Source organism: Sphingopyxis sp. LC81, assembly GCF_000756375.1.
GTDB lineage: Bacteria > Pseudomonadota > Alphaproteobacteria > Sphingomonadales > Sphingomonadaceae > Sphingopyxis.
Genome location: NZ_JNFD01000035.1, coordinates 95,017 through 149,635 on the forward strand (window position 1 = coordinate 95,017; position 54,619 = coordinate 149,635).

Sequence of the window (54,619 nt, forward strand, 5' to 3'; positions counted from 1 at the left end):
ACCTGCCGGCGAATGCCGAGGAAGCGGTGGCGATCGCGCTGAACAACAATCCCGACATCGAATCGGCGAATCAGCTGGTCAGCGCGTCGAAGGCCGATATCGGCGCCGCCAAGGCGTCGCGCGCGCCGAAACTGTCCGCGACGCTCAGCGGCAATTATAATAATTACCTCGGCTCGCTGAACAGCGGCGTCACCGGCGTCGGCGTGACGCAGGAAACCTCCGCCGCGGCCGCGGGCGTATCGGTGACGCTGCCGATCTTCACCGGCGGCCGCCGCTCGGCCCAGGTGCGGCAGGCGCAGTCGCGCGGCAGCCAGGCGATCGAACAATATGTCGAAACCGAACGCGGTGTGATCGCGCAGACGCGCGGCTCCTATGCCGCGTGGCAGGCGAACGAACGCATCATCACCGCGACGCAGCAGGCGGTGAGCGCCAACGCGCTCTCGCTCGAAGGCGTGCGCGCCGAAAACAGCGTCGGCACGCGCTCGATCCTCGACATTTTGAACGCCGAGCAGGAATATCTGAACACGCAGGTCCAGCTCGTGTCGGCACAGCGTAACTCGTACGTCGCCGCCTTCTCGGTCCTCGCCGCGATGGGCAAGGCCGAAGCCCGCGACCTCGGCATCGGCGGCGGCGCGCTCTACGATCCCGAAGTCAATTACCGGCGCGTGAAGGGTGAGATCTGGGACTGGGCCGACGATCCGGCGCCGCAGCAAGTCGCGACCGACACCCGCGCCGTTCCCGCCGCCACCGCCAGTGTTCCCGTCGGTCCGCCATCGCTCTCGCCACAATAAGGCTTGGCAAATCGCGCCCCAAATCGGTAAGAGAATTGTTAACCATCCGGTAATCGCGATGGTTTAGGGGGTTGGGTTATGGGCGATATGTCGCGGGAACCTTCGATGGAAGATATCTTGTCGTCGATTCGGCGCGTGATCGCGCGGGATGAAGCGCCGGGCTCGGCACGCGAGATCCGCGTCCCCGAAGCCGACGATATTCTTGACCTCCAAGATGAAGAAGACCGGGCCGATGCTGCCCCCGCAGCCGCGGAGCTCGTTTCCGAAGCGAGCGCCGATGCCGCACGCCAATCGCTCGAAGCGCTGACCGCCGCGGTCGCCCCCGCGGTCGCCGCGGCAACCGTTGCCGCCCCGACCGTCGCCGGCCGCACGATGGAGGATGTCGTCCTCGACGCGCTGCGCCCGATGCTCAAGGACTGGCTCGACACCAACCTGCCCGGGCTGGTCGAGGCGATGGTCGCCAAGGAAATCAGCCGGATCACCGGCAAGCGGCTTTAACTAAGCCGCCCAATCCTCCAGCAGGTAACGCGCGATCGCCAGCGGCGGCGGCGCCATGAACGGCGCCCCCATGTCGCCCGCAAGCGCGGCGCGCACTTCCGCCCTGTCGACCCACATCGCCGCCTCGATCTCGGTCGTATCGAGCGTCAGCGCGGGATCCTTCGCGACCGCGCGGCACCCGATCATCAATGACGAGGGGAACGGCCAGGGCTGGCTTGCGACATAGGTGACGTCCGAAACACGGATGCCCGCTTCTTCCCAGAGTTCGCGCGCGACCGCTTCCTCGAGCGATTCGCCGGGTTCGACGAACCCCGCGAGCGCCGAGAAGAATCCCGGTGGAAAACCGCCCTGCCGCCCGACGAGCACGCGCCCGTCGCATTCGGCGAGCATGATCACCACCGGGTCGACGCGCGGGAAATGCTCGGCGTTGCAGCTACCACAGGTCCGGCCCCACCCGCCGCGGAACAGGTCGGTCGGCGATCCGCACACCGCACAGAAACGATGCCGCGCATGCCAGTCGACAAGGCTGCGCGCGCCGCCATACAGCGCCGCCTCTTCGCCCGACAGCAACGGCAGCAGCCGCATCACCGTGCGCGACCGCGCATCGATGCGCGCGCCGGCCGGGGCCTCGCGCACAAAATGCGGGATGCCCGCGTCGTCGATGCCAAGCAGCATCAGCGCGCGATGGTCGTCGGGGTCGAGCGGCTCCCACAGCAGCCCGCCGCCTTCGCCCGGCACAAAGTCGATGCCGCCGAGGACAAGGCAGCGCGCCCGCGGATCGGCCGACGCGGCAGCGAAAGCCGCCGCATCGGTCCGCAACTGATCGGCGCGGTCGAGCCACGCCCCGGTGAACCCCAGCGGCAAAGGCATCAGCGCATCACATCCTTGAAGAAGGTTTCGCCGAACTTGCCCTGGAACGACACCGCATCGGGCGGCATGATCTGCGTATAGCCTGCGGCGCGATAGCCGAGCCCGCGATGGACGAAACCGATCGTCCCCGCGGCGCCCGCCCAGCCGAAAATCCCCTCGCCTCCGGGCGAGGTCGGTAGCGAAACACGCCCACCCGCGCCAAAGCCCTGCCCGTCGATGAAGCTGCCCTTGCGGTCGACGCTGTCGGCGATGAGGTTCGACATCGCGAGCAGCGCAGTCTCGCGCTTCATCACGCGCTTCCCGCCCGTCGCGCCTTCGCCGAGCAGCATCGCAAGAAAGCAGTCGTAATCGCGCGCGCTCGACACGAGCCCGCCGCCGCCGAACGGATAGGGCGGCGGGTCGAGATAGATCGAGCTCGCCGCGGGATCGAAGGGAATCAGCGCGCCCCCAAAGGGCGCATAATTGCTCGTGAAGCGCCCCACATCCTTCGCGCTCACCATGAAGCCGGTGCTCGTCATTCCGAGCGGATCGAACAATCGTGCCTTCAGGAAGGCGTCGAACGGCTGGCCCGACACGACCTCGATCAGCCGTCCCAAGAGGTCGAGGCTGATCGAATAGCTCCATTTGGTGCCGGGCTCATAGACTAGCGGCAGCGCCGCAAGCCGGTCGGCCATCACGGCAAGGCTCGGCGCGGGGGTGACCGGCGCGAAACCCGGGATCGGCAGCCGGCTCGCCTGCCCGCCGGTGATGCCATTGTCGTCATAGGCCTTTTTGAGCGGCCCCTTCTGGATGATATTATAGCCGAGCCCTGCGGTGTGGGTGAGCAGCTGGCGCACCGTGATCGGGCCTTTTGCCGGGCGCACGTCGGTGATCGACCCGTCGGGCGTGTTCTGCACCTTCATATTCGCAAAGGCGGGCAGGAAATCGGCGATCGGCTGGTCGAGCTTCATCTTGCCGTCTTCGATCAGCAGCATCGCGGCGATGCCGGTGACGGGTTTGGTCATCGAATAGAGGCGCCACAACGTGTCGGGGCCGACGGGCGTTGATGAATCGTTCGACTGCACCCCCGCGCCGAAAAAGACCGCTGCCTCCTGCCCCTTGCCGATCGCGGCGAGCGTGCCCGCAAGCTCGCGGCGGTCGACAAAGCCTTTGATGAACGCATTGGTCGCGGGATAGAGCGCGGCGCCGTCGATCTTCCACGCCAGCGCGGCGCGCGGCAACAGCGCCCCCGCACCCGCCAGCGCCATCCCACCCATCAGCGCGCGGCGCGACACCATCATGTTCATGCGTCTCTCTCCAGCATCTTGTCGGTCAGTTTGCGATAGAGCGTCGGCAGCCCCGCCGCGTCAAGGTCCGCGATCGGCCACCAGCCGCCTTCCGCTGCGGCACCGGGGGCTTCGGTGGGAGCGTCACGCCGCACCAAAGTCAGCGTGAGGTCAAAATGGGTGAAACCATGATCGACGCTGACGATTCCCGACTCGAACGGCAGTACATCGGCCCAGTCGCCGCCGGGCAGCGCACGCATTCCGCCGAGCATCCCCTTGTCGGGCCGGCGGACGAGCCAGATTGCCCCATCCTTCTCGATCCAATGGGCCAGCCCATGCCGATGCGGCTTGGCCTTCTTCGGCGGCTTCACCGGCAGGCGCTCGATATCGGCTCGCCCACGCGCGCGGCAATCGGCCATCAGCGGGCAGATCGCGCACGCAGGCGAGCGCGGCGTACAGACGGTCGCGCCAAGGTCCATCAGCGCCTGCGCAAAGTCGCCGGGCCGATCGCCCGGCACCAGCGGCGCGAGCGCGACGCGAATCTCGCGCTTCGCCATCGGCAGCGCCGTTTCGATCAGGCGGTGGCGCGCGATCACGCGCTCGATATTGGCGTCGATGACAACCGCCGGGCGCCCGAAGGCGATCGCCGCGACCGACGCCGCAGTATAGTCGCCGATCCCGGGCAGCGCGCGCAAGGCGGCCTCGCTATCGGGAAATGTCCCGCCATGGTCGCGAACGACCGCGCGCGCGCAGGCGAGCAGATTGCGCGCGCGGGCGTAATAACCAAGCCCCGCCCACGCCGCCATGACATCGGCATCGTCGGCCGCCGCCAGATCGGCAACCGTCGGCCAGCGTTCGGTAAAGCGCGCGAAATAGCCCGCGACCGCGGCAACGGTCGTCTGCTGCAGCATGACCTCGGCCAGCCAGATACGGTAGGGATCGGGCGCCCAGCCGCTGTTCGGCGCGATCCGCCACGGCAGCACGCGCGCCGACCGGTCGTACCAGCCGAGCACGCGCGCCGCGAAGTCCCGGGCGACGTCATCTACAATGTCGGAAGTCTGGACGCTCACCCCCCGCCTATGGCATGGCACCCGGCATGACGAAAGACGCAGGTGAGGATGCGCCGGCCAAAAAGGCCAAGGCGAAAGGCAAGGCAAAGACCGCCAAGCCGCCCGTGCGCGTCTATGAACGCCCGCGCGGCGGCGAAGCGCGCATGGTGTCCGACCTCGTGCCCGAAATCGGCCGCGCCGCCTTTCGCAAATTCGGCTTCGTGCAAAGCTCGGTCGTCAGCCGCTGGCGCGAGATCGTCGGCGACAAGCTCGCCGACGTCACCCAGCCCGCGATGATCCGTTTTCCGGCGGGCCAGAAAGCGGGCGGCACGCTGCATTTGACGATCAGCGGCGCGCACGCGCCGATGCTCCAGCATGTCGCGCCCGACATCATCGGCGCGGTCAACCGCTTCTTCGGCTACGCCGCCGTCGCGCAGGTCCGCATGACGCACGGCCAGGTCACCCCCGCGGCGCCCGTTCAGCAGCCGGCAATGCTCAAACCCGTACCCGCCGAACTGGGGGACAGCCTGCGCGACATCGGCGACCCGGAACTGCGCACCGTGCTCGAACGCATGGCGGCGGGACTGGCGACGCCGCCCAAGCTTCCCCGTATCAGTTAGGAACGACGGATGTCCGCTTTTGACGACCCGCTTCTCGATCGCCGTGCGGCGGTGCTGGCACTTTCGGGCGCCGCACTCGGCCTGATCGCCGCGACGCCCGCGAAACCCACACTCTGGTCGCAGACCGTCACCACCACACCGATCGGCGCCTTCCTCGTCGGCAATCCCGCCGCGAAGGTGCGGGTCGTCGAATATTTCAGCTACACCTGCCATGTCTGCGCTGATTTCGCGAAGGCGAGCGCGCTGCCGCTGAAGACCGGCTATGTCGATCGCGGGCTCGTCCTCTTCGAATATCGCAACCTGGTGCGCGACCCCGCCGACATGACCGCGGCGCTGCTCGCGCGCTGCGGCGGGTCCAAGGCGTTCGCGGGCAACCATCAGGCGATCTTCAACAATTTCCCCGCGTTGATCGCCAGCATCCAGAAGGCGACCGAGGCGCAGAAGAAGAGCTGGTTCGAAGGCACCACCGGCGAGCGCGCGCGCAAGATCGCCGCTGGCACGGGACTCACCGCGCTGATGCGCGCGCGGGGCTACACACAGGCGCAGATCGACGCCGCGCTCGACAGCGAGGTCGCGCAGGCCGAACTCACCGGCATGACGAACATCGGCCTCAACGCGGACCGCGTCGAGGGCACGCCGAGCTTCTTCGTCAATGGCCGCAATGCCGGGGTCACCGCATGGCCCGCACTCAAATCGAAACTCGACCTCGCGATCAAGGCCGCCTAAAAGCGCCGCATTCCCGTTCTGTGGAGAAAGTAAGTATATGACCGCATCGCTTCGTATCGCCCTTCTGTCTTCGCTCGGCGCGCTCGCCCTCGCCGGTTGCGGCGACGGCGCGACCGACCCCTCCAAGGAACAGTCCGTGGTCGCCAAGGTCGCGCCGCCGGCCGGCAAGACCTGGTCGCAGGTCGTGCGCGTCGACGGCGACGGCGTCGTGATGGGCAACCCCGATGCACCGATCAAACTCGAGGAATTTGGCGCCTTCACCTGCGGCCATTGCGCGCAGTTCACCAAGGATTCGCACGAAGAGCTGAAGCGTGACTTCGTCGACACCGGCCGCGTATCGTACAAGCTGACGCCGTTCATGCTCCACCCCGTCGACGCGATCGCGGGCGCGATCGTCAAATGCACCGGCCCCGACCGCTTCTTCCCGCTCGCCGACGCGACCTTCCTCGAGCATGAGGCGTTCATAGCGGGCCCGTCGAAACCGCAGCCGGGGATCGAGGAAGCGATGAAGCTGCCCCCCGCACAGCGCTTTACCGCGCTCGCCAAGGGCTGGGGCATCGATCAATTCTATCAGCAGCGCGGGGTTCCCGCCGCGACGATCCAGCAGTGTCTCGCCAAGGTCGAAAATGTCGAGGCGATCGAAAAGGGCACCAACGCCGGCGTCGAGAAATATCAGATCACCGGCACGCCGACCTTTGTCATCAACGGCCAGGTCGCCGAAGGCGTCGCATCGTGGGCTCCGCTGCGCGACCGCCTGCGCACGATGGGCGCACGCTGATTCCTCTTTCGTCATGCCGGGCTTGACCCGGCACCCGCCTTTTTTCTTCAAGAAGGCAGGCCCCGGATCAAGTCCGGGGTGACGGATAAGGGAAGCGAACCCCTTGCGACTCCCCCCGCCGCGCGGCATGACGGCCTGCAGGGGGATATGTGACACCAAGGTTGCACCAGCTCCGATTCGATGACCTGCACGGGGCCGCCCCGTGCAGATAAAGCGGCTGCGCCTCACCGGTTTCAAAAGCTTCGTCGAACCCACTGAACTCCGTATCGAACCCGGACTGACCGGCGTCGTCGGCCCCAATGGCTGCGGCAAATCGAACCTGCTCGAAGCGATCCGCTGGGTGATGGGCGAATCCAGCCCCAAGTCGATGCGCGGCGGCGGGATGGAGGATGTGATCTTCGCCGGCACCTCGACGCGCCCGGCGCGCGATTTTGCCGAGGTGGCGCTTCATTGCGATACCGAAGGGACACTCGTCGCGGGTCTGTCCGATTCGAGCGACGGCGACGATCTGGAGGTCATCCGGCGGATCGAACGCGGCGCGGGCAGCGCCTATCGTGCCAACGGCCGCGACGTGCGCGCGAAGGACGTCGCGCTGATCTTTGCCGACGCCGCGACCGGCGCGCACAGCCCCGCGCTCGTCAGCCAGGGCAAGATCGCCAATGTCATCGCCGCCAAGCCGACCGATCGCCGCGCGATGCTCGAGGAAGCCGCGGGCATCGCGGGGCTGCACGTCCGCCGCAAGGATGCCGAGCAGAAACTGCGCGCGACCGAAACCAACCTCACGCGCCTCTCCGAGATCGTCGCTGACATGGAAGTGCGCGCCAATGCGCTGCGCCGGCAGGCGCGCGCGGCGGAAAAATACAAGAAACTCTCCGACGACATCCGCATTGCCGAAGGACGGCTGATCTACGCACGCTGGCGCGACGCCGCCGCCGCCGCCGACCAGGCGCGGCGCGATGCCGACGCGGCCGAGGCGGCGGTGAAAACCGCGCAGGACGAACTCGAAACCATATCGAAGGCGCAAGCCGAGGTCGCAACGCATGTCGCCGCGGCGCGCAGCGACGCACAGACACAACGCGACGCGCTCGCCGAGGCGACCGCGACGCAGGTGCGCTTGCAGGGCGAGGAGCGCGCGGCGCTCCAGCGGCTTGAGGATCTGGCGACGCAACAGCGGCGTATCGCCGACGACCGCGCGCACGAAGGCGAACTCGCGCGCGAAGCGCATGGCGCGCTGACCGCGCTCGACGCCGAAACCAAAACGCTGGCGCAGGAGATTGCCGGGCACGACGCCGGCAAGGCCGCGCTCGCCGACGCCAGCCTCGCGGCACAGGCGCGCCTCCGTGACGCCGAGGTCGCGCTGGCGCAGGCGCGCGCCAAGGCGGCGAGCGAGGCCGCCGACCGCCGCATCGCGGTGTCGGCCCGCGACAGCGCCGAAGCCACCGTGCGCCGCGTTGCCAATGACAAGGCGCGCGTCGATGCCGAGGTTGCCGCGCTCGGCGACAGCGCCGCGCTCGCGGCGACGCATGCCGACAGCGTGAAAGCTGCCAACGCCGCCGAAGCCGCGATCGCCACCGCCGAAAACGCGCTGCACGAAGCCGAAGCCGATCGCGAAGCGACGGCGGCCGACCTTGCAGGCATCGAGGCGGGGCTCGCCGAAGCGCGCGCCGCGCTCGCCGCGCTCGAAGGCGAGGCATCGACGCTCGAACGCGCGCTCGCGGCAGCGCGCAGCGACGCCGACCGCATTCTCGACCAGCTCCGCGTCGCGCCGGGCTATGAAGCCGCGCTCGCCGCCGCGCTCGGCGACGATCTCGACGCCGGGACCGACAAGGATGCGGCGCGCAGCTGGGGCGGCGCCGATGCCGCGAAAAGCGATCCCGCGCTGCCCCCCGGCACCAAGCCGCTCGCCGAATTCGTCCAGGCGCCCGCCGCGCTTTCGCGCCGTCTCGCGCAGGTCGCCGTGGCCACGACCGATAGCGGCCAGCCGCTCGCGGTCGGCCAACGCCTCGTCACCGTCGATGGCGTGATGCGCCGCTGGGACGGCTTCGTCACCCGCGGCGACGGCGCCACCGCGACCGAGCGGCTGCAACGCCAGAACCGCCTCGACGAACTCGCCGCGCAGCGCCCGCAGGTCGAACTCGGCGTGCAGGATCTGCGCGACCGGCGCGATGCCGCTGCCGCGAAGGCGTCCGACCTGACCGCCGCCGCGGCAGCCGCGCGCAAGGCGCTCGCGCAGGCCGACGAAACGCGGCGTAGCGCGCTGCGCGCCGCCGATCAGGCGCAGGCCGCGATCGACCGCCACCGCGACGCCGCGGCGCTGTTCGACCGCCGCCTCGCCGAGATCGCCGACGCCGCGAAGGACGCCGCCGAGGCGCTCGCGGTGCAGGAAGCCGCGCTCGCCGCGCTGCCCGACGACAGCATCGCGCGCGCAGCGCTCGAAGCCGAGGAGCAGACCGCAGAACGCGCGCGCGCCGACGCCAATGCCGCGCGCGATGCGCTGGCGGCGCACGAACGCACGCTTGCCAGCCTGAGCGAACGGCAAGCGGTCGTCAGCGCCGAGATCAAGAGCTGGAAGGCGCGCGCGGGCGAGGCCGCGCGCCGCGTGACCGAAATGGACAAACGCGCCGACGCGCTGGCGGCCGAAGCAGCGAAACTCGCCGACACCCCCGCCAAGCTCGCGCAGCAGCGCGCCGCCGCCGAGGCACAGCAGGCCGAGCTGCGCGAAAAGGTCGCCGCCGCCGAGGCACAAGAACGCGCCGCCGAAGCCGCGCTGCGCGAGGCCGAAACCGCGCTGAATGCGATCCGCGAGCGCGTCGCCGCCGCGCGCGAAACGCGCGCCGGGGCGATCGCGCGCTCCGAAAATGCCGAGCTGCGCCGCATCGAAATGGGCCGGCTGTCGGGCGAACGTTTCGAATGTCCGCCGCCGCTGCTGCCGCAAAAGGCCGGGTTCGAATCGGGCAGCGTCGGCGATGCCAATGCCGAATCGGCGCAGCACGACCGGCTGGTTGCCGACCGCGAGCGGCTCGGCCCGGTGAACCTCGTCGCCGCCGACGAACTCGCCGAACTCGACACCGAGCGCGAGAAGAACGCCGCCGAGATCGAGGAGCTGACGCAAGCCGTCCATCGCCTGCGCGGCTCGATCGGCAATCTTAATCGCGAGGGCCGGGTGCGGCTGCTCGCGGCGTTCGAGGCGGTGAACCAGCATTTCCAGCGGCTGTTCACGACGCTGTTCAACGGCGGGCAGGCGCATCTTGAGCTCGTCGATTCGGACGATCCGCTCGAGGCCGGGCTCGAAATCATGGCGCAGCCGCCGGGCAAGCGCCTCGGCACGCTCACCTTGCTCTCGGGCGGCGAACAGGCGCTGACCGCCGTGGCGCTGATCTTCGGCCTCTTCCTGACCAACCCCGCGCCGATCTGCGTCCTCGACGAAGTCGACGCGCCCTTGGACGATGCCAATATCGAGCGTTTCTGCGACCTGCTCGACCGCATGGCGCGCGAAACGAACACGCGCTACCTGATCGTCACGCACAATGCGGTGACGATGGCGCGCATGCACCGCCTGTTCGGGGTGACGATGATCGAGCGCGGGGTATCGCGCCTCGTGTCGGTCGACCTCGGCGGCGCCGAGGAACTGCTCGCGGCCGAATAGCTAGGGCGCCATTCCCACCACCAGCATCGCCGCGAACACCAGCAGCCCCGCGAACCGGTTGCTGCGGAATTTCGCCAGCGCATCCTCGCCGTTCGCGGGGTCGAGCGTGACCACCTGCCCCGTCAGATGCACCGCCGCGGGCAGCAGCGCGATCAGCACCAGCGGATCGGGGCGTACCGCCCATAGCGCGCCGCCCCAGCCGGCGAGCGCGAGCGCGTAGCACAGCGCGACCCCGCCCTTCACATGACGCCCCATCGCGCGCGCGCTCGACTTCACGCCGATCAGCATATCGTCCTCGATATCCTGCAGCGCATAGATGGTGTCATAGCCGATCACCCACGCGATACAGCCGGCATAGAGCAAGGGCAGCGCGGGCCCTTCCGCCCCGCCGACCGCAACCCACGCGACGAGCGCGCCCCAGCTGAACACCAGCCCCAGCCACGCCTGCGGCCACCAGGTGATGCGTTTCATGAAGGGATAGCCCGCGACGAGGATCAGGCTGCCGAGCGCGACGATCTGCGCCGGGCGCGGCAGCTGGAGCAGCACTAGCAGCCCGACGAGCGAGAGCAGCAAAGTCCACAGCAACGCATTGCGCACCGACACCGCACCGCTCGCAACGGGGCGCGACGCCGTCCGCGCGACCTTTGCGTCGAGGTCGCGGTCGACGATATCATTATAGACACAGCCCGCCCCGCGCATCGCGATCGCCCCGATCAGCATCCACAGGAACAAGGGCCAGTGGCTCACCGCCCCCCCGCCGAGCGCAAGCGCCCAGGCACAGGGCCAATAGAGCAGCCACCAGCCGATCGGGCGGTCGAACCGCGCGAGCAGCGCATAGGGCCGCGCCGCGGAGGGCAGCAGGGCGACGAAACCGCGAAGCTGGCTATCGGGAGGATGGGTGGCAGTCATCGGCAGCGGCGATGTAGCAGCCGCGGCGCGCGCGATAAATGGCTGATTGAACGAAGCCCGTCGCGATCAGCTACAGGTCGATGCCACGCCGGGCTCGAACACCCCGCCGGTGAGATCGCGCGCCTCGCGGATGTTGAACGCGGCTGTCGACTTGATCGTCCGGGCACCCAGCCATTTGCCATAGAGCAGGGGCTGATAATTATAGGTAACCTCGACGAACATCACGGCGGTCCCCGGCGCGGCCGTGACTTCCTCGCCTTCCGGCCCCATGCCTGCGAAATCGTCGCCTTCCGCGCCCTCCCCTTCCGGACCAAATTCCGAATCGATGTCCAGATCGCCATAGCAGCGCTGCCAGTGTATCCACTGACCGTCATCGGTGTTGCGTTCGAGGCTGGAGAGGATGAGGCGGCCATTTTTCTTGAAGTCCAGCCCCCCCGCCTGCTTCTCGATGCCTGCGAACACGTCGTTGATATCGACTTCGCGGACTTGCGGCAGCGCCAGGTTGCTTCCCGCCGCGATGCGTGAGGCATTGTCGGCAACGCTCAGCCCGATCTGGCTGATGCGCGTGTTGACGAGCGTCAGATTCGCAATTTCGAGGCCGCCGAAGCCGATCAGCGCCAGCAGCGGGATGGCAAAGGCCATTTCGATGATGACCGCGCCCCGGGCGTTGCGCGCGAGCCGGCGGATGGCAATCCGCGTACGGCGGACGATGGGGAGGCGGGCCATCACAGGCACTCGTCCGGCGGAGCATCGGAGCCGGTGGCGAACGGTTGATTGCGCAGAACCGTGGAATAGGAAAGCGTCGTTGATTGCGGCTGGCCCAGCATTTTCCATACCGGCAGGACGCGGTCGAACGTCATCGACACCGTATAGAGGATCACGTCCTCGGCGCCGCCGTTGCCCTCGATGCCGCGGTCGGCGTCCCATCGGCCATTGTTGTTGAAATCGTCATAACATTCGCCGACGTCATAAGTGCCGCTGGCGTTTTCGTCGGTATAATTTTCCTCGACGCCAACCTGATCGAAACGGTCATATGCCTTGCGGGTGAAGGACATCGTCGCACTCTGGAACACGTTCAGAACCTGTGTCTCGATACGATCGTCGAGCGCGGACTGATCGAGCGCATAGGCCTGTAGCGTCGAGTCGCGACCGGCCTCGCTCACCGCGCCCTGCAGCACCTGCTGGGCGTACATTTGCCAGCAAAAGTCGAATATCCCCAACAGGACGAGAAGGAAGACCGGTGCGGTCAGCGCGAATTCGACCAGCGCCGCTCCGCGCTCGTTCCGGCGCAGGCGGCGAAGCAAGGCGGCGCGGCGCGTCACTGCGCCAACCTCAGCTTCGACATCTGCCGCGCGATCGACTGGAAATTCCTGTCCAGTTCCACCGTATTGCTCGAGGCAAGCGCCTGACCCGACGAGGCGCATCGGCCGAGATTCCGATTCGACTCGCTCTCCTCCTCCTCCTCGGTGAGGCCGAAGGACACCACCCAGATGGTGATATTCCGCTCGCGCGCGGCCCGGCAAAGCTGCAGGAACCGGTTGGTGTGCCGCGCATCCGAATCCGCCTTGCTGGTCGAACCGACCCGTCCCATCGACCGTTCCACACCCTGGTGCGTGAACTGGGTGACCGACGTATCGATAAGGCCGTCGGTCATGAAGAGGATGTGCCGGTCGATCGGCTCGCCCTCGTCGGTGGCGTCATTTTCGTCGGCGAACAGCCCGGTCGGCGAAATCAGCCGCGCCCCCCACGCCATACCGACGTCGTGATAGGTGCCGCCGCCCGTAAGCAGGCCATCGATATATTCGTCGAAAGTCGCCTGGTCCGCGCTCGTCATCACCGTCAATTTCATCGCCGGATTGGGACAGGCGGCACCGCTGGCACTCGAATAGTTCGTCGATGTCACCAACGGCGCGACTTGCCGGCGATCGTGAACGAAGGCGGGAAGGAACAATTGCCATTGGGTCTCGACTGCGGTCGTGGGCACCATGTCGATATCCATGTCGAAGGCCTCGGGCGGCGCCGTCTCGTCGGGGCCGAAAGGCGTGGTCGCCCGCTCCATGATGCAGCCGCGCCAACGGGTCGACACATTGCCTCCGTTGCTGCCCGTGGCGAACCTCAATATGGTGCCATCGGAGCCGATCGTGGGCGATCCGACAGGGAAAGTCCGATCCTCATAATGATAGACGTTCTTCGTCACCATCCGGCAGACCCATTTCCGGTTCCTTCCCGACCCCTCCCATCCGCATTCTTCTTCCTGGACCGACGTCGAGAATCGCGAGGGAATCGTGACGTCTTGCGACAGCCACGCGGCATTTTCGTCGGCGAGGATTTTTCCGACATTGACCGTGGTGCTATAGGGTACGACGCCGAAACGGAGCTGGCCGTCGCCGATGTCCGCGCTGGTCAGGGTGGCGAAGAAGGACTTCGCCGCCGCTTTCAGCCCGGTTATCTTGTTCGCCGTATCGCCTTCGTTCGTCCACTCCATCGATCCGGTCACGTCGAGCACGAGCATCACATCGATGTTGGAGATTTCGAGCCTTGCCGTGCACTCGGCAGACAGGTCGAACTGGCTCTTGCCGAAAATATACATGAGCGCGGTGGGGAGGGTCGCACTCGCGGTGCCAGCGACGTCGGCCGTGCCGTCCGCCTCCGATTCGAAGCTGATAGCCGTGGCGCCATAGCGCCCGGTCGGGAAGTTGAAGTTGAACATCTTGTTCGCTTCGGCTTCCTCGTCGGCGCCATAAGCGCCGGCCCCCATCGCGCGGCGCCCGGCGAGGACGCCGGCGTCGCACGCCTGCTGCAGGCGCAGCTGCGTCATATAGGCGCGGCCGATGTCGACCGCCGAACCGACGATCCCGATCACGGGCACGATCGCCGCCGCGGTCAGCATGAAAGCATTGCCGCGCCGGTCGCGCAAAAGCTTTGTGACGCCGAGCCGCAGCCGGCTGAATACGGTCCCTCGCATGGCCTAACCCCTCTTCGCCCCGCGACGCCCCCCACTAGATGGGCCGCTGGTATTCTCGCACCTAGGGGAGGACTGCTTACCAAAATGCTAATCGCGGCGCGGGGGACCGGTCCGGATCGGCGGTTCTGACCCGGACCGGGACAAGGTTCATCGCCTCACGGCAAAGGATGCACAAAATATCGCCTTCTGTTATCGGCCTCCCATGCCCGCGACTCCCGCCTGGCCGCCCGCCAGCACACCCCGCCTGTTCGTCGATCTGCCGCTGGGGCCCGATGCCGCCCCCATGATCGACGGCCCCGCCGCGCATTATCTGCTCAACGTGATGCGGATGAAGGCGGGCGACCCGATCCTGCTGTTCGACAATATCAGCGGCGAATGGCTCGCGGTCGTCGCCGATGCCGCGAAACGCTCGCTGACGCTGCGCATCGAGCGGCAGGTCAGCGACATCGAGCAAGTGCCCGACCTCTGGTTGTGCTTCGCGCCGGTCAAGAAGGCGCGGCTCGACTGGATCATCGAAAAGGCGACCGAGCTTGGCGTCGGCCGCCTGCAGCCGGTCATCACCGAACGCACGATCGTCGAACGCGTCAAGCGCGAGCGGCTCGAGGCGCAGATCGTGGAGGCGTGCGAGCAATGCGGGCGCACCGCGCTTCCGACGCTGGCAGAGCCCGTCAAACTGCCCCAGCTCTTGAAGGACTGGCCGACCGGGCGCGCGCTGCTGTTCGCCGACGAGGCCGGCGGTGCGCCGCTCGCCAGCGTCGACGCCCCGGCGCCGGCGGCGATCCTCACTGGTCCCGAAGGCGGCTTTACGGCGCGCGAGCGCGAGCTTCTGACCGGCCATCCCGCTGTCCGCCGCATCGCGCTCGGCCCCCGCATCCTGCGCGCCGAAACCGCGGCGATCGCCGCCGTCGGCATCTGGATGGCGCAAAATGGCGATTGGTCGGCGGGTGCGTGAATTCCCGCTTTTGTCCCGTTGCCGCACAGAAATGCGGCCGAGTTGCCGATTTTAACCCGATATTAGCTATGCGCGCCCCATAGCGGCGCCATGCAACGGCGGGACCAGAGCCGATACCGCTGGCGTGGGGGCCAGTGTTTGCAGTCTGTGCGAGTATGTCTCATGCTCGTTTGGCTGGCGGTGACGCTTGCCAGCAATCCCGCCGCCGCACAGACGACCACCAGCTACAGCAACACGACGACCGGCACGATCAGCGAAACCGCGACCGCGTGCGCCAGTCCGATGGTGCGAAATTTCTCCGTCGCCGCCAATGCGCAGGTCACCGATGTGAATATCGGGGTCCAGTTCACGCACAGCTATCGCGGCGACGTCCGCGCGACACTGGTTTCGCCATCCGGCACGGTGGTCAATCTGATCACCAACGTCGGCACCTCGGCCGACAATCTGAACGTCCTGTTCGACGACAGCGCGGCGGCGAACATCTCGACCCATACGAGCAACGACAACACGGCCGCTGCGCCGCCCTATCAGCGCAGCTTCCGTCCAGAGGGATCGCTCGCGAGCTTCAACGGACAGGGCTCGGCCGGGACCTGGCAGCTCACGATCTGCGACTCGCTCAATGGCGACAGCGGCAATTTTACCCGCACCGACCTGACGCTCACGACGGTGCCGATCGCGCCGTCCGCCGACCTGTCGCTGACCAAGTCGGTAAGCAACGCATCGCCCGCGTCGGGCGCCAGCATCAACTATATATTGAGCGTGACCAACGCGAGCGGCTCGGCGCTGACCGCGACCGGGGTGACGGTGCAGGACACGCTACCCGCGGGCTTCGCCTTTACCGGCGCGTCGGGTTTCGGCAGCTACAACAGCACGACCGGCGTATGGACGGTCGGCAGCATCCCGCCCGGGACGACGCGGACGCTGACGATCACCGGCACCGTCACCGCCACTGCGGGGGCGAGCGTGACCAATATCGCCGAGGTCAGCGCGTCGTCGGCGTTCGACGCCGATTCGACGCCGGGCAACGGCGCCGCGGGCGAGGATGACTATGATTCGGCGAGCTTCACCGTTTCAGGCACGCGCACCGCAGGAACACCGCCGACGCTCGTCTGCCCCGTCGGCACGACGATGCACGACTGGGACGGCGTCACCTGGGCGGCGGGAACGACGAGCGGCAGCTATGCCTTGACCGCGATCGGCACGATGAATTTCAATATCGGCATCAGCGGCGGCGCGTTCCTGAACAATGCGACCTATGGCGGGCAGTCGCCGACGCGCCAGAATGTCGTCACCGGCGGTTTCTCGCCCGCGCAATTTTCGATCTTCGAGATCGTCGACATGTCCAGCCAGGCGGGCGTCGTCACCACGACGATGACGCTGCCGACCGCGGTTCCCGGCGCGCAGTTTCGCCTGTTCGACATTGACTATGCCGGGGGCCAGTTCGCCGACCGGGTGACCGTGACGGGAAGTTTCAACGGATCGCCGGTCACGCCGACGCTGACCAACGGCGTCAGCAATTATGTCATCGGCAACAGCGCCTATGGCGACGGCACCTCGGCCGACGCCAGCGCGAACGGCAACGTCGTCGTGACCTTTGCTGCGCCGGTCGATACTATCGTCATAAGCTACGGTAACCACGGCCTGGCGCCCACCGATCCGGGGCAACAGGCGATCGCGATCCACGACATCATTTTCTGCCGCCCGACCGCGAACCTGACGATCGCCAAGACCAGCAGCGTCGTCAGCGACCCCACCAACGGAACGACAGATCCAAAGGCGATCCCCGGCGCAACGATGCGCTATTGCATCCTTGTCACCAACAATGGCAGCGGCACCGCGACGGGCATCAACATCGCCGATCCGCTGCCCGCAAGCACGACCTTCGCTCCCGGTTCGCTGCGCAGCGGCACGAGCTGCGCGGGCGCGACGGCGGTCGAGGACGACAATGCGAGCGGCGCCGACGAAAGCGATCCGTTCGGGGCATCGATCGCCGGCAATATTGTCGCCGCGACCACGCCGACACTCGCACCCGGCAACGCCTTGGCCATCGCCTTCGACGTGACGATCAATTGATCGGCATGGCGCCCGGATCGCGCTTCACGACGCACCTTCGCGCCGCGGTGAAATAGCGGGCGCCAACAGCCGATTGCATTCTGTACCGAACCGTATAATGGCGCGATATGAGCACGCGCACCGCCTCGGACAGCAACGATCCCATCGTCGAAAGCCGCGACCAGCTCGCGGTCCCCATGATCAAGGGCGAAAAGCCCAAGGACCGCTGGCGCATCGGCACCGAGCACGAAAAATTCGTTTATCGCACCGCCGACCATCGCGCGCCCAGCTATGACGAACCCGGCGGCATCCACGACCTGTTGATGGCGCTGACGCGCTTCGGCTGGGAACCGGTGATCGAGGGCGGAAAGGTGATCGCGCTCGCGGGCAGCGATGGCACCGTCAGCCTCGAACCCGCAGGCCAACTCGAACTCTCGGGCGCGCCGCTCGAGAACCTGCACCAGACCTGCGCCGAAACCGGCCGCCACCTGAAACAGGTGAAAGAGGTCGGCGCCGAACTCGGCCTCGGCTTCCTCGGGCTCGGCATGTGGCCCGACAAGACGCGCGCGGAGCTGCCGATCATGCCCAAGGGGCGCTACAAGATCATGCTCGACCATATGCCGCGCGTCGGCAGCATGGGGCTCGACATGATGCTGCGCACCTGCACCGTCCAGACCAACCTCGATTATCAAAGCGAGGCCGACATGGTGCAGAAGTTCCGCGTGTCGCTGGCGCTGCAACCGCTCGCGACCGCGCTTTTCGCCAGTTCGCCCTTTACCGAGGGCAAACCCAATGGCTTCATGTCGTACCGCAGCCATATCTGGACCGACACCGATCCCGCGCGCACCGGCATGCTGCCCTTCGTGTTCGAAGATGGCTTCGGATATGAGCGTTATGTCGACTATATGCTCGACGTGCCGATGTATTTCGTCTTCCGCGACGGCAAATATATCGACGCCGCGGGACAGAGCTTCCGCGACTTCCTGAAGGGCGAGCTGCCCGCCTTGCCCGGCGAAAAGCCGCGCCTCTCCGACTGGAACGATCATCTCTCGACCGCCTTCCCCGAAGTGCGGCTCAAGAGCTTCCTCGAAATGCGCGGCGCCGACGGCGGCCCGTGGAACCGCATCTGCGCGCTTCCCGCCTTGTGGGTCGGCCTGCTCTACGACCAGGGCGCGCTCGACGCCGCCTGGGATCTCGTCAAGGGCTGGAGCATCGAGGAGCAGCAGACGCTGCGCGACGCCGTCCCGCGCGACGGCCTTTGCGCGCCCGCCCCCGGCGGCGGCACCGTCGGCGAACTCGCGCACCGCGTCCTCGACATCGCCGCCGCGGGGCTCGCCGCACGCGGCGAGGTCAATTCGATGGGCGACAATGAAGTCGGCTTCCTCGAACCCCTCCGCCGCATCGCCAAGAACGGCAAATCCCCCGCGCACGACCTGCTCGACCGCTACGAGGGCCCGTGGGGCGGAGATCTTTCGAAAATCTACGACGAACTGAGCTTCTAAAACTCACCGCCGCATGGGTTGGACGTCTTTCCCCTCGTCATCCCGGACTTGATCCGGGATCCACGGCAGCGCTGAAGTCATGGATCCCGGATCAAGTCCGGGATGACGATGATCGATGGCGGCGACCGCAGGCGATTGAAGCTCCCCGACACGACAGAAAAAGTGCAGCAATTGCGCAACACTGCTGACATGAAAGTCAGCGGCGCACGCTTCCGCGATTGATTGCGCGCGTGCGGAAAGCCAAAGAGCCTTTGGTTTTTCCACTCTCCCATCATCAACTCTGTTTCAGGAAGCTCGCCATGCGCCACTTTCCTTCCACTATTGCTATAAGCATCGCTCTCGCCACTTCGGCCTGGGCCGCCCCCGCCGTCGCGCAGGATGCCGCCCCCGTTGCCGAAGACAGCGGCCTCGGCGACATCGTCGTCACCGCGCAGCGCCGCGAGGAAAGCCTTCAGGACGTGCCGGTGGCCGTCTCGGTGCTGTCGGGCAATACGCTCGACGCGATCACCTCGACCGGTTCGGACGTCCGCGTGCTCGCGGGCCGCGTTCCCAGCCTGAACATCGAAAGCTCGTTCGGCCGCACCTTCCCGCGCTTCTACATCCGCGGCCTCGGCAACACCGATTTCGACCTCAACGCATCGCAGCCGGTCAGCCTCGTCTATGACGACGTCGTGCTCGAAAATCCGATCCTCAAGGGCTTCCCGATCTTCGACCTCGACCGCGTCGAAGTGCTGCGCGGACCGCAGGGCACGCTGTTCGGCCGCAACACCCCCGCGGGCATCGTCAAGTTCGACACCGTCAAGCCCGGCAAGACCGGCGGCTATGCGCGCGCCAGCTATGGCCGCTATGGCACGACGCAGGTCGAGGTCGCGGCGGGCGCCGCCGACGACAACGGCTTCTCGGTCCGCCTGTCCACCTTGTACCAGCACCGCGACAATTGGGTCGACAATATCGCGACGACCAAGAGCAAGGACCTCGGCGGCTATGACGACATCGCCGCGCGCCTCCAGCTCCAATATGAAAACGGCCCCTTCACCGGCCGCGTCACCGGACAGGTCCGCATCTATGACGGCTCGGCGATCATCTTCCGCGCCAACACGCAGCTTCCGGGCAGCAACAAGCTCGTCGGCCTCGGCGGCGCGGGCACCGAATTCAAGCGCGACGAGGTGTATCAGGACGGGCTCAATTTCCAGAAGCTCAACACCTATAACGCCGGGCTGAACCTCGAATATGATTTCGGGCCGGTGACCGCTTATTCGATCACCTCCTACTGGAACGGCAATTTCCGCAGCCGCGGCGACATCGACGGCGGTTTCGGCGCGGCGTTCCTGCCCGTGTCGGGCCCGGGGTTGATCCCGTTCCAGGCGCAGAGCCAGGACAATGTCCCCAGCCTCGACCAGTTCACGCAGGAAATTCGCATCGCGTCGAACAACAGCGGCGGGCTCGGTTACCAGTTCGGCGCCTTCTATTTCGACGAAAAGCTCGACATTTCGAGCTTCGAGTTCGGCGGCCCGACCGACGCGACCCCCTCGGCGATCGCGATCCAGCGTCAGGACAGCGAAGCTTACGGCCTCTTCGGCTCGGTCAATTACGAGTTCGACAATGGCTTCAAGCTGCAGGCCGGCGCGCGCTACAACCATGACACGCGCGATTTCGTCGCGTCGCGTCCGGTCGAAACGCGCCCGCCCTTCGTCGTCAATCCGAACACGCCGGTCCCGCCGCAGGCGGCAAAGGTCAAGGGCAAGCTGCTGACGTGGGACGCCAGCGCGACCTATGAAGCATCGGACGACGTCACCCTCTACGCCCGCGTCGCGCGCGGCTATCGCGCGCCGTCGGTGCAGGGCCGCCTGACCTTCTCGCGCGTCATCTCGACCGCCGATCAGGAAGAGACGATGTCGTACGAAGCCGGCATCAAGACCAACTTCCTCGACAACCGCGTCCGCTTCAACCTGACCGGCTATTATTTCGACACCAAGGATCTTCAGCTGACCGCGGTGGGCGGCACGTCGAACGTCGCGAGCCTGCTCAACGTCGACGCCAAGGGCCATGGGATCGAGGCCGAACTGCAGGCGGCGCCCGCCAAGGGCCTGACCTTCTCGATCGGCGGCGCGTGGAACATCGCCAAGATCGACGATGCCAACGCCTTCGTCGCGGGCTGCGGCTCGGCGACGCCGTGCACCGTGCTCGATCCGGCGCGCCCGGGCAGCCCCGGCATCTTCTCGATCGACGGCAACCAGCTGCCGCAGTCGCCGAAGTGGACGCTCAACTGGACCGCGGGTTATGAAATCCCCGTCGGCGACGGCGCCATCTATGCCTTCACCGACTGGTATTACCGCTCGAAGGTCCAGTTCTTCCTCTATCGCTCGGTCGAATTTTCGGACGACAAGCTGCTCGAGGGCGGCGTGCGCGTCGGCTACAAGACCGACCGCTTCGACATCGCCGGTTTCGTGCGCAACGTCACCAACGATGAATCGCCGACCGGCGGCATCGATTTCAACAATCTGACCAGCTACGTCAACGAACCCCGCATCTATGGCATCGAAGCGGGCTTCAAATTCTAAATGCCTTCGATCCGCGCGGGGTTTTGCTCCGCGCGGATCGGGCTTCGTTTCCAATGACTTCCATGTTATCACCGCCCTGCAACGATTTGGGAGTCGATGATGCAACGTTTGACCACCAGCCTGATCGCTCTGACCTTGGCCACCAGCGCGACCGCCGCCTCCGCCAGCGATGTGAACTCGGCCGCCGCCTTCGGCGCCAACGCCTTTTCCAAGTTCGTCAACATCTACCCGCGTACGCGCGAGGATGAGCGCAAGTGGCTGATCCAGAGGCTCGAAGCGGTGTGCAGCAGCAAGCTACGCTCCGACCAGCGCCGCTGCGACCGCGCGTGGCGGATCATCGCCGACGGCTATGCCAAATTGCAGGCGCGCCGTGCCGCCGAGGCGACATCCGCCACCGATGCGTTGAAGGACTAAGGCCGAACCTCGACGCCCGAATGCGGTGAGGTGGAGCGCAGTCGCTGCGCCGCAATAGGACGCCCGGCCCCTTTCCCCGGCATGGTTTCTTCGGCACTCGACACGCCGGAAGGAGACCCCAAGGTGCCCCCCTATGCCACCGGGCCGACGCGCTCGTCGGGCTCAAGCCGGATCAGGGGCCGCTTGCGCCCGGTCGCGCGCGCGAACAGGCGCGGCACCAGCGCATTCGCCTGCGCCCAGTTCCAGTACGCCACATAGGCCGGATCGGCGAGGAGATGCTTTTCCTCGGTCTTGGCGCGCCAGTAATAAACGCCGCTGACCAGCCCGAGCAGGACGACGTTGCGCGCGCCTTCGACCCAGCCACCCGCGGTAACAAGGAAGGGCAGCGATCCGATCCACCACGTCAAATTCTTCGAAATATACGCCGGATGGCGTGTGAACGCATAAGGCCCATGCGTGATGATGCCGCGGTGCGTCAGGTTCGAAAAGCGGATCCCGAACGCCATCGTCGCCCAGCTATAGACCGCCGTCAGCAACACCAGTGCGATCGCCCAGACGATCAGCAGCTTTTCGTGGCCCGCGAGCCAATAGCCCCAGTCAGAGCCGTACATCTGATAATCGAGCGGCCCGCCGTTCATCAGAATGAAGGGCGGATAACAGACGAGCGCCGCGACCCACGCCATGCCATAGGGGTTGGCGGTGCGGATATGCGCGTCGAGCGGCTTCAGCGTCAGGATATAGCCGACCGTCGCGATATGGACGTCGATCAGATAGAGGAAATTGATCGTCCAGATTCCGATCTTGTACGGATTGGCCAGGATTTCGCTCATCGGCACGGTGACGAGCGCGGAAAAATTCCCCGGCACGATCGACAACATGAACGCGGTGAAAAAGCCCTTCACCGCCCAAGCGCGCAGATGATGGCCGATTGCCTTGCCGTCGACCGGTTGCCCCGGCGCAATCAGCCAGCGCCCGAGCTGCCAGCAACCGTCGCGCGGTTCGACCATGCGGCGGTCGAGCCACAGCATATAGGGCACCGAAACGAGCAGAAGCCACGGCGCGACCGTCTCGAGCAGGTTCATCGAAAAGGCGTAATTGCCCTCCCAATAATAGCGCATCGTCGCATAGATCAGCGCGATCAGTCCCCATGTCGCCCACAGCCCGGCGAGCTTGGTCAGGCTGATGTCGAGCGTCTCGCGCCACGGACGGCGCTGCGCCCAGTCGATCCCGGTCGACGGATTGCGGTGTACCTTGTCGACGAAAACCGACCACAAAACCATCGGCACGCCGCATGCGAGCACGCTCGCAATCGCCGAATTGGGCCCGTTCATCGCCCCCCGCGTCCCCCAGTCGATACCGAGGAAGCCCGCGATCTCCGGCGCGAAACGGGCGATAAGCAAATAACTCACCAGACCGGCGAGCCCGACGACGCCCACACCCGCGCTGACCGCCGAACGCGGCCGGACGCCCGTTGGCGCGGCCGGAGCGCTTGCCGATTCGCGGGCGTCGGATGGAGCGGATTTCGCCATGATATTCACCCGCTTAGCGTTACCCGAAAATGGTAAGCAAGCCGTCAATCGCATTTTCCGATTCGCGGGCGTTTTCCTGCCAAAATGGCGGCGTTCCGACAGTTTGACACCGTTCACCGCACGAAAATTTCGACTCGGCCCGAGTCGCCCTCCAAAGATTCGCACCCGTGCCAGCGGCCTGATACAGCGCGCATCAATCGGGGCGGAGGGCTCCAATAAAACACAAGATGGGGTCGCCACTTGTCATCGAGAACAACGGGTCTGCGCGATTTGCGCCAGCGTTTTTCTGCGCTGTTTCAGGACCATGAAATCTTCGTCCGCACGCACGGACATGTCCGTTTCGTGCGCGTCAGCGCCATTTGGCAAAAACGTGTCGCGCTGATCGCCGGCATCGTGCTACTCGCATGGGCCGGCGCGACGCTGGCCGTGCTCGTCAACCAGCTTCTGAGCTCGGGCGAGCGCGCCGCGGTCGCGCAGCAGCAGGCCGCCGCCGCCGCGTCCGAAGCGCGCATCGCCAAATATCGCAACAATGTCGCTGAAACCGCCGCCGATCTCGAAGACCGGCAGGAACAGCTCGAGGAATGGTCGAAGGTCCACTTCGGCGTCGAGCCCGCGGCGGTAACACCAGAAGCTCACACCCAAGGCGCGGCTCCGGCCGCCGAACAGGCGCCGCTGAAAACCAGCGCGCTGATCGACCCGAACCTGCCCCCCGAAGCACAGGTCCTCGCCCGCCTCGAAGCCCGCCAGGAAGATTTCGCGACGCGCCTGCTCACCGCGGTCAACGAACGCGCGGCGAAGGCCGAAGGCGCCGTCGCCAAGCTCGGTATGAACCCTGCCGCGCTCGTCCGCAACGCCGCGGCCGGCCGTGGTGGTCCGTTCATCCCCTATCGCGGCGGCAAGGGCCGAGCGAGCTCGCTCGGCAAATCCTTCGCTGCGCTCGAAAGCGCGCTATTCCGCATGGAAGTGCTCGAACGCACGCTCGTTGCCCTCCCCTCGGGCAAGCCCGCCAATGTGCTGATGCTCTCGTCGAGCTACGGTTATCGCAGCGATCCCTTCACCGGCGCCGGTGCGATGCACTCGGGCCTCGATTTCCCCGGCCCGCTCGGCTCGCCGATCCTCGCCGCCGCCCCCGGCCGCGTCGTCTATGTCGGGCAAAAGTCGGGTTACGGCAATGTTGTCGAGGTCGATCACGGTCAGGGTATCCTGACCCGCTACGCCCACTTGTCGGGCTTTACCTCGACGGTCGGCGCGCAGGTTGCCGCGGGGCAGCAGATCGCCAAAATGGGCTCGACCGGCCGTTCGACCGGAAGCCACCTGCATTTCGAAGTCCGTTTGAATGGCGTCGCGGTCAACCCGCGCCGCTTCCTGGAGGCCAAAGCCGATGTTCTCGAAGTCAAAGACGACGCCCGACAGCGAGTCGGTTCCGTCGCTGCCGTCCGTGGTGCCCGCTAAGATGGCGACGGGCGCGCGTCACACGACCTTTTCGATCCTCGGATCGGATGTCGTCGTCACCGGCAATGTCGCCGCCAGCGTCGACCTGCACGTCGACGGCAAGATCGAGGGCGACCTCAAATGCGCCAACCTCGTCCAGGGCGAGGCGAGCGAGATCAAGGGTTCGGTGGTCGCCGAAACCGCGAAGATCGCAGGCTTGCTCGACGGTGCGATCGAGGCCAAGACGCTGATCGTCCACGCGACCGCGCGGATCACCGGCGACGTGACCTATGAAAACATCACGATCGAAAATGGCGGCAAGGTCGAAGGCAAGCTGAGCCATCGCCGCCACGGCGCCGCTGCGGCGAAAGCCCCGCCGCCGCTCGAAGTCGTCTCCAACTAAGCCGATTCCGATAAGGCGGCGTTTGCGCGGCCTTTAATTCGATACCATAGCCTCGCGGGCGGACGCGCGTCCCGGCATGTCATAATGCCGCTGGACGACCACCTTGTTGCGGCCGCCCCGCTTGGCATCATAGAGCGCTTCGTCGGCGAGCCGGTACAATTGCTGGAAATCGCACGCCGGCCGCACCTCGGCGACTCCAACGCTGGCGGTGACCAGCCGCTCGCCGACCGTCTCGCTGTGGTCGCACGCGGCGATCCCGCGCCGGATGCTTTCGGCGAAACGCCCGAGGATGATCCCTTCCATCCCGATCGTCAGCAATCCGAATTCCTCGCCGCCGAGCCGGGCAACGGTGCACATCGGCCCCTCCCAGCGCTCGATCCGGTGCGCGATACCGCACAGCACCACGTCGCCCGCATCATGCCCATAGATATCGTTGATCGACTTGAAACGGTCGATATCGACCAGCAGCAGCGCCGCGGGCAGATTGTCCGCACGCGCGCGTTCGAGCAACGGCGTCACGCTCTCGACGAAGCCGCGGCGGTTGGGCAGACCGGTCAGCGGGTCGCGCCGCGCGAGATGCTGCGCCTTCGCTGCGGCGCTGCGCGCATGGTCGCGTTCGATGCGCAGATGGCCGAGCCGCCGCGTCGCCGCCGCCGCGAGCCACAGCGCCTGCCAGGTCGCGGCGACCAGCACGAGCAGCTTCGATCCGCCGCCCCACAAGCCATCCTCGACATCGATGACATGGATAAGCGCAAGAATCGCCATCGGCAGCCCCCACGCCGCGAGGAAGTCGCGCGCTTCGATCGATCCGCGTCGCCATGCCCAGCCGACATAGGCGGTCACCGCCAGCAAATCGGCAAGGATCACCAGCCCCAGCACATCGGCGAGCGATCCCAGGCTGCTGCCGCGGATCAGCGCCAGCGGGATGCCGGCAAGCCCGACGCTCAGCCCGAGGACGAGCGTGCCGGCGCGAAGCCAGTTCGGCACCCGTCCGCGGTCGACCGCCATCACCGCGCTGGCCGTCGCGAGCGCGATGGCGAGGCAGGACAGAAAGGTGCAGATCTGGGTCGTCACCGTCCCGGCCAATTCGGGCACAAGCGCCAGATGAACCTGCGACCAGAGCGCCCCCCACAGCAACATCGTGCCCGACCAGGCCGCCTGCCACGCCAGATATTGGCGGCGCACCGCAAAGGCGAGCGACAGGCTGTAGATACAGCTGATGAGCAGCAGCGTGAGCGCCGCGCCGATAGCAGCCGCCATGCCCGCCGACTGCATCGCCGCCTCGGCTTTCGGGATGATCCGCGCGTGGATGAACTGATGGCCGGACAGGCGATCGAAGCGCATCGTCACCGCGGTCAACGCCGCGCCGCGCGCGGGTGCTTCGAACAATATCTGCCCGCCCGTGCGCCAATGCGATCCGTAATCGCCCGCCCGCACCTGCTGCCAGCGCGTCGCGCCGTCGGCGTAGGAGAAAGCGACGGCGAGCCGGTCGAAGCGCGACTGGTGAACCATCAGCGTCACATCGCCGCGCTGCGCGCGCGGCCCCTCAAGCGGCGCACGAAGCCAGAGGCTGCCCTGCTGATAATTCGCGGGCGATCCGCTGCACGAAAAGCGAAGTGCGGACAGGCTGCTATCGCGCGCCGCGACACCGGTCTCAGCATGGCAAAGGTCGCGATCGAGGTCGAGTGTCACCGCCGCCGCCGGACCCGCCCACAGCGCGAGCATGAGGACGGCAAAGCCAAGCCCCAGCCGGCCGCACAGGTGCGCCAGAAGATGTCCCGCCGCGATCATCCCACCCCCATCGCATCAATATGTTCGGAAATGTTTACCACCATCGGGAGAATTGCGCGAATCTAAGGCCGGCCGACGCGCATCCGGACCATGATCCGGTCGCCGAGGCCCACGGCTTCGGACCGCTGGACCGCGACCTTGATCGGCAGCAGATAGGCCCCGTCGCGCGGGAACAGGGAGGTAGCGAACGCCGTCTCCCCCACGGTCGCGACCACGGGCACGACGCCCCAGCCATAGCTCGCGGTCATTGCGGCGTAGCGGACCGCGCCGACATGCGCGTCCGGAACCGGCGCGAAAAGAAAGGGCGCCGGCCCGCGCCATTCGACGATTTCCGCCTCGAAGATGATCTCTTCCATCAGCTCCTCGGCGCCTGCCGCCGATAACTGAGCGCCTCGGCGATGTGGATGCGCCCGACAGCGTCGCTGCCCGCCAGATCGGCGATCGTCCGCGCGACGCGCAGGATTCGCGTATAGCCGCGCGCCGACAGCCGCATCGCTTCGGCCGCCTGCGCGAGCAGTTTGCGCCCCGCCTCGTCGGGGGTCGCGACCGCTTCGAGCAGCTCGCCGTCGATCTCGGCATTGGTGCGCGCCTTGTGCGTCGCATAACGCGCCGTCTGCGCCGCGCGCGCCGCCGCGACGCGCGCCGCGACTTCGGCGCTGCCTTCGGCGGGGGGCGGCAGGACGAGGTCGGCGGCGCTCACCGCCTGCACCTCGACATGCAGGTCGATGCGGTCGAGCAGCGGCCCCGACAGCTTCGCCTGATAATCGGCGGCGCAGCGCGGCGCGCGGCTGCACGCGAGCGCCGGGTCGCCGAGGTGGCCGCAGCGGCACGGGTTCATCGCCGCGACCAGCTGGACGCGCGCGGGGAAGGTGACATGCGCATTGGCGCGCGCGACGCTGACCTCGCCGGTTTCGAGCGGCTGGCGCAGCGAATCGAGCACGCCGCGCTGGAATTCGGGGAGTTCATCGAGGAACAATACGCCGAGATGCGCGAGGCTGACCTCGCCCGGGCGGACGCGGAGGCCCCCGCCGACGAGCGCGGGCATCGATGCCGAATGATGCGGGCTGCGAAACGGCCGTGCGCGGACGAGGCGCCCGCCCTCGAGGTTCCCGGCGACCGACGCGATCATCGATACTTCGAGCGCTTCGGCGGGGGTGAGGTCGGGCAGGATGCCGGGCATGCACGCCGCCATCAGCGACTTGCCCGCCCCCGGCGGCCCCGACATCATCAGATTATGTGCGCCAGCGGCGGCGATCTCGAGCGCGCGCTTGGCGGTCTCCTGCCCCTTTACCTGACGCAGGTCGGCGGAGCGCACCGGCATCTCGACCTCACCCGGCACCGGCGGCGCGAGCAGCGCATGGCCTTTGAAATGGTTGAGCAGCGACAGGAGGTCGGGCGCGCCGATCACCTCGACATTGCCCGCCCACGCGGCCTCGGGCCCCTGCGCGGCGGGACAGATCAGCCCCAGCCCGGCGCTGCCCGCGTGGATCGCCGCGAGCAGCACGCCCGGCGACGCCGCGACGCGCCCGTCGAGGCCGAGTTCGCCGACGACCACATAAGAGGCCAGCGTTTCGGCATCGATCACCCCCATCGCGCCGAGCAGCGCGAGCGCGATCGGCAGGTCGTAGTGCGAGCCTTCCTTCGGCAGGTCGGCAGGCGACAGGTTGACGGTGATGACCTTGGGCGGAAGCGACAGGCCGATCGCGGCGATCGCAGCGCGGACGCGCTCGCGGCTTTCGCCGACCGCCTTGTCGGGCAGGCCGACGACGACGAAGCGCGGGACGCCGGGGGTGATCTGGCACTGCACCTCGACCCCGCGCGCGTCGATGCCGAGATAGGCAGTGGTTGAAACGACTGCGACCATAATCCCCCCGGAACAGCACCGATGTGCCCCCTTTGTTCCGACGCCCTGTTTAGGCGAAGTGGCGGGAAGGTCGAGTCTTTTCGCAACTTCTCGATCGTTGCGCACATCGCGGATGTTGGCGCCGATTTGACAACATACCAACTAGTCGGTATGTCGATTCGCATGACGACGAATCAGCCCCCCTCTGTTCCCGCAGCCGCCGCCCGCGACGTCCCCCCGGCGGGCGGCGGCACCCCCGGGGGCCGCGCCCCGCGGGGCAGCGCGCGCGCCAGGCTGATCGCCGCGGCGCATGCCACGGTGCGCAAGCAGGGTTATGCGGCGACGACGGTCGACCAGATTTGCGCGGCGGCGGGGGTGACCAAGGGCGCCTTCTTCCATCACTTCGCGTCGAAAGAAGAACTGGCGGTCGCGGCGGCCGAGGGCTGGACCGAACGCGCGCGGCCGATGTTCGAACTGCCGCCGCATGTGAAGCTCGACGACCCGCTCGACCGCCTGCTCGGCCATATCGATTTCCGCCTGGCGATGCTCGACGGCCCCACCGAAGATTATACCTGCTTCGTCGGCACGATGGTGCAGGAAGCCTATGCGACCAACGACCGCATCCGCGCGGCGTGCGAGGCGAGCATCAACGCCTATTGCCAGGCACTCGCGCCCGACATTCAGGCCGCGATGGATATTTACGGCGCGCCCGAGGACGTCACCGCGATCGGCCTGGCGCAGCATGTCCAGTCGGTATTGCAGGGCGCTTTCGTCCTGGCGAAAACGACGAACGATCCGGCGATTGCGCGCGGCACCGTCACTCATTTGAAGCGTTATGTCCGGATGCTGTTCGGCGCCGGCGGTACGCCATGATGCGACAGGTAATTGCCGCCGCGCACCGCGCACGCTGACTTCAACAATCACCACCCCCCAAAGGAGAGAGTAATGCCCCAGATGATTTTCGTGAACCTGCCGGTCACCGACCTCGACAAGTCGAAAGCCTTTTACGAGGCGGTCGGCGCCGCGAACAACCCCGCCTTCACCGACGACACCGCCGCGTGCATGGTCGTCGAAGAGGGCTCGATCCACGTCATGCTGCTGACGCACGCGAAATGGGCGGACTTCACGACCAAGACGATCCCCGACGCGCGCACCCATGCGCAGGTCCTGCTCTGCCTTTCGGCCGACAGCCGCGACGCGGTCGACGGACAGGTCGACAAGGCGGTCAAGGCGGGCGGCAAGGCCGACCCGACCCCGACGCAGGATTTCGGCTTCATGTACGGCCGTAGCTACGAAGATCCCGACGGCCATATCTGGGAAGTGATGTGGATGGACCCGACCGCGATCCCCGCCGGCGAGCCCGCCGAAGCGTCCGCCTGACATAAAGCATAAGGGAGGAGGAAGAGGATGACCGATATGACGCCCACCAAGGGCCAGTTGATCGCCGGCCGCGTTCTGAGCGGCCTTGTGATCCTCTTCCTGCTCTTCGACGCCGGGCTCAAGCTGGTGTCGCCCGAAACCGCGATCAAATATAGCCCGCCCGATCTCGGATGGCCGCTCGACGTCCCGACGATGACCATGCTCGGCACGCTGCTGCTGATCCCGACCTTGCTATACATCTGGCCGCGCACCGCGATCCTCGGTGCGATCCTGATCACCGGCTATCTCGGCGGCGCGATCGGCACGCATGTGCGCATCGACAGCCCGCTGTTCAGCCACAGCCTGTTCGGCGTCTATCTGGGCCTGATGCTGTGGGGCGGCCTGTGGCTGCGCGACCCGCGCCTCCGCGCGCTGATCCCGCTCCGGGCAGGAGCGGCGGCATGAGCTTTCAAGCCTATATCGACAATGTCGAAACCAAGACCGGCAAATCGGCCGGCGCGCTGAAGGCCATCGCGATCGAAAAAGGCCTCGCCGACGAAAGCGGCCTCGCGCCGGGAATCAAGGCCGGTGCGATCATCGACTGGCTGAAGGCCGATTACGATCTCGGCCACGGCCACGCGATGTCGATCGTCGCCTGGATCAAAGGCAAACGGTCCTAGCCTCCGTCTTTAGAATAAGAGGAATAATCCAATGACAAACCACTCCTCCCGCAGGAGCCTTGTGTCCGTCTTCGCGCTGCTCGCCGCCGCGAGTGCCGCCGCGGCCCTGCCCCAGCCGGCGCACGCCGCGCCGCCCGCCGCCGCCGCCGAAACCGCTAAGGCCGCGGCACCGGTAACGGTCAGGAATGGCGACGCCGATGTGAACGGCACGCGCATCCATTACCAGCTGCACGGCGATCTCACGCCCGGCAAGACCCCGCTGCTCGTGCTCCACGGCGCGTTCATGTTCTCCGACGCGATGAAGCCGCTGATCGATCCCCTGGCCGCGACGCGCCCGGTGATCGCGATCGATGCGCGCGGCCATGGCCGCTCGGGCGGGGTCGACGGCAAGCTGAGCTATGACCAGATGGCCGACGACGCCGCCGCGGTGCTCGCAAAGCTGGGGGTGAAACAGGCCGACGTGCTCGGCTATTCGATGGGCGCATCGACCGCGATCGCGCTGGCGGTCCGCCACCCCGCACGCGTCGGCAAGCAGGTCGTCCTGTCGGGAACCTCGCGGCTCGACGGCTGGTATCCCGAAGTGCTGGCCGGCATTGCGCAGCTGACCCCGGCGACCTTCGCGGGCAGCCCGATCGAAACAGGTTACAAGAGCCTGTCGCCGACGCCCGATAAATTCCCGAAACTGGTCGAGAATATCAAGACGATCGACGCCACGCCCTTCGCCTATTCGGACGAACAGCTTCGCGCGATCCCCGGCAAGACGATGGTGATCATCGGCGACGCCGACGGCGTCAGGCTCGATCACGCGATCCAGTTGTTCAAGCTGCGCGGCGGCGGCGACATCGCCGCGGCGACGCAGGGCTTTATGACCGAAGCGCCGAAGGCGCGGCTCGCGATCCTGCCCGCAACTTCGCACATCGGCATCATGGGCGAGGTGCCCGCAATCGTCGCGATGGTGACGCCCTTCCTCGACGACAAGGCGCCGCCACCGCCCGCGTTCTGACCCCGTTTTCCTCGCCATCGAATGACCGAGAGGAGTTTCATCATGCCCGTCGATCCGAATGCGACGATCGAAATCACCGGCTATCAATGGGTGCCGCCCTTCGCCGAGGGGCGCATCAAGGACCTGCGCATCCGCTGGGCACTGGAAGAGATCGGCCGCCCCTATCGCGAGCGGCTGATCGGCGGAATCTTCGAGGAGAAGCCCCCGGAATATCTGGCGGACCAACCCTTCGGGCAGGTTCCCGTGTTCAAGGAAGGGGACGTGGCATTGTTCGAATCGGGCTCCATCCTGCTCCACATCGGCGAGCAGGACGAACGCCTGTTGCCGCGCGGCGCGGCGGCGCGTGGGCGCGCCATCAGCTGGATGATCGCCGCGCTGAACAGCGTCGAACCGATGTTGCAGACACTGGTGATTTTGAGCGTCGCGGGAGCCGACCAGGACTGGCAGGAAGCCGCAAAGGACGCGGCGCGACCGTTCGCCGAAAAGCGGCTGGCGCAACTGTCGCGCGCGCTCGGCGATCGCTTATGGCTGGGCGACGGCTTCACCATCGGCGACCTGGTGATGATCGACGTTCTGCGCGCCGTGCCGACGCCCATGCTCGCGGCACATCCCAACCTCGTCGCCTATATCGAGCGCGGCACACGGCGGCCCGCATTCGAACGGGCGCTCAAGGCGCAGCTCGCCTCTTACGCAAAGCATGCGCCGCAAGCCGCGTGATTTCCGCCACCTGTTCAAAAGGAGAGTCATCATGTCCGTCAACCCGAACGCCAAGCTCGAGATCACCGCCTTCGACTGGGTTCCCGATTTCGCGCGCGGCTATGTCCGCGACCTGCGCCCGCGCTGGGCGTGCGAGGAAATCGGGCTCGATTATGCCGAGCATCTGATCAGCGCGATCAACCGTCCCGCCGACCATTTCCTGTTCCAGCCCTGGGGGCAGGTGCCGGTGCTCAACGACGGCGGCATCCGCCTGTTCGAAAGCGGCGCGATCCTGCTCCACCTCGCCGAAAAGGACGAGCGGCTGATGCCTCGCGATCCGCAAGCGCGCGCCAACACGCTCGCCTGGCTGTTCGCCGCCTATAACAGCGTCGAGCCGATGCTGTTCGAACTCGGCAATGTCGATATTTTCTCGACCGACGAGGAATGGGCGAAGCTGCGCCGGCCGAGCCTGATCGAATTCATCCAGGGCCGGCTCGGCCGCCTGAACGACGCGATCGGCGACAAGCAATATGTCGCGGGCGAGTTTACCGTCGCCGACATCGCGATGGCGACCGTGCTGCGCGAAGGCGTCGAGGCCGGACTGATCGCCGAACAACCGCGGCTGCAGGCCTATCTCGACCGCTGCCTCGCGCGGCCAGCATTCCAGCGTGCGATGGACGCACAGCTCGAAGCCTTCAGCGAAGAAGCGGGCCCACCCGCCGCCTGAAGTTCCACTCCCACCCCCCTTAAGGAGAGACAAGATGACCTATGTTGAAGGATTTGTCGTCGCGGTGCCGACCGCGAACAAGGAAGCGTATCGCAAGCACGCCGCCGACGCGGCGCCGCTGTTCAAGGAATTCGGCGTCGCGCGCATGGTCGAATGCTGGGGCGACGATGTCCCCGACGGCAAGGTCAACGATTTCAAGGGCGCCGTGCAGGCGAAGCCCGACGAGACCGTCGTGTTCAGCTGGTTCGAATATCCCGACAAGGCGACGCGCGATGCCGCGAACGCAAAGATGATGAGCGACCCGCGCATGGAGCAAATGGGCGGCGAGATGCCGTTCGACGGCAAGCGGATGATCATCGGCGGTTTCGATTCGATCGTCGACGATCGCGGTGAAGGCCCGACCGGCTACGCCGACGGTTACATCGTGCCCGTCCCCGAGGACAACAAGGAAGCCTATCGCGCGCTGGCGCAGAAGATGTCGGGCGTCTTCATCGACTATGGCGCAACCCGCGTCGTCGAGGCGTGGGCCGACGATGTCCCCGACGGCAAGGTCACCGACTATGCGCGCGCCGCGCACAAGAAGGACGGCGAGACCGTCGTCTACAGCTGGGTCGAGTGGCCGAGCAAGGAAGCGCGCACCCAGGGCTGGGAAAAGATGATGGCCGACGAGCGGATGAAGGCCAGTTCCGAGAACACGCCGTTCGATGGGCAGCGGATGGTCTATGGCGGCTTCGTGCCGATCGTCGAAGCCTGACACCACCTTCCTCCCTGTGGCGAAGCCATGGGGAGGGGGACCGCCGCGAAGCGGTGGTGGAGGGGCCGCGACGCTGCGCCATTGGCCCCTCCGTCAGCGCTTCGCGCTGCCACCTCCCCATCGCTGCGCGACAGGGAGGATCGAGAGAAAGGTCCTGAACGATGATAAAACTCTATGGAACGCCCCCCACCCGCGCGCTGCGTGCGATGTGGCTCCTGAACGAACTCGACCTCGCGCACGAAATCGTCTCGATCGACCTCGGCGCCGGCGAGCAGCTGACGCCCGAATTCCTGGCACTCAATCCGGCCGCGAAACTGCCGGTGCTGGTCGACGGCGATCTGGTGGTAAGCGAATCGGCGGCGATCCAGCTCTATCTGGCCGACAAATATGGCGACCGCTTTCCCGGCGGCGGCCTGATCCCCGACACGCCCGAAGGCCGCGGCCAAATGTATCGCTGGCTGTTTTTCCTGATGACCGAAATCGAAGCGCCGCTGTGGCGGATCGCGTTGCACAGCTTCCTCTATGCACCCGACGAGCAATCGGCCGAGGAAATTGCGCTGGCGAGGCGCGATTGCAAACGGATGATCGCGATATTCGAACAGCATATGCAAGGGCGCGACTTTGTCGTCGGCGAGCAGGTGACGGTGGCCGATTTCAATGCCGCCTACACGCTCGATTGGGCGAAGCTGGAAGACATGCTGGACGATGCCCCCGCGCTCAGCGCCTATCTGACGTCGATGTACGCGCGGCCCAGGGCGCCGGTGACCATCGCCAAGGCGATGGCGGAGCTGGAGGCATGACGCGCACCGCCTCGTGCCAGTGCGGCGTGGTGCGGCTGGAGCTCAGCGGCGAGCCGATCATGGCGGCGACCTGCTATTGCCATAGCTGCCAGCAAGCGGGCCGGGGCTTCGAAGCCTTGCCCGGCGCGCCGGGGGTGGTCGGCGCCGACGGCGGGACGCCCTATGTGCTGATGCGCAAGGACCGGCTGCAGTGGCTGTCGGGATCGGACCAGCTGGAGGAGCATCGGCTGAAACCCGATTCGCCGACGCGGCGGTTCGTCGCGCGCTGCTGCAACGCGCCGATCGCGCTCGAATTCACCAAGGGGCATTGGCTCAGCGTCTATTCGGGCCGCATTCCAGAGGCCGAGCGCCCGGCCGCCGAGATGCGGACGATCGTCGGCGACCGGCCCGACGGGGTCGAGCTGCCCGATGACATCCCCAATTACCGAACGCCGTCGGGCAAATTCATGTGGCGGTTGCTGACCGCATGGGCCGCGATGGGCTTTCGCGCCCCGCCGATCGAAGCGACGAAGGGATATGCCGGGTGAGCAAGACCGTCGAACGCACCGAGATGCGCAGCATAACCAGCCCCGATTTCACGATGCAGGTCGACAAGGCGAAATATGACGCGATGCGGGACGCGCTGCTCGCGGCGGTGCCGACGGATAAACCCGGGCTGACGGTCGCCGAGGTCAAGGAACGCGTGCTGCCCTTGCTCCCCGAGAATCTGTTCCCCGGCGGCGCCAAGGCGGGCTGGTGGCTGAAGGGCGTTCAGCTCGATCTTGAGGCACGTGGGCTGATCGCACGCGAAAATGTGAAGCCGCTGCGGCTGCACCGGCTATAAGCGAAGCCAGAAGGGAGCAGGCCGTGGAACATCTGTCCTTCCCGAACGAGAGTGAAGCCTATCGCGCCGCGCGCGCCGAGCTGCTCGCCGACGAAATCGCGCTGCGCCGCCAGATCGAAGAGGTCGCCGCCAAGCGCCGCGCGCTGCCGCCCGGCGGGGCGGTGCCCGAGAATTATAGCTTCGAACGCATCGGCGCTTTCCAGCGTCCCGAGCAGGTGAAGCTGTCCGAACTGTTCGAGGGCAAGCCGAGCATCATCCTGCAAAGCTTCATGTTCGGCGCCGAGCGCGACACGCCGTGCAACGGCTGCACCCATATGCTCGACGCGATCGACGGCAGCGCGCGTCATGTCGGGCAACGCGCGCCCTTCTATGTCGTCGCCAAGTCGCCGATCGCGCGGCTCGAAGCGTGGGCGAAGGAGCGGCGCTGGCCGCACCTCATCTTTCTGTCCGACGTCGATGGACGCTATTCGGCCGATTATTTCGGCGACACCTCGAAGCTGACCGATGCCAAGCGCGCCGAGCATGGCATGAAGCCCGGCGAGAATTGGGACGAGACGATCTTCAACGTCTTCCGCAAGGACGGCGACACGATCCGCCACGTCTGGGCGAGCGAGATGGCCTATGCGCCCGAGGATCCCGGCCAGCACCACCGCGCGGGCGACCTCGTCGATCCACTGTGGGGCCTGCTCGACATGACGCCCGAGGGGCGCGGCGACTGGTTCCCCAGCCTGACCTATTGAGACCGAGGAAAGAGGAGAGAGACGATGCCATCCAATTTCATCTGGTACGAGCTGATGACCCCCGATCCCGCGGGCGCGGCGTCCTTTTATGGCGCCGTCGTCGGCTGGACGATTGCCGCCGAACGCGACCCGTCGGCCGGTGACGTCGATTATCGCATGATCGTTCGCGGCGACGGCGGCAATGCCGGCGGCGTGCTCGCGCTTGGCGCCGACATGCTCGCGGGCGGCGCGCGGCCGGGCTGGCTCGGCTATCTCGAGGTCGCCGACGTCGACGCCGCGATCGACGCGATCAAGGCCGATGGCGGCGCCGTGCACATGCCCGCGACCGACCTGCCCGTCGGACGCATCGCGATGGTCAGCGATCCGCAAGGCGCGCATTTCTATATCATGGACCCGATCCCGCCCGAAGGCGCCGGAGAGGGCGAGAGCGATGTCTTTTCGGTCACCGAAGCGCAGCATGTGCGCTGGAACGAACTCGCGACCTCCGACTCCGATGCCGCGATCGCCTTCTACAAAAAGCATTTCGGCTGGGGGCAGGAGGGCGAGATGGATATGGGTCCGCTCGGCGCCTACCGCTTCCTCCTGCGCGGCGAGGTGATGATCGGCGCGGTGATGCCTTTGATGGAGGGCTATCCGGTGCCCGTGTGGAATTTCTACATCGGCGTCGACGACATCGACCGCGCGCACGCCGCGGTGACCGCGAACGGCGGCACGATCACCAGCGAACCGATGGAAATCCCCGGCGGCGAATATGCGATGAACGCGATCGACCCACAGGGCGCGCCCATCGGCTTCGTCGGCCCCCGCAAGTAAGCAAAGGAGAGAGAGGATGGAAAACCAGGGCCCGACGACGGGACTGACCCCGCATATCGCCATCGCCGACAAGCGCGCGAGCGAGGCGATCGATTTCTATATCAAGGCGTTCGGCGCGACCGAGAATATGCGCATGCCCGCCGACGACGGCGTGCGGCTGATGCACGCGCATCTGACGATCAACGGCGCGTCGCTGATGATGCACGACGAATTTCCCGAATATGTCAGCGAACCGTCGGGCAAGCCCGATGGCGTGACCTTGCACCTGCATGTCGACGATGCCGACGCCTGGTTCGACCGCGCGGTCGCCGCGGGCGCGACGGTGGTGATGCCGCTCGACAATATGTTCTGGGGGGACCGTTACGGCCAGATCAAGGATCCGTTCGGCCATCAATGGTCGATCGGCGCGCCGATCAAAGGAGAGTGAAAATGACGAACCAACCGACAAGCCAGCCCGTGACCCTCTGCCTCTGGTACGACAAGGATGCCGAGGAAGCCGCGAACTTCTATGCCGCGACCTTCCCCGACAGCAAGGTCGGAGCGGTCCACAAGGCGCCGGGCGACAATCCGAGCGGCAAGGAAGGCGACGCGCTGACGGTCGACTTCACCCTGCTCGGCATTCCATGCGTCGGGCTCAACGGCGGCCCCGCCTTCAAGCATAGCGAGGCCTTCTCCTTTCAGGTCCATACCGACACGCAGGAGGAAACCGACCGGCTGTGGAACGCGATCGTCGGCAATGGCGGACAGGAAAGCATGTGCGGCTGGTGCAAGGACAAATGGGGGCTGAGCTGGCAGATCACCCCGCGCGCGCTGACCGACGCGGCGATGGGCGGCGACCCCGCGGCCGCCAAACGCGCGTTCGAGGCGATGATGACGATGAAGAAGATCGATATCGCGAAGATCGAGGCCGCGGTGCGGGGCGAAGCCGTTGGCGCGGCGTAGTCCCGCGCTCTTCGCCTGGCTGCTCTGCGGCACGCTCGACATCGTCTATGCGGCGGTGTCGAGCGTCGTGCAGGGGGGCACCGTCTCCGGAATGCTGCATGCCGTCGCGAGCGGCCCGTTCGGCGCCGAAGCCGCCAAATGGGGCATCGGCGGCGATATCGCGGGGCTTGGCGTCCATTATGCGATCATGGGCGCCATGGTCGCGGCGTGGTTCTTCGTCGCGCGGCGCTGGAGCGCGCTGTCCGCATGGCCCTGGTGGCTGACGGGCACGCTTTATGGGCTGCTGCTCTATGTCATCATGAACGGGATCGTGCTGCCGCTGCGCTTCGGATCGCCCTTTCCGCCGGCCGACCTTGTCAAAGGCGCGGTCGCGCTCTTTCCGCATATTTTCTTCGTCGGCTGGCCGCTCGCCTGGCTGACGCGCAAGGATAAAAATTGATGCTGATCTACTATGGCCACCCCTTCTCTTCCTACACCTGGAAGGTGCTGATCGCGCTGTACGAGAAGGGGATCGAGTTCGACTACCGCTCGGTCGATCCGGCGTTCCCGGACCATATGCCCGAGCTGAAAGCGCACTGGCCGGTCGGGCAGTTCCCGCTGCTCGTCCACGACGGCGTTCCCTATTTCGAATCGTCGATCATCATCGAATATCTTGACCGGCTGGTGCCCGAACCGCGCCTGATCCCGGCGGATTTCGATGCAGCGCTGAAGGTCCGGCTGTTCGACCGCGTCTTCGACAATCATGTGATGGGCCGGATGCAGGCGGTGGTCGCCGACGCGATCCGCGGGCCCGAAAACCACGTACCGATGATCGTCGAGCAGTCGAAGGCCGCGCTCGACACCATTTATGGCTGGCTCGACAAGGAACTGGCGGGCGGCGGATGGGCGACGCCCCATGGCTTCACCATGGCCGATTGTGCCGCGGCACCTTCGCTCTTCTACGCCGACTGGGTTCATCAAATCCCGGACACATACGAGAATCTGCGCGCCTATCGCGCGCGGCTGCTCGCGCATCCGACGATTTCGCGCTGCGTCGAGGAAGCGCGGCCCTATCGGCCCTATTTCCCGCTCGGCGCGCCCGACCGCGATTAAGCCAATGGCGGTCGAGCTCAATCACACGATCATCTGGTGCCGCGACAAGCTCGCGTCCTCGGCCTTCCTCGCCGACATGTTCGCGCTCGCCCCGCCCGAACCCTTCCTCCATTTCATGGTCGTCCGGCTCGCAAACCATGTCTCGGTCGATTTCATGCAGAAGGACGGGCCGGTCGCGCCGCAACATTATGCCTTTCTGGTCAGCGAAGCCGAATTCGATGGCGTGATGGGCCGGCTCGCGGCGCGCGGGCTCGACTATTGGGCCGACCCGGCGCGAACTCGGCCGGGCGAGATCAATCGCCATTTCGGCGGGCGCGGCGTCTATTTCGCCGACCCCGACGGCCATTTGCTCGAAGCGATCACGACGCCCTATGGCACCGAAAGCGCGCTGTAGCGGTCCTGTCCCGGATCGCGGTTAACGGCGCGCTGACGCTGCCTCTTTGCCATTTGATAGGCGCGCACGCGCGAAGGCGGACCCATGGTTTCGCCGTCGGCCTTCCTTCGCACGCTGATCGTCGCCGCTCTCGCGGCGGTGCTGGCGTTCGCGCCGGCGCATGCGCAGCAGGTCGTGACGATCACCACCACGACGGTGACCTGGACTTATGACGGTGCCGGCGAGGACGACGGCGCGGCCGATAGCGACGCCGATGGTGACGGGGGCGTCATCGACGAAGGCGCCGCGCTGCTGGGTGACGAGGCGCTCGCCGAGGATGGCGATTTCGCGGCGACGCGCCGCTATGCCCCTGCCGCCACGCTCGCGACGCTCGGCCATGCCAAGGCGCGCTTCGGTCCCTTTTCGGTAATCGACGGCACGACCGTCCGCATGGCGGGCGACGTCACCTCGGCAACCCCGCGCCAGTTCGCGGCAATGCTCGCGGCCTATCCCGGTCTCAAGCGGCTTGAGATGCTCGACTGCCCCGGCAGCCTCGACGAGGAAGCGAATTTGATCCTCGCGCGCGCCATCCGCCGTCAGGGTATGGAAACCGTGGTTCCGGCGGGCGGCTCGATCCGCTCGGGCGCGGTCGAACTGTGGCTCGCCGGCGTCACCCGCTGCGCCGCGCCCGACGCCGAATTCGGTGTCCACAGCTGGGCCGACGAATATGGCCGCGAGGCGAACGACTATCCCGCGAACGATCCGGTCCACGCCGAATATCTGAGCTATTACCGCGAAATGGGGCTGGATCCCGCCAGGGCACGCGCCTTTTACGCGCTGACCAACAGCACCCCGTTCGACGACGTCCGCTATCTGACGCGCGACGATATGGCGCGCTTTGTCACGCTCAACTGACCCCCGCTCCCTTCCCCCTTGATGGGGGAAGGATACGCAGCCTTATCGCGAAGCGATTAGGCGAGTTGGATGGGGGTGATGGTGCGTCATCGCATCGCAGCTTCGGGCCGCCACGCACCCCCACCGCTGCGCCCCGGATCAAGTCCGGGGCTCGCTGCCTCCCCCATCGAGGGGGAGGTGTGATAGGCGGTTGCAACACCGCGGCTTCCTCCCCACATCGCCCCCATGGCGAAACGCAGCCTCTACCAGCGATTGCGATCGAACCCGCGGGTGCGGACGGCGCTGTTCGTCCTCGGCGTGCTGCTGATGATCGCCGCGCCCTTGCTCGGTCCGCTGCCGGGACCGGGCTTTGTCATCCTGTTTCCCGCGGGATTGATGCTGGCGTTGCAGAACAGCGAATGGGCGAAGCGCGTCTATGTCCGCTTCAAACGGCGCCACCCGCGCTACGCCGGCTGGACCGACCGGTTGATGCGGCGTACCAGCGCGGCGCGGCGGCGCGAGCGCGAGGCGCTGGAGGCAGCCGATGGCGAAACCCCCGAAAACCGCCGCGATGATAATTGATCGTCAAAAACGATCGGAAGCAATTGATCGCCAAAAGCGATCGGGGCCGATTGACTTTGCGCCGACTCTCGCTTATCCGCGCCTCCATCAGTGGCCGCCCACGTTTGGCGGCCCTTTTCTGTTAAAGCCTTTGACGAGAATTAGGGACAACCGCGATGAAGCGTACCTTTCAACCGAGCAACCTCGTGCGCGCCCGTCGCCACGGTTTCCGCGCCCGCAAGGCAACGGTTGGCGGCCGCAAGGTTCTCGCCAACCGCCGCGCCCAGGGCCGCAAGAAGCTGTCGGCCTGATCGCTGACGCTTCTGCGCCAGTTCTGCTGGTGCGAACGCTTTCAAAACGCAGCGAATTTCTGGCCGCGAACCGCGGCCTTCGCTTCCCCATGCCCGGCTTTGTCTTGCTCGTCCGCCAGCGCGGCGACGGCGACGACGTGCTGGGCATTGGCTATACCGTCAGCAAGAAAGTCGGCAACGCCGTCACCCGCAACCGGATGAAGCGCCGCCTGCGCGCCCTGTGCCGCGCCGCGCTCCCCGAATCGGGAATCGCCGGCGCCGACCATGTCCTGATCGGGCGGCCGGGCGGCAACGACATCGTCTTTGCCGAACTCGGCGAGCATCTCGATTCGGCGCTGAAGCGTGCGGCGAAGAAACTCGCGGCCAAAGTCCCGTGATCGCGAAATTGCTGATCCTGATCGCGCGCGGGTGGCAAATCGGCCCCTCGCGCATCCTGCCGCCCACCTGCCGCTACGCGCCGTCGTGCAGCGCCTATGCGATCACCGCGCTCCAGCGCCATGGTGCGATCAAGGGTGGCTGGCTGGCGACAAAGCGGCTATTGCGCTGCCATCCTTGGGGCGGTCATGGCTACGACCCCGTACCTTAGTACGGCACTTCCCGACATCATTTGAGACGAAGAGAGACCGAAGAGCGTGGACGACAAGCGTAACATGATCGCGGCAATTTTGTTGTCGGTGGCCATCCTGATCGGCTGGAATTTCGTCTCCGAGAAATTCTTCCCCACCCCCGACACGCCCGACGTGACCAAGACGGTCGCCGGCGCCAACGGTACGCCCGCCGCCACCCCGGCGACGCAGGGCCAGCCGAGCGCGCTGCCGACGCCGGGCGCCCCCGCCGCGCCCGCCGAGCAGGCGATCCGCCCGGTCGACACGGTGCTCGCCGAGGGCCAACGCATTCCGATCGAGACCCCCGCGATCAAGGGCTCGATCAACCTCGTCGGCGCGCGCGTCGACGACATCACGCTCACCAAATATCGGCAGACGATCAAGAAGAATTCGCCCGCGGTGCGCCTGTTCGCGCCGGGCGGAACGCCGGCCGCCTATTTCGCGAGCCTCGGCTGGGCGGCGCAGGGCATCGCGGTGCCGAACGCGAACACGGTCTGGACCGCTACGGGCACGAAGCTGACCCCGGCGACCCCGGTGACGCTGAGCTGGGCGAACACGACCGGCCAGACCTTCCGCATCGAATATAGCATCGACGCCAATTATCTGATCACCGCGAAGCAGACGATCGCCAACACGGGCACCGCGCCGGTCACCGCGAGCAGCTTTGCGCTGATCGACCGCCTCGGCAAGCCGACCGATCCGCACGAGCAGGACAGCTGGACGATCCATATCGGCCCGACGGGTTATCTCGACGGCAAGTCGGTGTTCGACACCGATTATGACGATGTCGAGGAAGCCCCGAACCGCACCGTCCGCTACAATTCGGCGGGCTGGCTCGGTTTCACCGACAAATATTGGCTCGCCGCGATCGTTCCGGCGAACGGCGAGCGCGTGACCGCGGCGATCAGCTCGCCGAGCGCGAACAATTACCAGACGCTTTTCGCGCGCGATTTCGCGACTGTCGCGCCGGGCAAGCAGGTGTCGACCACCAGCCGAATCTTTGCCGGCGCGAAGGAAGTCGAGATTTTGTCGGCCTATCAGGACGATCAGGGCATCACGCGCTTGTCGAACGCGATCGACTGGGGCTGGTTCGAATTTTTCGAGGTGCCGATCTTCAAGCTGCTCCACTGGCTGTTCCAGCAGCTCGGCAATTTCGGCCTCGCGATCATGGCGCTGACCTTGATCATCCGCGCGCTGATGTTCCCGATCGCGCAGCGCCAGTTCGGATCGATGGCGCAGATGCGCATCGTGCAGCCGAAGATGAAGGCGCTGCAGGACCGCTACAAGGACGACAAGCCGAAGATGCAGCAGGAGCTGATGAAGCTCTATAAGGACGAGAAGATCAACCCGCTCGCCGGCTGCCTGCCGATCCTGATCCAGATTCCGATCTTCTATGCGCTCTACAAGGTGCTGATGCTGGCGATCGAAATGCGGCACCAGCCGTTCATCCTGTGGATCAAGGATCTGTCGGCGCCCGATCCGCTGCACATCCTCAACCTGTTCGGCCTGCTGCCCTTCACCCCGCCGTCGATCCTGTCGATCGGCATCCTCGCGGTGATCCTGGGCATCACCATGTGGCTGCAGTTCCGCCTCAACCCGCAGGCGACCGACCCCGTGCAGCAACAGGTGTTCAAGATCATGCCGTGGCTGTTCATGTTCATCATGGCGCCGTTCGCGGCGGGCCTGCTGCTCTACTGGATCACCAACAACATCCTGTCGATCGGCCAGCAGCAGTGGATGTACCGCAAGTTCCCGCAGTTGAAGGCGGCACCGGCGAAGTGAGCGATACCGAACTCGAACCCGGCGCCGACCCCGAACGGGCGGAGCGCGCGCGCAAGCTGTTTTCGGGACCGATCACGTTCCTGAAATCGGCGCCCGCGCTCCAGCACCTGCCGCCGCCGAGCGTGCCCGAGATCGCGTTCGCGGGCCGCTCGAACGTCGGCAAGTCGTCGCTGCTCAACGCGCTGACGAACCGCAACGGGCTCGCGCGCACCTCGGTGACCCCAGGGCGGACGCAGGAGCTCAACTATTTCGACGTCGGCGAGGATCCGCTGATCTTCCGGCTCGTCGACATGCCCGGCTATGGCTTTGCCAAGGCGCCGAAGGATGTCGTCAAGAAATGGCGCTTCCTGATCAACGATTACCTCCGCGGCCGGCAGGTGCTGAAGCGCACGCTCGTGCTGATCGACAGCCGCCACGGGATCAAGGACGTCGACCGCGACGTGCTCGAAATGCTCGACACCGCGGCGGTCAGCTATCGCATCGTCCTGACCAAGGCCGACAAGATCAAGGCGACCGAACTCGAAGCGGTGCAGGCCGCGACCGAGGCAGAGGCCCGCAAGCACCCCGCCGCGCACCCGCAAGTGATCGCGACGAGCAGCGAAAAGGGCATGGGCATCGCCGAGCTGCGCACCGCGGTTCTGGAGGCGGTCGAGAGTTAGTTTTCTTGTACTTTCTTCTCCCCTCCCGCTTGCGGGAGGGGTCGGGGGAGGGCATGTCATAGGGAACTTCGGGCTGAAACAGGCCCTCCCCTAGCCCCTCCCGCAAGCGGGAGGGGGGCTTGGAGACACGATGAAACTGTTTATCGGCAACAAGGCCTACTCCAGCTGGAGCCTGCGCGGCTGGCTCGCGGTCAAGCATAGCGGCCTGCCGTTCGAGGAAGTCACCGTCCCGCTTTATGACGAGGATTGGTCGAACCGGCGCGAGGGCGATGAGTTCGCGCCGTCGGGCGGCAAGGTGCCGATCCTGTGGGACGGCGAGGATATCGTCGTGTGGGACAGCCTCGCGATCATCGATTATCTCAACGAAAAGACCGGCGGGACCAAGGGTTTCTGGCCCGACGACATGGCGGCGCGCGCGATGGCGCGCTCGATGGCGGCCGAAATGCATTCGAGCTTTGCCGCGCTCCGCCGCAACCACAGCATGAACATCCGGCGCATCTATCCGCCCGCCGAACTCCTCCCCGAAGTGCAGGCCGATGTCGTGCGCATCTTCCAGATCTGGGCCGAGGCGCGCGCGCGGTTTGGCGGCGACGGCGATTTCCTCTTCGGCAGCTGGTCGGCCGCCGACATCATGTTCGCGCCCGTCGTCACGCGCTTTATCACCTACTCGATCCCGCTGCCGCGCTTTGCCGCGGCCTATGCGCAGGCGGTGATCAGCCACCCGTGCATGCAGGAATGGATCGGCGGCGCGCAGGCCGAGGACTGGATCATCGAGAAGTTCGAGGGGCCGGTCGAGGGCTAGGGAATCCGCGTCGTCGGATAGGGCGTGCCGTCCTTGTGGAAATAACCGTCGGGCGTGAACAGCATGTCGATGTCCGAATAGCCGCCGCCGGTGTCGTATTTCTTGCCGCCGCCCAGCGCGACGAAGACGCAGTCGGCGTCCGATTCGTTGACGAGATGATGGCCGTTGGTGCTGCCCTTCGGCCACACCGCGATGTCGCCCGCGCGCATCGGCCAGCGCCCGTCATCCTCGATCAGCACCGCTTCGCCCGAAATCATCACCAGCATCTCGTCCTCGCCGTCGTGCCAGTGGCGCTGCGACGACCAGGCGCCGGGTTTGAGCACGACATGGCTCGCCGCGAAATCGCTGAGCCCCGTCGGCGGTGCAAGACGGCGATACCAGCGGCCCAGCACGGGTTCGTTGTACGGTGCGGGATAGCCCGTGGTGTTGGTTTGCGGGATCGTATCGAGATCGAGCTTGGGCATGGCAGTCCTCGTGAATTTGTTCTGCCTTTGTTTCGCACAAAGGCGGCGCGATGCAAAGCCTCGACTTGCGGCCGCGCGAGGGAGTAAGGGAGCGGCATGAGCATCACCGTCGACCCCGTAGAGCTTGCCAAGGCGTTGATCGCCGCGCCGAGCGTCACCCCCGCCATGGGCGCCGTGTTCGACACGCTTGAGGCGGCGCTCACGCCGCTGGGCTTTACCGTCGAGCGGTTCATTGATGGGATCGAACCCGATGGCCCCGTTGAAAATCTGCTCGCGGTGCGGACGGGCAAGGGGCCGAAGCATTTCGGCTTTGCCGGGCACCTCGACGTCGTACCGCCGGGCGTCGGCTGGACCGGCGACGCGTTCGCCCCTGAGGTGCGCGGCGAGTTGCTCTATGGGCGCGGCGCGGTCGATATGAAGGGTTCGATCGCGGCGTTCGTCGCGGCGGCGGCTGCCACGCCGCAAGAGGCCGGCACAATCAGCCTGATCATCACCGGCGACGAGGAAGGCCCCGCGATCTTCGGCACCCGCGCGCTGATGGAGCATATGGATGCGCGTAGCGTGAAGCCCGACATGATCGTCGTTGGCGAACCGACGTCGGTGACCAAACTCGGCGACATGGTGAAGATCGGGCGTCGCGGCTCGGTCAATATCTGGATCGACGTGCCGGGAACGCAGGGCCATGTCGCCTATCCGCACCTTGCCGACAATCCGATCCCGAAGCTGGTCAAGATTTTGGCCGCGATCGATGCGGTGGCGCTCGATGAAGGCAACGACTGGTTCCAGCCGTCGAACATCGAATTCACCGATGTCGAGGTCGGCAATGGCGCGACCAACGTCATCCCCGCGTCGGCGCGCGCGCGGCTGTCGATCCGGTTCAACGACCAGCATAAGGGCGCCGACCTCGTCGCGATGATCGAGCGCCTTGCGCACGCCGTCGAGCCGAATGCCAAGGTGCTGGGCAAGATTTCGGGTGAAGCCTTCCTCACTCCGCCGGGCGACCTGTCCGAACTGGTCGCCGAGGCGATCCATGCCGAGACCGATGTGCGCCCCGAAATGTCGACGACCGGGGGCACGTCGGACGCGCGCTTCCTCCACGCGATCTGTCCCGTGGTCGAGTTCGGGCTGACCAATGCGACGATGCACAAGCTCGACGAAGCCGTGGCGGTCGAAGATCTCCACACGCTGACCGCCATCTATCGCGGCATATTGATGCGCGCTTTCCTCTAGTCCTCGCGCCTAATCTTCTCTGGCCCGACGCAAGATGACATAGACCGCGCCCGCGCCGCCGTGGCTGATATGCGCGGGGCGGAGCGCGACGATCTGATCGGCGTAGGGCGAGTAAGCGAGCCAGTCGGGCAGCGACGCGCGGATCGCGCCGCGCGGGCGCGGGTCGCCGTGCATCTGCGGCAGGCGGTCGGCACCCGGACGCAGCCGTCCCGCGACCACCAGCAGCACGCGCGCGCCGCGCATCAGCCCGCGCCCGATCGCCTCGTCGAGCAAGGCTTGCGCCGAGGCGAGCGTATGACCGTGCAGGTCGATGCTGAGGTCGGGACGCACGAGTCCCTTGCGCAAGCGGCGGTCCCAATGGCCGTCGAGCGTCGCCGCCTGGTGCGTACGGCGCGGTGGCGGCAGCTTTACGGGACCACGCGGGGCGGCAGCTGGAGCAGCGGTAGTGCGCGGGGTCGGCGGGGGCGGCTTCACGGTCGGCGGCGCCACGGGCGCGAGCGGCGCCTTCGCCTTGGCGAGCGGCTTTACCGTCGCCGCGACCTTCTTCCACAGCGCGCTTTCGTCGGGGGCGAGGCGCCGCGGCACATCAAGGCGCCGGGATCAGCCGTGCGATGCTGGCGCGTGGAAGCAGCAGCAGCGCCGAGCCGCGCCCCGCCATGCCGCCGGCGATCGCGCGCGCATCGTCGCCCGCACCCCAGAAGCTGTCGAAGCGGTTCGCGCCCTTGATCGCGCCGCCGGTGTCCTGGGCGATCCAGAGGCCATTGGGTTCGGCGCGGTCGAGCGAAAGGACAACGGGGGCGCCGAGCGGCACATATTTGGGATCGGCAGCGACGCTCGCGCGGCCGGTGACCGGAACGCCGAGCGCGCCGAGCGGGCCGGGGCCGGTCAGCTCGCGGAAAAAGACCCAGCTCGGGTTCTCGTTCATCACCGCCGCGCCGCGCACCGGATCGGCGCGGAGATAATCGAGGATGCCCTGCATCGACGCCTGCCCGCGCTGAAGCTCGCCGCGGTCGAGCAAGAGCTTGCCGATGCCGACATAGCCGCGGCCGTTCTGCGTGTCGTAGCCGATGCGCATGATGCCGCCGCCCGGCAGGCGGAGGCGGCCCGAACCCTGTACCTGCAGGAAGAAGAATTCGGCGGCGTCGGCGGCGTAAGCGATTTCGAGCCCGCGCCCGTCGAGCGCGCCGCTTTCGATCGCCGCGCGGTCGTAATAGCGCGTGAAATTGCTGCCATCGACGCGCCCGCGAATCTTGCGGCCCTTGAGGTCGTCGGCGAACGCGCCGAGGTCGACTTCGATCAGGTCGGCGGGGCGGCGATAGATGGGAACGTCATAACCCGGCTGCTTCGTGCGCGAGCCGGCGATTTCGGGTTCGTAATAGCCGGTGACGAACGCGGTGCCCGCGCCGACCTGCACCGTGCCGAAATAGCGGGTGAAGAAGGCCGAAGCGTCGCTGTCCTTCCAGCTTTTCGCCGCGTTGCAGCTTTCGGTCCAGTCGGCGCCCTGCGTCAGGCCGCTGGTGTCGGTGCGGCGCTGGACCGAGGGGCAGCTGATGCGGAAGGCGACGAGCGCGGTCGCCGCCTGTTCGGCGGTCACACCGAGCGTCGCGAAATCGGGGCCCGCGACAACGCCGCTGGCGGCGGCGGTCGTCGCATCGGCCGGGACGGGCGTTGCGGGAAGCGCCGCGCGCGGGGTCGCGGGAATCGGCTGCGCGGCGGCACCGGCGCCTTCGGAGGGGCGCGGTATATAGGGGCGCGGCGTGCCGGCCTGGCGCGATGGTGCGGGGGTGGTGATCGCGGGACGGCCGCTATCCGCCTCGGGAATCACCGACGCGCAGCCCGAAAGCAGCGGCAGGGCGGCGAGCAGCGCGAATCCGAAAGTCCGCGCGCGCGGCGCCCCCACCGCCCGGATCATGCGATCAGGCCGATTCGGCTTCGTCGAGCACCCAATTGGGGTCGTTGCTGCCGATCTGGCGGCGGAAGGTCCACAAATCGTCGGTCTGCGACGCGTCGCTCATCGACCCGGCGATCAGCTTGCCGTCGGCGTCGCGGGTGACCGCGCTGATATCGGCATGGTAGCGAACGGTGACGCGTGCCTCGCCGCGGTTCAGTTCGACCGCGGTGATCTTGGCCGAATCGATTCCCATCAGGCGGTTGTCGAGCGTTTCGCCGCGGCTCTCGCGCGCGGCGATCGCGTCGGCAAAGGCTTCGTAGCTGTCGTCGTCGCACAGGTCGCGCAGCGTGTCGCGGTCGCCCTTCCAATAGGCTTCGAGGATCATGCGATACGCGGCTTCGGCGCCTTCCATGAAGCGGCCCGCGTCGAAATTGCGGTCGGAAGCCAGCAGCTGGCGGAGGCCCGCCTCGGCAGCGGGTTCGTAAACGAGCCCCGAGGTGTCGGCCGGCGCGGGCGCGGGCGCCTGCGATCCGTCATTCTCGTCGAGCCGGACCGGCGCCGCGGCGGTGCGCTCGCGCGGCAGCACCGGCTCCTGCTCGTGCCCCGTGCGCTTGCCGAGCACCGAGTAGAGCCGCATGCCGAGGAAGGCGGCAATCATGGCGAGCAGGACGATCGAAAAAGCGGTCACGGGCAAAAGTCCAATGCGGGCAATAGAAACATAGCGGTTGATACATAGGCGATACGCGCCTCAGTTTCAAATGACCATGACCGCTGCCGCGCGGCGGGTCAACGATTCCTCCTTAACCATCGCACGGCACAGGGCGCCCATTGTGCTCGCCGCCGGGCGCTGCTAAGCGCCGCGGCAACCGTCCGCCGCGGTTCCGACACGGTCCGCGGATGCCGATATTGTTTCCATCTTTTCAGTGAAAGCTTCTTCATCATGGCTGACGAGACCAGCGCCGACATCAACAATCCCGCCCTGCAGCCCAATGGCGAGGACACGAGCCCGGCGATCGGCCTGATTTCGCAATATGTGAAGGATCTGTCGTTCGAAAATCCGAACGCCCCCGCGGTTTACCAGTGGCAGGACGCGCCGCAGGTCGATGTGCAGTTCAACATCGCCGCCGACAGCGTCGGCGACAATCTGTACGAAGTGACGCTGAAGATCGACGTGACGTCGAAGACCGATGCGGGCACCAGCTTTGTGATCGACCTGAAGTATGCCGGCCTGTTCGGCGTCCGCAACGTCCCCGACGACCAGCTGCAGCCCTTCTTCCTCGCCGAAGCGCCGCGCATCCTGTTCCCCTTCGCACGCCGCGTCGTTGCCGATGCCGTGCGCGACGGCGGCTTCGCGCCGCTGCTGCTCGAACCGATCGATTTCCACGGTCTGTTCATGCAGCAGGTCCAGCAGGTCGAAGCCGAGCAGGCGGGCAACGTCGCGCCGGTCGGCCAGGCTTAATTCCCTTCGACGGGGCGGGCTGACGGGATGACCAGCCTCGTCAAAAGCGTCGGGACGATCGGCGGGCTGACGATGGTCAGCCGCATCTTCGGTTTCGCCCGCGACATGCTGCTCAGCCGTATTCTCGGAGCGGGCGGCGTCGCCGACGCATGGCAGCTGGCCTTTCAGCTGCCCAACATCTTTCGCCGCCTGTTCGCCGAGGGCGCCTTTGCCGCCGCCTTCGTCCCGCTCTTCAACGAGCGGATGGCGGCGGACGGCAAGCAGAACGAAGCCCGCGCCTTCGCCGACGCGGTGCTGGCGGTCCTGATCCCGATCCTGATCGTCTTTTCGGCGTTGCTGCTGATCGTCATGCCATGGATCATGGGGATGTTCGCGAGCGACGCGTTGCGCGCCGACGGCCCAAAATTCGATCTTGCGGTCGCGATGGCGCGCATCGCCTTTCCCTATCTCGCGCTGATGAGCGTCGCGACACTGTTCGCGGCGATCCTCAACAGCCTGTCGCGCTTTGCCGCCGCCGCCGCGGCGCCGATCCTGCTCAACATCTGCCTGATCGCCGCGCTGCTGCTCGGGCTGTTCACCGGCGACGGGGGCGAGGAGGCCAAGGCGGCGACGGGGCTTTATCTGGCCATTTCGGTTTCGCTCTCGGGGCTGTTCCAGCTCGCCTGGCTTTATTACTGGATACGGCGGTCGGGTTTCCGGCCGACGCTGCGCCGGCCGCGGCTGACCGCGCAGGTGCGCGAGATGGGCAGGCTGATCCTGCCCGCGGTGTTCGGCGCCGGGGTCTATCAGATCAGCCGCTTCGTCGACCTGTTCTTCATCGCGATGCTGCCCGACAAGAGCATCACCTATCTCGCGATGGCCGACCGGCTGAATCAGTTGCCGCTCGGCATCATCGGCATCGCGCTCGGCACCGCGATCCTGCCCGCGCTATCGCGCTTTGTCGCGCAGGGCGACAGGGACGGCGCGTTTCGGCTGCAAAGCAATGCGGTCGAGCTCGCGATGTTGCTCACCGTGCCGGCGGCGGTCGCGCTGTTCGTGGCGGGACGGGCGATCACCAGCGCCTTTTACGTCGGCGGCCAATATAGCGTCGCCGACGGGCTTGCGACGGGCGCCGTCGTCGGCGGGCTCGTCGTCGGCCTGCCCGCCTATGTGCTGGTCAAGGTATTGGTGCCCAATTTCTTCGCGCGCAAGGATACGCGCACCCCGGTGTGGACCGCGGCGGTATCGTTGCTCATCAACATCGTGCTCAACCTGCTGCTGATCCCGCAGCTCGGGCTTGTCGGGCTGGCGCTGGCGGGGTCGATCGCGGCGTGGTGCAACGTCGTGATGCTCTATGCCATCCTGCACCGCAAGGATCTGTTCCGCCTGACCGGGCGGGTCGCCGGGCGGATCGCGCGCATCATCCTCGCCGCCGCGGCGATGGCGGCGGCGCTCCATTATGCGATCCCGCTCGCCGGCGATGCCTTCATCGGCGGGGTGTTCGAACGCATCGTCGCCCTCATCGCGCTGGTCGCGGCGGGCGCGATCATATTCTTTGGTTGCGCCGTCCTGCTGGGCGTGGTCAACCGCGGCACCATCGGCCAGCTCGGCCGGCGCACACTCTAAAAGGACAGAAGAATGCGGACGCTATCGGGCATCCAGCCCACCGGAAATTTGCACCTCGGCAATTATCTGGGCGCGATCCGCAACTGGGTGCGGATGCAGGACGAGATGCCGGGCGAGAAGCTCTATTTCCTCGCCGACCTCCACGCGATCACCGTCTATAACGACCCCGCCGAGCTGACCGCCAACACGCGCGAGATGGCGGCGGCACTGCTCGCGGCGGGGATCGACCCCGCGAAATCGATCCTGTTCAACCAGGCGCGCGTCCCCGCGCACGCCGAGCTCGCGTGGCTCTTGTTCTGCACCGCGCGCATCGGCTGGCTGAACCGCATGACGCAGTTCAAGGAAAAGTCGGGCAAGAACCGCGAGGGCGCGAGCGTCGGCCTGTTCGCCTATCCGGTGCTGCAGGCGGCCGACGTGCTGCTCTATCAGACGACGCACGTCCCCGTCGGCGACGACCAGAAACAGCATCTCGAACTCGCGCGCGATATCGCGACCAAGTTCAACCTCGACACGGGGACCGAGACCTTCACCCTGCCCGAACCGACGATCCCCGCCGCCGCGGCGCGGATCATGAGCCTGCGCGACGGGTCGGCGAAAATGTCGAAATCGGACCCGAGCGATGCGAGCCGCATCAACCTGGTCGACGATGCCGATACGATCATGGCGAAGATCCGCAAGGCGAAGACCGACGCCGAGCCGCTGCCGTCCGAGGCCGCGGGCCTTGAGGGTCGCCCCGAGGCGAAGAATCTCGTTTCGATCTATGCCGCGATGGCCGACGAAAGCGTCGATCAGGTACTCGCACGCTTTGCCGGGCAAGGCTTCGGGGCGTTCAAGCCCGCGCTCGGCGAGGTGCTGGTCGAAACGCTGCGCCCGATCGCGACGCGCCTGAACGAGTTCAAGGCTGATCCCGCCGCGATCGATGCCGCGCTCGAGGCCGGCGCCGCGCGCGCTTCGGCGCTCGCCAAGCCGACGCTCGACGCGGCCTACGCCGCGCTGGGGCTCTGCCGCTGACAGCGCGCTGTTTCGCGGGCGAAATTTCTTGTTTTTGCGGCGCGCGTCCCCATATCGGGACGTGGAACCGCCGTGCGACCAAACGAGTTCAACCAAGGTTAAGTCGCACCGGCGTAGTCTATGGTACGAGAGCGCGCCTATATGCGCTTCCCGAATACGGAGCCAAGACGATGAGCAAGATGAATCTTAGGCGGCTGGGCCTGGCCGCGATGACCGGCGCGGCGCTCGCGCTCGCCGGCTGCGCGACCCCGTTCAAGGCCGATGTCGCGCGCTTCCAGACACAGCTTCCCGCGCCGCAGGGCCAGAGCTTCGTCGTCGAGGCGAGCAACCCCGCGCTGCAGGGCGGCATCGAATTCGGCCAGTATGCGGGTCTCGTCGCCGGCGAACTGACGCGCTACGGCTATCGCCCCGCGGCGAATGGCGAACGCGCCGACCTGATCGTCCGCATGGATTATGGCGTCGACAAGGGGCGTGAGCGCGTCGTGTCGAGCCCCGGCTTCGGCGACCCCTGGTATGGCGGGTACGGCGGCTATTATGGCCGCGGCTTCTATCGCCCGGTGATCGTCAGCGGCCGTGGCGGGCGCCGCTATGTCTATGGCTATCGCGACCCGTTCCTGTGGGGCGGTTTCGGCCCGGGATGGGGCGGCTATAACGACGTCAGCAGCTACACCGTCTACACCAGCGGGCTGAACCTCCAGATCAACCGCGCCGCCGACGGCTCGCGCCTGTTCGAAGGCCATGCCGAAGCGCAGTCGCGCGACAATAATCTGCAGGCGATCGTCCCGAACCTCGTCGAAGCGATGTTCACCGGCTTCCCCGGCAATTCGGGCGAGCGGGTGCGGATCACGGTGGCGCCGCCCGAAAAGGGCTGAGCGACCTCAAAGCCAAACAAAAAGGCCCGCCCTCCATCCGGAAGGCGGGCCTTTTTAATTTCGGGAAAGAGCAACGTCTGGTTTTCGACCGATTGCTGCCTTATCGATCATCGTCACCCCGGACTTGATCCGGGGCCTGCCTTCTTGAAGGAAAAGGCGAGTCCCGGGTCAAGCCCGGGATGACGGAAGTGGATGATCGAAAGGCGGCCTCCCACCCCTAAGCCGTCGTTCCCATCACGCCGCCTTTTTCGCCTTCGGTGCCGGCGTCTTCGGCTTGTAGCGGCAGAGATCGTCGACCGGGCAGCGCCAGCATTCGGGCGTGCGCGCCTTGCAGATATAGCGGCCGTGGAGGATCAGCCAGTGATGCGCGCCGACACGAAAGGGCGCGGGCGTGTTCTTTTCGAGCTGCTTTTCAACCGCAAGCACCGTCTTGCCGGTTGCGAGGCCGGTGCGATTGCCGACGCGGAAGATGTGCGTGTCGACCGCGAAGGTCTCGGCGCCGAAGGCGCAATTCATCACGACATTGGCGGTCTTGCGCCCGACCCCGGGCAGTTCGACGAGCGTGTCGCGGTCGGCGGGCACCTCGCCGCCGAAATCGCGGACGAGGATTTCGCTGAGTGCGATGACATTCTTCGCCTTGCCGTTGAACAGCCCGATCGTCTTGATGTGCTGCTTCAGCCCGTCTTCACCGAGGTCGATCATTTGCTGCGGGGTCTTTACCTCCTGAAACAGCTTGCGCGTCGCCTTGTTCACCCCGACGTCGGTCGCCTGCGCCGACAGCACGACCGCGACGAGCAGCTGATAGGTGTTGCCGAACTCCAGCTCGGTCTCGGGGCTCGGGTTGAGTTCCGCGAGCCGCCGGTAGAATTCGAAAATATCGGCCTTCTTCATCGGATCAGTTAAGCCCGAGCACCTGCGGCATCGTATAGCGATCGGGCTTCTGCTGGAGCAGCCACAGCGCCGCACGCACCGCGCCGCGCGCGAAGATCATCCGGTTTTCGGCGCGGTGCGACAGGGTAATCATCTCCTCGGGGCCTGCGAAGATCACGTCATGGTCGCCCGCGACCGTCCCGCCG

Annotated in this window: 61 protein-coding genes (2 of these 61 running past the window's edge); 44 read left to right on the forward strand and 17 right to left on the reverse strand. The window is 66.4% G+C overall.

Annotated features, from left to right (window positions below):
• Positions 1 to 791, forward strand: the 3' portion of a protein-coding gene (locus FG91_RS16375; protein WP_037516975.1) for a TolC family outer membrane protein. The gene continues 706 nt to the left of window position 1, outside the view; only the last 791 of its 1,497 coding nucleotides appear in the window; the start codon falls outside the window, past its left edge; it ends in the stop codon at positions 789 to 791.
• 105 nt (positions 792 to 896) lie between these two features.
• Positions 897 to 1,289, forward strand: a complete 393-nt coding sequence (locus tag FG91_RS16380; RefSeq protein WP_052187811.1) for a DUF2497 domain-containing protein — start codon at positions 897 to 899, stop codon at positions 1,287 to 1,289.
• Here FG91_RS16380 and nudC read toward each other — a convergent pair whose 3' ends face one another.
• From nudC to FG91_RS16395, 3 genes are read right to left on the reverse strand one after another with little or no spacing between them, the layout of a single operon-like run.
• A complete protein-coding gene (nudC, locus tag FG91_RS16385) occupies positions 1,290 to 2,159 on the reverse strand; it encodes an NAD(+) diphosphatase (protein WP_037516979.1) in 870 nt (289 codons plus the stop codon). It abuts the gene before it with no gap.
• The gene (locus FG91_RS16390; RefSeq protein ID WP_037516981.1) at positions 2,159 to 3,445 is read right to left on the reverse strand and encodes a serine hydrolase domain-containing protein; all 1,287 of its coding nucleotides are present in this window, start codon (positions 3,443 to 3,445) and stop codon (positions 2,159 to 2,161) included. The genes nudC and FG91_RS16390 overlap by 1 nt, the downstream gene beginning before the upstream one ends.
• Complete coding sequence (locus FG91_RS16395; RefSeq protein ID WP_081940644.1) at positions 3,442 to 4,494, reverse strand: A/G-specific adenine glycosylase; 1,053 nt, start codon at positions 4,492 to 4,494, stop codon at positions 3,442 to 3,444. Before FG91_RS16395 ends, FG91_RS16390 begins: the two co-directional genes overlap by 4 nt.
• Before the next feature lie 26 nt (positions 4,495 to 4,520).
• Between FG91_RS16395 and FG91_RS16400 the strand changes: the two genes are divergently transcribed.
• From FG91_RS16400 to smc, 4 genes are all read left to right on the forward strand, one after another.
• A complete protein-coding gene (locus FG91_RS16400) occupies positions 4,521 to 5,093 on the forward strand; it encodes a DUF721 domain-containing protein (protein ID WP_037517338.1) in 573 nt (190 codons plus the stop codon).
• 9 nt (positions 5,094 to 5,102) lie between these two features.
• Positions 5,103 to 5,819 carry a thioredoxin domain-containing protein gene (locus FG91_RS16405; RefSeq protein ID WP_037516984.1) on the forward strand — a complete coding sequence of 239 codons (717 nt, stop codon included), beginning with the start codon at positions 5,103 to 5,105 and terminating at the stop codon, positions 5,817 to 5,819.
• A 37-nt stretch (positions 5,820 to 5,856) separates the two neighbouring features.
• On the forward strand, positions 5,857 to 6,597 hold the full coding sequence (locus FG91_RS16410; protein ID WP_037516986.1) for a DsbA family protein: 741 nt from the start codon (positions 5,857 to 5,859) through the stop codon (positions 6,595 to 6,597).
• A 202-nt stretch (positions 6,598 to 6,799) separates the two neighbouring features.
• Positions 6,800 to 10,243: a chromosome segregation protein SMC gene (gene smc, locus FG91_RS16415; RefSeq protein ID WP_037516988.1), complete on the forward strand. Its 3,444-nt coding sequence runs from the start codon at positions 6,800 to 6,802 to the stop codon at positions 10,241 to 10,243.
• Here the strand turns inward: smc and ubiA are convergent, their stop codons facing one another.
• The 4 genes from ubiA to FG91_RS16435 all read right to left on the reverse strand — a co-directional run bounded on the left by ubiA (position 10,244) and on the right by FG91_RS16435 (position 14,117).
• On the reverse strand, positions 10,244 to 11,152 hold the full coding sequence (gene ubiA, locus FG91_RS16420) for a 4-hydroxybenzoate octaprenyltransferase (RefSeq protein WP_037516991.1): 909 nt from the start codon (positions 11,150 to 11,152) through the stop codon (positions 10,244 to 10,246).
• Positions 11,153 to 11,218: 66 nt separating this feature from the next.
• Positions 11,219 to 11,878, reverse strand: a complete 660-nt coding sequence (locus FG91_RS16425) for a TadE/TadG family type IV pilus assembly protein (protein WP_052187770.1) — start codon at positions 11,876 to 11,878, stop codon at positions 11,219 to 11,221.
• Complete coding sequence (locus FG91_RS16430) at positions 11,878 to 12,474, reverse strand: TadE/TadG family type IV pilus assembly protein (RefSeq protein WP_037516993.1); 597 nt, start codon at positions 12,472 to 12,474, stop codon at positions 11,878 to 11,880. The genes FG91_RS16425 and FG91_RS16430 overlap by 1 nt, the downstream gene beginning before the upstream one ends.
• Positions 12,471 to 14,117, reverse strand: coding sequence for a TadE/TadG family type IV pilus assembly protein (locus FG91_RS16435; RefSeq protein WP_037516995.1), 1,647 nt, complete (start codon positions 14,115 to 14,117; stop codon positions 12,471 to 12,473). Before FG91_RS16435 ends, FG91_RS16430 begins: the two co-directional genes overlap by 4 nt.
• A 202-nt stretch (positions 14,118 to 14,319) precedes the next feature.
• Here FG91_RS16435 and FG91_RS16440 point away from each other — a divergent pair, with 202 nt between their 5' ends.
• The 5 genes from FG91_RS16440 to FG91_RS16460 all read left to right on the forward strand — a co-directional run bounded on the left by FG91_RS16440 (position 14,320) and on the right by FG91_RS16460 (position 21,598).
• On the forward strand, positions 14,320 to 15,069 hold the full coding sequence (locus tag FG91_RS16440; protein WP_037516997.1) for a 16S rRNA (uracil(1498)-N(3))-methyltransferase: 750 nt from the start codon (positions 14,320 to 14,322) through the stop codon (positions 15,067 to 15,069).
• A 162-nt stretch (positions 15,070 to 15,231) separates the two neighbouring features.
• Complete coding sequence (locus FG91_RS16445) at positions 15,232 to 17,142, forward strand: proprotein convertase P-domain-containing protein (protein WP_037516999.1); 1,911 nt, start codon at positions 15,232 to 15,234, stop codon at positions 17,140 to 17,142.
• Positions 17,143 to 17,249: 107 nt separating this feature from the next.
• Complete coding sequence (locus FG91_RS16450) at positions 17,250 to 18,623, forward strand: glutamate--cysteine ligase (RefSeq protein WP_037517001.1); 1,374 nt, start codon at positions 17,250 to 17,252, stop codon at positions 18,621 to 18,623.
• 299 nt (positions 18,624 to 18,922) lie between these two features.
• On the forward strand, positions 18,923 to 21,184 hold the full coding sequence (locus FG91_RS16455) for a TonB-dependent receptor (RefSeq protein WP_037517003.1): 2,262 nt from the start codon (positions 18,923 to 18,925) through the stop codon (positions 21,182 to 21,184).
• 99 nt (positions 21,185 to 21,283) lie between these two features.
• Positions 21,284 to 21,598, forward strand: coding sequence for a hypothetical protein (locus tag FG91_RS16460; RefSeq protein WP_152568147.1), 315 nt, complete (start codon positions 21,284 to 21,286; stop codon positions 21,596 to 21,598).
• Positions 21,599 to 21,729: 131 nt separating this feature from the next.
• Here FG91_RS16460 and FG91_RS16465 read toward each other — a convergent pair whose 3' ends face one another.
• Positions 21,730 to 23,127 (reverse strand): methyltransferase family protein, encoded by a 1,398-nt coding sequence (locus tag FG91_RS16465; protein WP_037517007.1) that lies wholly within the window; start codon positions 23,125 to 23,127, stop codon positions 21,730 to 21,732.
• 240 nt (positions 23,128 to 23,367) lie between these two features.
• On the opposite strand from FG91_RS16465, the gene FG91_RS16470 reads away from it, so the two are divergent.
• Entirely contained in the window at positions 23,368 to 24,579 is a 1,212-nt protein-coding gene (locus FG91_RS16470) for a M23 family metallopeptidase (RefSeq protein WP_037517010.1), read from the forward strand.
• A gap of 1 nt (position 24,580) precedes the next feature.
• On the forward strand, positions 24,581 to 24,961 hold the full coding sequence (locus tag FG91_RS16475; protein ID WP_137889377.1) for a bactofilin family protein: 381 nt from the start codon (positions 24,581 to 24,583) through the stop codon (positions 24,959 to 24,961).
• A gap of 33 nt (positions 24,962 to 24,994) precedes the next feature.
• Here FG91_RS16475 and FG91_RS16480 read toward each other — a convergent pair whose 3' ends face one another.
• From FG91_RS16480 to FG91_RS16490, 3 genes are all read right to left on the reverse strand, one after another.
• Positions 24,995 to 26,752 (reverse strand): sensor domain-containing diguanylate cyclase, encoded by a 1,758-nt coding sequence (locus FG91_RS16480; protein ID WP_037517014.1) that lies wholly within the window; start codon positions 26,750 to 26,752, stop codon positions 24,995 to 24,997.
• A 62-nt stretch (positions 26,753 to 26,814) separates the two neighbouring features.
• Positions 26,815 to 27,108: a DUF1905 domain-containing protein gene (locus tag FG91_RS16485; RefSeq protein WP_081940647.1), complete on the reverse strand. Its 294-nt coding sequence runs from the start codon at positions 27,106 to 27,108 to the stop codon at positions 26,815 to 26,817.
• Positions 27,108 to 28,616, reverse strand: a complete 1,509-nt coding sequence (locus FG91_RS16490) for a YifB family Mg chelatase-like AAA ATPase (RefSeq protein WP_037517016.1) — start codon at positions 28,614 to 28,616, stop codon at positions 27,108 to 27,110. The genes FG91_RS16485 and FG91_RS16490 overlap by 1 nt, the downstream gene beginning before the upstream one ends.
• A 162-nt stretch (positions 28,617 to 28,778) precedes the next feature.
• On the opposite strand from FG91_RS16490, the gene FG91_RS16495 reads away from it, so the two are divergent.
• The 26 genes from FG91_RS16495 to FG91_RS16620 all read left to right on the forward strand — a co-directional run bounded on the left by FG91_RS16495 (position 28,779) and on the right by FG91_RS16620 (position 45,011).
• Positions 28,779 to 29,468 (forward strand): TetR/AcrR family transcriptional regulator, encoded by a 690-nt coding sequence (locus FG91_RS16495; protein WP_081940657.1) that lies wholly within the window; start codon positions 28,779 to 28,781, stop codon positions 29,466 to 29,468.
• 72 nt (positions 29,469 to 29,540) lie between these two features.
• Positions 29,541 to 29,975 (forward strand): VOC family protein, encoded by a 435-nt coding sequence (locus tag FG91_RS16500; protein ID WP_037517019.1) that lies wholly within the window; start codon positions 29,541 to 29,543, stop codon positions 29,973 to 29,975.
• Between the two features lie 27 nt (positions 29,976 to 30,002).
• Positions 30,003 to 30,419, forward strand: coding sequence for a DoxX family protein (locus FG91_RS16505; RefSeq protein WP_037517021.1), 417 nt, complete (start codon positions 30,003 to 30,005; stop codon positions 30,417 to 30,419).
• Positions 30,416 to 30,634, forward strand: a complete 219-nt coding sequence (locus FG91_RS16510; protein ID WP_037517023.1) for a DUF4287 domain-containing protein — start codon at positions 30,416 to 30,418, stop codon at positions 30,632 to 30,634. Before FG91_RS16505 ends, FG91_RS16510 begins: the two co-directional genes overlap by 4 nt.
• Before the next feature lie 61 nt (positions 30,635 to 30,695).
• Positions 30,696 to 31,637 (forward strand): alpha/beta fold hydrolase, encoded by a 942-nt coding sequence (locus FG91_RS16515; RefSeq protein ID WP_052187772.1) that lies wholly within the window; start codon positions 30,696 to 30,698, stop codon positions 31,635 to 31,637.
• A 42-nt stretch (positions 31,638 to 31,679) separates the two neighbouring features.
• Positions 31,680 to 32,354 carry a glutathione S-transferase family protein gene (locus tag FG91_RS16520; RefSeq protein WP_037517025.1) on the forward strand — a complete coding sequence of 225 codons (675 nt, stop codon included), beginning with the start codon at positions 31,680 to 31,682 and terminating at the stop codon, positions 32,352 to 32,354.
• A 31-nt stretch (positions 32,355 to 32,385) separates the two neighbouring features.
• A complete protein-coding gene (locus tag FG91_RS16525) occupies positions 32,386 to 33,060 on the forward strand; it encodes a glutathione S-transferase family protein (protein WP_037517027.1) in 675 nt (224 codons plus the stop codon).
• A 34-nt stretch (positions 33,061 to 33,094) separates the two neighbouring features.
• On the forward strand, positions 33,095 to 33,814 hold the full coding sequence (locus FG91_RS22605) for a DUF1428 domain-containing protein (RefSeq protein WP_037517029.1): 720 nt from the start codon (positions 33,095 to 33,097) through the stop codon (positions 33,812 to 33,814).
• 161 nt (positions 33,815 to 33,975) lie between these two features.
• Entirely contained in the window at positions 33,976 to 34,614 is a 639-nt protein-coding gene (locus FG91_RS16535; protein WP_037517031.1) for a glutathione S-transferase family protein, read from the forward strand.
• Entirely contained in the window at positions 34,611 to 35,141 is a 531-nt protein-coding gene (locus FG91_RS16540) for a GFA family protein (RefSeq protein ID WP_037517033.1), read from the forward strand. Before FG91_RS16535 ends, FG91_RS16540 begins: the two co-directional genes overlap by 4 nt.
• The gene (locus FG91_RS16545) at positions 35,138 to 35,437 is read left to right on the forward strand and encodes a DUF6958 family protein (RefSeq protein ID WP_200878479.1); all 300 of its coding nucleotides are present in this window, start codon (positions 35,138 to 35,140) and stop codon (positions 35,435 to 35,437) included. The genes FG91_RS16540 and FG91_RS16545 overlap by 4 nt, the downstream gene beginning before the upstream one ends.
• 23 nt (positions 35,438 to 35,460) lie before the next feature.
• Positions 35,461 to 36,177: a DUF899 family protein gene (locus FG91_RS16550; RefSeq protein WP_037517036.1), complete on the forward strand. Its 717-nt coding sequence runs from the start codon at positions 35,461 to 35,463 to the stop codon at positions 36,175 to 36,177.
• Between the two features lie 24 nt (positions 36,178 to 36,201).
• Positions 36,202 to 36,990: a VOC family protein gene (locus tag FG91_RS16555; RefSeq protein WP_037517038.1), complete on the forward strand. Its 789-nt coding sequence runs from the start codon at positions 36,202 to 36,204 to the stop codon at positions 36,988 to 36,990.
• A 16-nt stretch (positions 36,991 to 37,006) separates the two neighbouring features.
• Positions 37,007 to 37,417: a VOC family protein gene (locus tag FG91_RS16560; protein WP_037517040.1), complete on the forward strand. Its 411-nt coding sequence runs from the start codon at positions 37,007 to 37,009 to the stop codon at positions 37,415 to 37,417.
• A 2-nt stretch (positions 37,418 to 37,419) separates the two neighbouring features.
• Positions 37,420 to 37,932: a VOC family protein gene (locus tag FG91_RS16565; protein WP_037517042.1), complete on the forward strand. Its 513-nt coding sequence runs from the start codon at positions 37,420 to 37,422 to the stop codon at positions 37,930 to 37,932.
• Positions 37,919 to 38,371 (forward strand): hypothetical protein, encoded by a 453-nt coding sequence (locus FG91_RS16570; RefSeq protein ID WP_037517045.1) that lies wholly within the window; start codon positions 37,919 to 37,921, stop codon positions 38,369 to 38,371. The genes FG91_RS16565 and FG91_RS16570 overlap by 14 nt, the downstream gene beginning before the upstream one ends.
• A complete protein-coding gene (locus FG91_RS16575) occupies positions 38,371 to 39,024 on the forward strand; it encodes a glutathione S-transferase family protein (RefSeq protein WP_037517047.1) in 654 nt (217 codons plus the stop codon). The genes FG91_RS16570 and FG91_RS16575 overlap by 1 nt, the downstream gene beginning before the upstream one ends.
• Before the next feature lie 4 nt (positions 39,025 to 39,028).
• Entirely contained in the window at positions 39,029 to 39,418 is a 390-nt protein-coding gene (locus FG91_RS16580; RefSeq protein ID WP_037517050.1) for a VOC family protein, read from the forward strand.
• Between the two features lie 84 nt (positions 39,419 to 39,502).
• On the forward strand, positions 39,503 to 40,312 hold the full coding sequence (locus FG91_RS16585) for an alpha/beta hydrolase (protein ID WP_037517051.1): 810 nt from the start codon (positions 39,503 to 39,505) through the stop codon (positions 40,310 to 40,312).
• A gap of 225 nt (positions 40,313 to 40,537) precedes the next feature.
• On the forward strand, positions 40,538 to 40,873 hold the full coding sequence (locus tag FG91_RS16590; protein ID WP_052187774.1) for a PGPGW domain-containing protein: 336 nt from the start codon (positions 40,538 to 40,540) through the stop codon (positions 40,871 to 40,873).
• Positions 40,874 to 41,028: 155 nt separating this feature from the next.
• Positions 41,029 to 41,163, forward strand: coding sequence for a 50S ribosomal protein L34 (gene rpmH / locus FG91_RS16595; RefSeq protein WP_037517054.1), 135 nt, complete (start codon positions 41,029 to 41,031; stop codon positions 41,161 to 41,163).
• A gap of 29 nt (positions 41,164 to 41,192) precedes the next feature.
• On the forward strand, positions 41,193 to 41,540 hold the full coding sequence (gene rnpA, locus FG91_RS16600) for a ribonuclease P protein component (protein ID WP_037517058.1): 348 nt from the start codon (positions 41,193 to 41,195) through the stop codon (positions 41,538 to 41,540).
• Positions 41,537 to 41,749, forward strand: coding sequence for a membrane protein insertion efficiency factor YidD (yidD, locus tag FG91_RS16605; protein WP_037517062.1), 213 nt, complete (start codon positions 41,537 to 41,539; stop codon positions 41,747 to 41,749). The genes rnpA and yidD overlap by 4 nt, the downstream gene beginning before the upstream one ends.
• A 46-nt stretch (positions 41,750 to 41,795) precedes the next feature.
• The gene (yidC, locus tag FG91_RS16610; RefSeq protein ID WP_037517065.1) at positions 41,796 to 43,550 is read left to right on the forward strand and encodes a membrane protein insertase YidC; all 1,755 of its coding nucleotides are present in this window, start codon (positions 41,796 to 41,798) and stop codon (positions 43,548 to 43,550) included.
• Complete coding sequence (gene yihA, locus FG91_RS16615; protein WP_037517068.1) at positions 43,547 to 44,209, forward strand: ribosome biogenesis GTP-binding protein YihA/YsxC; 663 nt, start codon at positions 43,547 to 43,549, stop codon at positions 44,207 to 44,209. Before yidC ends, yihA begins: the two co-directional genes overlap by 4 nt.
• A 130-nt stretch (positions 44,210 to 44,339) precedes the next feature.
• On the forward strand, positions 44,340 to 45,011 hold the full coding sequence (locus tag FG91_RS16620; RefSeq protein WP_037517072.1) for a glutathione S-transferase family protein: 672 nt from the start codon (positions 44,340 to 44,342) through the stop codon (positions 45,009 to 45,011).
• Here FG91_RS16620 and FG91_RS16625 read toward each other — a convergent pair.
• Entirely contained in the window at positions 45,008 to 45,475 is a 468-nt protein-coding gene (locus FG91_RS16625; protein ID WP_037517074.1) for a cupin domain-containing protein, read from the reverse strand. The two genes, FG91_RS16620 and FG91_RS16625, sit on opposite strands and share 4 nt — an antisense overlap.
• 96 nt (positions 45,476 to 45,571) lie before the next feature.
• On the opposite strand from FG91_RS16625, the gene dapE reads away from it, so the two are divergent.
• Positions 45,572 to 46,705, forward strand: a complete 1,134-nt coding sequence (dapE, locus tag FG91_RS16630) for a succinyl-diaminopimelate desuccinylase (RefSeq protein WP_037517076.1) — start codon at positions 45,572 to 45,574, stop codon at positions 46,703 to 46,705.
• Positions 46,706 to 46,714: 9 nt separating this feature from the next.
• Here dapE and FG91_RS16635 read toward each other — a convergent pair whose 3' ends face one another.
• From FG91_RS16635 to FG91_RS16645, 3 genes are read right to left on the reverse strand one after another with little or no spacing between them, the layout of a single operon-like run.
• Positions 46,715 to 47,290, reverse strand: a complete 576-nt coding sequence (locus FG91_RS16635) for a Smr/MutS family protein (protein ID WP_037517078.1) — start codon at positions 47,288 to 47,290, stop codon at positions 46,715 to 46,717.
• Between the two features lies 1 nt (position 47,291).
• On the reverse strand, positions 47,292 to 48,617 hold the full coding sequence (locus FG91_RS16640; RefSeq protein ID WP_052187776.1) for an MltA domain-containing protein: 1,326 nt from the start codon (positions 48,615 to 48,617) through the stop codon (positions 47,292 to 47,294).
• 4 nt (positions 48,618 to 48,621) lie between these two features.
• Positions 48,622 to 49,284 (reverse strand): Tim44/TimA family putative adaptor protein, encoded by a 663-nt coding sequence (locus FG91_RS16645; protein WP_152568148.1) that lies wholly within the window; start codon positions 49,282 to 49,284, stop codon positions 48,622 to 48,624.
• A 252-nt stretch (positions 49,285 to 49,536) separates the two neighbouring features.
• Here FG91_RS16645 and secB point away from each other — a divergent pair, with 252 nt between their 5' ends.
• The 4 genes from secB to FG91_RS16665 all read left to right on the forward strand — a co-directional run bounded on the left by secB (position 49,537) and on the right by FG91_RS16665 (position 53,543).
• Positions 49,537 to 50,055 carry a protein-export chaperone SecB gene (gene secB / locus FG91_RS16650; protein ID WP_037517080.1) on the forward strand — a complete coding sequence of 173 codons (519 nt, stop codon included), beginning with the start codon at positions 49,537 to 49,539 and terminating at the stop codon, positions 50,053 to 50,055.
• 27 nt (positions 50,056 to 50,082) lie between these two features.
• Positions 50,083 to 51,660: a murein biosynthesis integral membrane protein MurJ gene (gene murJ / locus FG91_RS16655; RefSeq protein WP_037517083.1), complete on the forward strand. Its 1,578-nt coding sequence runs from the start codon at positions 50,083 to 50,085 to the stop codon at positions 51,658 to 51,660.
• 12 nt (positions 51,661 to 51,672) lie between these two features.
• The gene (gene trpS, locus FG91_RS16660) at positions 51,673 to 52,671 is read left to right on the forward strand and encodes a tryptophan--tRNA ligase (RefSeq protein ID WP_037517086.1); all 999 of its coding nucleotides are present in this window, start codon (positions 51,673 to 51,675) and stop codon (positions 52,669 to 52,671) included.
• Between the two features lie 170 nt (positions 52,672 to 52,841).
• Positions 52,842 to 53,543, forward strand: a complete 702-nt coding sequence (locus FG91_RS16665) for a DUF4136 domain-containing protein (RefSeq protein ID WP_037517089.1) — start codon at positions 52,842 to 52,844, stop codon at positions 53,541 to 53,543.
• 234 nt (positions 53,544 to 53,777) lie between these two features.
• On the opposite strand, the gene nth is transcribed toward FG91_RS16665, so the two are convergent.
• Both nth and dapB read right to left on the reverse strand, forming a co-directional pair.
• Complete coding sequence (nth, locus tag FG91_RS16670) at positions 53,778 to 54,434, reverse strand: endonuclease III (protein ID WP_037517091.1); 657 nt, start codon at positions 54,432 to 54,434, stop codon at positions 53,778 to 53,780.
• Positions 54,435 to 54,438: 4 nt separating this feature from the next.
• Positions 54,439 to 54,619: the end of a 4-hydroxy-tetrahydrodipicolinate reductase gene (gene dapB / locus FG91_RS16675; RefSeq protein WP_037517093.1), read on the reverse strand. Its footprint extends 548 nt past the window's final position; 181 of the gene's 729 nt are visible here — the last part of the coding sequence; its start codon lies beyond the right edge, outside the window — the gene reads right to left on this strand; its stop codon occupies positions 54,439 to 54,441.

What these genes read in the sequence shown, in the direction of transcription:
- FG91_RS16380 (WP_052187811.1), top strand. Translation starts at nt 897, where the DNA reads ATGGAAGATATCTTGTCGTCGATTCGGCGCGTGATCGCGCGGGATGAA.
- nudC (WP_037516979.1), bottom strand. Translation starts at nt 2,159, where the DNA reads ATGCCTTTGCCGCTGGGGTTCACCGGGGCGTGGCTCGACCGCGCCGAT.
- FG91_RS16390 (WP_037516981.1), bottom strand. Translation starts at nt 3,445, where the DNA reads ATGAACATGATGGTGTCGCGCCGCGCGCTGATGGGTGGGATGGCGCTG.
- FG91_RS16400 (WP_037517338.1), top strand. Translation starts at nt 4,521, where the DNA reads ATGACGAAAGACGCAGGTGAGGATGCGCCGGCCAAAAAGGCCAAGGCG.
- FG91_RS16405 (WP_037516984.1), top strand. Translation starts at nt 5,103, where the DNA reads ATGTCCGCTTTTGACGACCCGCTTCTCGATCGCCGTGCGGCGGTGCTG.
- FG91_RS16410 (WP_037516986.1), top strand. Translation starts at nt 5,857, where the DNA reads ATGACCGCATCGCTTCGTATCGCCCTTCTGTCTTCGCTCGGCGCGCTC.
- ubiA (WP_037516991.1), bottom strand. Translation starts at nt 11,152, where the DNA reads ATGACTGCCACCCATCCTCCCGATAGCCAGCTTCGCGGTTTCGTCGCC.
- FG91_RS16425 (WP_052187770.1), bottom strand. Translation starts at nt 11,878, where the DNA reads ATGGCCCGCCTCCCCATCGTCCGCCGTACGCGGATTGCCATCCGCCGG.
- FG91_RS16435 (WP_037516995.1), bottom strand. Translation starts at nt 14,117, where the DNA reads ATGCGAGGGACCGTATTCAGCCGGCTGCGGCTCGGCGTCACAAAGCTT.
- FG91_RS16440 (WP_037516997.1), top strand. Translation starts at nt 14,320, where the DNA reads ATGCCCGCGACTCCCGCCTGGCCGCCCGCCAGCACACCCCGCCTGTTC.
- FG91_RS16445 (WP_037516999.1), top strand. Translation starts at nt 15,232, where the DNA reads ATGCTCGTTTGGCTGGCGGTGACGCTTGCCAGCAATCCCGCCGCCGCA.
- FG91_RS16450 (WP_037517001.1), top strand. Translation starts at nt 17,250, where the DNA reads ATGAGCACGCGCACCGCCTCGGACAGCAACGATCCCATCGTCGAAAGC.
- FG91_RS16455 (WP_037517003.1), top strand. Translation starts at nt 18,923, where the DNA reads ATGCGCCACTTTCCTTCCACTATTGCTATAAGCATCGCTCTCGCCACT.
- FG91_RS16460 (WP_152568147.1), top strand. Translation starts at nt 21,284, where the DNA reads ATGCAACGTTTGACCACCAGCCTGATCGCTCTGACCTTGGCCACCAGC.
- FG91_RS16465 (WP_037517007.1), bottom strand. Translation starts at nt 23,127, where the DNA reads ATGGCGAAATCCGCTCCATCCGACGCCCGCGAATCGGCAAGCGCTCCG.
- FG91_RS16475 (WP_137889377.1), top strand. Translation starts at nt 24,581, where the DNA reads ATGGCGACGGGCGCGCGTCACACGACCTTTTCGATCCTCGGATCGGAT.
- FG91_RS16480 (WP_037517014.1), bottom strand. Translation starts at nt 26,752, where the DNA reads ATGATCGCGGCGGGACATCTTCTGGCGCACCTGTGCGGCCGGCTGGGG.
- FG91_RS16485 (WP_081940647.1), bottom strand. Translation starts at nt 27,108, where the DNA reads ATGGAAGAGATCATCTTCGAGGCGGAAATCGTCGAATGGCGCGGGCCG.
- FG91_RS16490 (WP_037517016.1), bottom strand. Translation starts at nt 28,616, where the DNA reads ATGGTCGCAGTCGTTTCAACCACTGCCTATCTCGGCATCGACGCGCGC.
- FG91_RS16495 (WP_081940657.1), top strand. Translation starts at nt 28,779, where the DNA reads ATGACGACGAATCAGCCCCCCTCTGTTCCCGCAGCCGCCGCCCGCGAC.
- FG91_RS16500 (WP_037517019.1), top strand. Translation starts at nt 29,541, where the DNA reads ATGCCCCAGATGATTTTCGTGAACCTGCCGGTCACCGACCTCGACAAG.
- FG91_RS16505 (WP_037517021.1), top strand. Translation starts at nt 30,003, where the DNA reads ATGACCGATATGACGCCCACCAAGGGCCAGTTGATCGCCGGCCGCGTT.
- FG91_RS16510 (WP_037517023.1), top strand. Translation starts at nt 30,416, where the DNA reads ATGAGCTTTCAAGCCTATATCGACAATGTCGAAACCAAGACCGGCAAA.
- FG91_RS16520 (WP_037517025.1), top strand. Translation starts at nt 31,680, where the DNA reads ATGCCCGTCGATCCGAATGCGACGATCGAAATCACCGGCTATCAATGG.
- FG91_RS16525 (WP_037517027.1), top strand. Translation starts at nt 32,386, where the DNA reads ATGTCCGTCAACCCGAACGCCAAGCTCGAGATCACCGCCTTCGACTGG.
- FG91_RS22605 (WP_037517029.1), top strand. Translation starts at nt 33,095, where the DNA reads ATGACCTATGTTGAAGGATTTGTCGTCGCGGTGCCGACCGCGAACAAG.
- FG91_RS16535 (WP_037517031.1), top strand. Translation starts at nt 33,976, where the DNA reads ATGATAAAACTCTATGGAACGCCCCCCACCCGCGCGCTGCGTGCGATG.
- FG91_RS16540 (WP_037517033.1), top strand. Translation starts at nt 34,611, where the DNA reads ATGACGCGCACCGCCTCGTGCCAGTGCGGCGTGGTGCGGCTGGAGCTC.
- FG91_RS16555 (WP_037517038.1), top strand. Translation starts at nt 36,202, where the DNA reads ATGCCATCCAATTTCATCTGGTACGAGCTGATGACCCCCGATCCCGCG.
- FG91_RS16560 (WP_037517040.1), top strand. Translation starts at nt 37,007, where the DNA reads ATGGAAAACCAGGGCCCGACGACGGGACTGACCCCGCATATCGCCATC.
- FG91_RS16565 (WP_037517042.1), top strand. Translation starts at nt 37,420, where the DNA reads ATGACGAACCAACCGACAAGCCAGCCCGTGACCCTCTGCCTCTGGTAC.
- FG91_RS16575 (WP_037517047.1), top strand. Translation starts at nt 38,371, where the DNA reads ATGCTGATCTACTATGGCCACCCCTTCTCTTCCTACACCTGGAAGGTG.
- FG91_RS16580 (WP_037517050.1), top strand. Translation starts at nt 39,029, where the DNA reads ATGGCGGTCGAGCTCAATCACACGATCATCTGGTGCCGCGACAAGCTC.
- FG91_RS16585 (WP_037517051.1), top strand. Translation starts at nt 39,503, where the DNA reads ATGGTTTCGCCGTCGGCCTTCCTTCGCACGCTGATCGTCGCCGCTCTC.
- FG91_RS16590 (WP_052187774.1), top strand. Translation starts at nt 40,538, where the DNA reads ATGGCGAAACGCAGCCTCTACCAGCGATTGCGATCGAACCCGCGGGTG.
- rpmH (WP_037517054.1), top strand. Translation starts at nt 41,029, where the DNA reads ATGAAGCGTACCTTTCAACCGAGCAACCTCGTGCGCGCCCGTCGCCAC.
- FG91_RS16620 (WP_037517072.1), top strand. Translation starts at nt 44,340, where the DNA reads ATGAAACTGTTTATCGGCAACAAGGCCTACTCCAGCTGGAGCCTGCGC.
- FG91_RS16625 (WP_037517074.1), bottom strand. Translation starts at nt 45,475, where the DNA reads ATGCCCAAGCTCGATCTCGATACGATCCCGCAAACCAACACCACGGGC.
- dapE (WP_037517076.1), top strand. Translation starts at nt 45,572, where the DNA reads ATGAGCATCACCGTCGACCCCGTAGAGCTTGCCAAGGCGTTGATCGCC.
- FG91_RS16640 (WP_052187776.1), bottom strand. Translation starts at nt 48,617, where the DNA reads ATGATCCGGGCGGTGGGGGCGCCGCGCGCGCGGACTTTCGGATTCGCG.
- secB (WP_037517080.1), top strand. Translation starts at nt 49,537, where the DNA reads ATGGCTGACGAGACCAGCGCCGACATCAACAATCCCGCCCTGCAGCCC.
- murJ (WP_037517083.1), top strand. Translation starts at nt 50,083, where the DNA reads ATGACCAGCCTCGTCAAAAGCGTCGGGACGATCGGCGGGCTGACGATG.
- trpS (WP_037517086.1), top strand. Translation starts at nt 51,673, where the DNA reads ATGCGGACGCTATCGGGCATCCAGCCCACCGGAAATTTGCACCTCGGC.
- FG91_RS16665 (WP_037517089.1), top strand. Translation starts at nt 52,842, where the DNA reads ATGAGCAAGATGAATCTTAGGCGGCTGGGCCTGGCCGCGATGACCGGC.
- nth (WP_037517091.1), bottom strand. Translation starts at nt 54,434, where the DNA reads ATGAAGAAGGCCGATATTTTCGAATTCTACCGGCGGCTCGCGGAACTC.